Raw genomic sequence first — 57,671 nt, 5'->3', positions numbered from 1 at the left:
TCATCATCGTCATGACCAATGGTGGTCCCGCAGATTCAACACAGATCGTTTCCAGTTATATTTTCACGCAGGCTTTCCGTCGTCTGGACTTTGGCTATGCCTCCGCAATTGCGGCTGTGCTGCTGGTTCTGTTGATGGCCTATGCCGTCTCCACCATCTTCATCAGACGCAGTCTGCTGCGCGAAACCTGAGGCTCTGTTATGGCATACTATGCAAAATCAAAGGGCCAACGGGTGGTGGACTGGAGTGTTCATTACGGCCTGCTCGCCTGCTATCTGTTCTTTGCGCTGTTTCCGCTTTTTTGGCTGTTCAAGGTCGCGGTGACACCGACTAAACTGCTTTACTCAGAGGGCATCCGCATGTGGCCCTCAGAAATGACGTGGACCAACTTCACGCAGGTGATGACAGATACGGACTTTCCGCAGTTCTTTATCAACTCGGCTATCGTGTCAGGCTCAACCGCTTTCATTTCCACGCTGATTGCAGCGGCGGCAGGCTATTCATTCTCACGGTTTCATTATCGCGGTAAGGCAGTCATCATCGTGCTGATGCTGGTCACACAGATGTTCCCGCTGGTCATGCTGATTGCACCGATCTTCCGCATTCTCACGCCGCTGGGGCTGACGGACAGTCTGCTCGGCCTTGTGGTGGTCTACACCGCGTTCAACGTGCCGTTTGCAACGTTTTTGATGCAGTCGTTTTTTGATGGCATTCCCAAAGACCTTGAAGAAGCAGCCATGATTGACGGCAATACCCGCTTTGGGGCGCTGGTGAAGATCATCTTCCCGCTCACCCTGCCGGGCATTGCAGCCACGCTTGGCTTTGTGTTCACCGCAGCGTGGAGCGAGCTGCTCTTTGCGCTCATGTTGGTCAGCAGTCCGGATGCAGTGACCTTCCCGGTTGGTTTGCTCACGTTCGTCTCCAAGTTCTCTGTCGATTTCGGGCAGATGATGGCGGCGGGCTTTCTGGCGCTCATTCCAGCGGCAATCTTCTTCTTCCTCATCCAGCGTTATCTGGTGCAGGGTCTTACCGCCGGTGCGGTCAAAGGATAACGAGGTACCCTATGGCTTCTATTCAAATTTCTGAGGCAACCAAATCCTACGGAAACACCGCTGTTCTGCACGGGATCGACCTGAATATTCAGGATGGCGAGTTCATTGTACTGGTGGGACCATCTGGCTGCGGAAAGTCGACCTTGCTGCGCATGATCGCGGGGTTGGAGGAAGTGACTTCAGGTTCTATCTCCATCAACGAGCGGATCATAAATGATCTGCCGCCCCGTGACCGGGACATCGCCATGGTGTTCCAGTCTTACGCGCTCTACCCGCATATGAGTGTGGAGGAAAACATCAGCTATGCGATGACCCTTCGCAAATCACCGAAGGAAAAGATCGCCAGTGCAGTTAACGGTGTCTCCAGTATTCTTGGTCTGAACGGTCTTCTGGAACGGCGCCCCAAAGCACTCTCCGGCGGTCAACGTCAGCGTGTAGCCATGGGGCGGGCGATTGTGCGTGACCCGCAAGCGTTTTTGTTCGATGAGCCGCTTTCCAACCTGGATGCGCGCCTTCGCGAGCAAATGCGCTCGGAAATCCGCAAGTTGCATCGCAAGCTCAATGCCACGTCTATTTATGTGACGCACGATCAGATCGAAGCCATGACCATGGCTGACAGAATCGTCGCCATGCATGATGGATATATTCAGCAGGTTGGTACGCCGCTGGAAATCTACGACAAGCCAGCCAATGTTTTTGTGGCATCATTCATCGGCTCTCCAGCCATGAACTTTATTAAGGGCACAGCCTCGGCATCTGGTGACGGGTATCACCTTCAGACAGATCAGGGACACCAGATTATTCTGCCGGAAAGCTCGGGTTTGAAGGATCGGATGGACGTCATTCTGGGCGTAAGACCAGAACATCTAATGATTGTAGAGGAAGGGCCTGCAAGTCTGCCGGCAACTGTGGATCTGATTGAACCCATGGGTCTTTCCACGCTGGTTCATGTGCGTGTTGGACAAGACAGCCTTAAAATCTTCACACTCGACCGGCCTGATATCGCTGAAGGCACGCAGGTTCATGTGTCTTACATTAAAGAAAAGCTGCATATGTTTGATGCTCGGACGGAAATGCGGCTGGAGTCTCCTGTATAAGTTCCCCTGAACTGGTTCGTTGCTGCGGCAACGAACCGTTTTTCTGGACTCAGGGTTTCCACGTTCTTCTGGGGCAACCTAAACTGGTATAAATACTGCCTGATATATGTACCGCAGAAGGAATTCCTCTGAATGCCCTCGATCAGTCTGGCCGTCGTTGGTTTGGGAATGGCCGCAAAACCACATCTGGAAGCGCTTGACCTGCTGAGAAATCACATTGAAGTCGCAGGTCTTTATACCCGAACAAAAGCCAGGGCAGAGGCTGTCTCTCAGCAATACGGCTGGCCATGCTTTGACAGCCCCGAGCAGATTGCCGGTGATCCGGAGATTGACGCGGTCCTTCTGCTGACCCCGCCCGATCAACGCCATGATCTGGTTGAGCTGTTCTCTGGTGCAGGCAAACACATCCTGACAGAAAAGCCGCTGGAACGGACCTATGATGCTGCGGCTGAGCTGGTGGAGCTGTGCGACTATGCAGGCGTCAAATACGGTGTCGTGTTTCAACACCGTTTCCGCGAAGGCGCAAAGCAACTGAGGACGTTGCTTTCAGAGGGAGCTTTGGGCGATATCCATCTGGTGCGGGCGAACATCCCGTGGTGGCGAGATCAGGCCTATTATGACCAGGCAGGCCGCGGCACCTACGCACGCGATGGCGGCGGTGTGCTGATCACGCAGGCCATTCATGTGCTGGACCTGATGCTGAGTCTGACCGGCCCGGCAAAATCCGTGCAAGCCATGTGTGCAACAACCACGGCGCATAAGATGGAAGCAGAGGACTTCGCCACGGCTGGTATTGAGTTTCACAGCGGGGCTGTCGGGTCCATCATGGCGACAACAGCTACCTTTCCCGATGCAAAAGAAACGCTGGTACTGGATGGTTCAAAGGCCTCTGCCCATCTGGAGGGCAGCAAGCTGACGGTGACGTATCGCGACGGGTCTATCGATGTGTTTGGTGAACGCAGCGGGACGAAGGATGGAACGGGTGGCGGGGCTAACCCAATGGCGTTTCCATGTGACTGGCACCGGGATCTTATTGACGATTTCGCCCTCAGCATCATTGAACACCGCGACCCGAAAGTAACCGGTCATGATGCGCTGATGGTGCATGCGCTCATTGAGGCGATTGAGAGCTCTTCCCGCACCGGATCAAAGGTTGATGTGCGTGAGGCCGAGTTGTCGAAGGCCTATATATAACGGTTGGAAAGCGGTTTTAAGCCCTGCAGATAAAAAATGAGCAGGAGGCCGGACGAGGGCTCTCCTGCTCGGGTATTAGGCATAATCCGTGGGAGGTTTTAGCCTAAATTCTTTCGCGGTTTGATCAAACCTTGGCCCGCTTGCGCTGGCGATACTGATCAGCAACCACTGCAGCTACAATGATACCACCTTTCACGATGTCCTGGATGTAAGCATCAATACCAAGGAACGTGAAACCACTCATCATTGTACCCAGAATAATGGTTCCGATAACGGTGCCTGTGATGCGGCCAACGCCGCCTGCAAGGCTTGTTCCGCCAATAACAGCTGCAGCGATGGCGTCAAGCTCATATGCAAGGCCCATACCTGCCTGTCCACTGCCAGCTCGCGCAGCGGCAACCACACCGCCAAGACCAGCCAGCAAACCAGCAAGGGTGTACACTTTGATCAGGTGACGACCAACGTTGATGCCGGAGACTTTTGCCGCCTGAACATTTGCACCTGTTGCATAGGTGAATTTGCCATAGCGGGTGAAACGCAGAGCTATGTGGAAGATAAACGCAGCCATCAGGAAGATGATCACCGGAATGGTGCCGGAACCGAGCCACATGTACTCTTCAGAAAGCAGGCTGATTGGCTGACCCTTGGTGTAGTAACGTGCCAGACCGCGCGCTGTTACCATCATGCCGAGAGTTGCGATAAACGGAGGGATGGCCGTGTAGGCTATCAACGACCCGTTTATGAACCCGGCTAAGGCCCCGACGGCGATACCAGCCAATACTGGTACGAGGAACGGCATGTCCGTGAACATTGGAAAGACGGCACGGGTATAGTCAGAGGTTTGCGCAAAACTGGCGGCAACCATGGCCGAAAGGGCAAGCACTGAGCCTGAGGACAGGTCAATACCGCCGGTGATGATCACCTGCGTCACGCCAATAGCCAGAAGGCCGATGATGGAAACCTGCAGAACCATGATCAGCAGGCGCTGTGGGTTAAACAGGAAGGTGTCACCCTTCACAATCCAGCCCAGAATTTCAAAAAAGACTGCAATGCCGATCAGTACGAGGAAGATGTTAGCCTCTACCGGCAGTTTTCGAGCTGGAGCATTTGTCTCAGCTGCATCAGTTGCATTTGCCATCTGGCAAGTCCTTTCAATCTCTACCTCGGGCGCTTAAAGCTGCCGCGCATGAAAACTCTTAGTTGGAAGCAAGGCGCATAACGCTGACCTGATCTGCTTCAGCTCGATCCAGAATTCCGGTGACATGTCCCTCATGCATCACCATCACGCGGTCACTCATGCCCAGCACCTCCGGCATCTCGGAGGAGATCATGAGAACAGCAACGCCCTCACCTGCTAGTTTGGTAATGAGCTTATGGATTTCAGCCTTGGCGCCCACGTCAATCCCGCGGGTTGGCTCATCCAGAATGAGGATGCGAGGTTTGGTCAGCAGCCAGCGACCAATCAGAACCTTCTGCTGGTTGCCCCCAGACAGGTTCTCGATGCGCTCGTTCATGCCCGGTGTTTTGACGCGAAGGGCTTCGCTCATTTCCGTGCACAGCTTGGAGACAGCGCTTTCGGCCACAAACCCGGCTTTCACATGATCCTGACTGAGAAGCGCGATCTGCATGTTCTCCTGAATGTCGAGCATCATGAACAGACCGGTGTCCTTGCGGTCCTCGGTCAGCAACGCTATGCCATGAGCCATGGCCTCTGCTGGCGTTTTGATCTCAACAGTCTCGCCGAATACGGTGATGCTGCCACCCGTTGCCGGGGTTACGCCGTAGATGGTTTCTGCCACGTTGGTACGACCTGAGCCTACCAGACCTGCAACACCGAGAATTTCACCTGCACGCAGCTCGAAGTTCACGTTCTCGAACACACCGTCCAAATACAGATCCTTCACGGAAAGGACCACATCACCGATCGGCACTTCTTCTTTCGGGAACATCTGGGTGATTTCGCGGCCCACCATCATGCGGATGAGCTGATCACTGTCCAAGTTGCTGGCCAGATCTGTGCCGATGTATTTGCCATCACGGAAGACGGAGACATCATCAGCAATCTCGAAGACCTCATCCATCTTATGAGTGATGTAGACGATGCCTTTTCCCTCTGCCTTCAGGCTCGCGATGATCTGGAACAGGTGCTCCACTTCGCGATCTGTCAAAGCCGATGTTGGCTCGTCCATGATCAGCACATCAGATTCATAGGAAATGGCTTTTGCAATCTCGACCATCTGCCGGTTGGCGATGGACAGGTCACGAACCTCAGTTTCCGGATCTAGATTGATATTCAGCCGGTCAAACAGCTTCTTTGTGTTCTCACGCAGTGCTTTATGATCAACAAACCCGAGCTTTGTGAGTGGCTCTCTGCGGATCCAGATGTTTTCGGCGATTGTCATGAACGGCATCAGGTTGAGTTCCTGATGGATCATGGCGACGCCCTGTTCCAGTGCATCCAGTGGCGTGGCCATTTGGACCTGTTTGCCACCCAGACGAACTTCTCCGCGGTCTGGTTGATAGATGCCTGCAATAATCTTCATCAGGGTGGACTTGCCCGCCCCGTTTTCTCCCATGAGGGCATGAACTGTGCCGGGTCGGATGCGCAGGTTCACATCATCCAGTGCAACAACACCGGGGAACTCCTTGCGCACACTATCGACTTCTAGCAGGTATTTTTGTTGGGCTGCGGCACCCTTATTCTCACGTACCGCCTCTTGTGTGCTTAAACTCACAGTCCGTGAACTCCATTTTTCTGCTGGCAGTGTGAGGGGCTTCCGGGTGCCTGGCCCGGAAGCTTGATCACTTAGAGGCTGGGCGCGGTCTTCTCATGAGACAAAAGCCGAGAGAAGGAAACGCGCGCCAGAGCAAGGCGAAAGGCTGCAAAGCCTTCCGCTCAGCTGCTTACTTGTCGAGGAACTCGCCAAGGTTTGCTTTGTTTACCAGCTTGAATGGGATCCAAACGATGGTGTCCACTTTCTCGCCGCGAGCCAGTTTCAGAGCAGCTTTCACAGAGCCTGCGCCCTGGCCTTTAGCGTCCTGGAATACAGTTGCGAACATTTCGCCACGGTCCATGGAAACGAGTGCATCTGGAGTAGCATCAACACCAGCAACTGCGATGTCGCTGGAAGCAATGCCAGCCTGCTTCATGGCGATCAGAGCGCCCAGAGCCATTTCGTCGTTGTTTGCAGCAACAGCGTCGATTTTGGTGCCGGACACGATCCAGTTGTTCATCAGGTCGATTGCTTCAGAACGCTGGAAGTCAGCAGTCTGCTCTTCAACAACCTTGATGTCCGGGTAGCTGCCAAGAACTTCTTTAACGCCCTGTGTACGACCACGTGTGCCGTTGGACGCCAGTTCGCCGAGCATGATAGCAACGTTACCCTTGCCACCCATCTGCTTGGCCAGTTCTTCCATCTGCAAACGACCAGCAACAACTTCATCAGAGCCCACGAACACAACCTTTTCAGGCAGTTCTTTGTCTTCTGGCTTACGGTTTACGTAAACAAGTGGGATACCGGCACTGTTGGCCAGTTTGGTGATGCGTGGTGTTGCAGACGTGTCAGCAGGGTTCACGATGATCGCATCAACGCCCTGTGCAACGAAGTTCTGTACCTGGTCGATCTGCTTACCGATGTCGCCGCGTGCGTCTTCAAACTGAATTTCAACTCCGCCTGCACTTGCAGCTTCGTCGCCCATCGCGTTGCGCAGGATGGTCAAGAAGTTGTCATCAAAATAAGCCATTGAAACGCCGATGTTCTCAGCCATGACGCTGGTTGTCATCATTGCCGATGCAGCTAGAGCCAATAGAGTACGTTTCATTACTTCCTCCTCCGTGCCGAAAATTGGCACTTCTCCCAAGATTAGGTTGGCGCGGATCCCCATCTACGCCAATTTATTTAGCGAAATCAGTCGCCTGGATGATCAGGCAGCGTTTGCTGCCTGCAGTTCTTTTTTCAGGAAATCAAAGCTTGCCTGCGTGGCGTCCACCACGTTTTCAAGGGCATGCACAACTGGAGAAAATGGCTCCAGAGACACGTGACCTGTGTACCCGTTGGCAAGCATGGTTTTGATTTGCGCGGCGTTGCCCAAACGGTCAGCTTCCCCCACCAATAGACGGTGATCATCCAACATTTGCGCAATGGAAAGGTCTGGATCTTCCACACCGGAAATGTGCATGAGGCCTGTCTGATCCGCGAAGAACTCTGTTTCTTCTGCAAGGTGATGGTGGAATGTGTCATGCACCAGCTTGAACACACCCTCCCCGTTCACATCGCGGATTGCTGCAACAGCATCTGCCTTGCGGCGCAAAGAGCACTGAGGAAAGCCCAGAGGCTCCACGAGGCCGGTGATCCCAGCGGTCTCCAGCAGTGGTTTGAGTTCTGTCAGAGATTGGCGCAGGTTTGCCGCCAGCTCATCATCGCTCTTGCCATAGTCATGGTCGTTGACCGGGCACATGACGAGAGCCCTGGAGCCACACCGCTCAGCAAAGCCGATGAGTTCGTTTGCTTCAGCAAGACGAACATCTGACCACTCGTTAAAACGCTGAAGGGCATTGATGCTGATGATTTCGACGCTATGCTTTTCAGCAAGTGCTTTGACGTCTTCTGCTGGTGTTTTCTGCTCAAACGGATTGCCAGCAATGTCATTGCGGATTTCTACGGCATTGATCTCCATGGAGGCAGCCATGCCAAAAAACGCGTCCAGCGTCATTTGAGGTGCAAGCATATGGTTCAACGCGAAGTTGATGTTTCCCGACAAACGACTTCTCCCAATGTCCGATGTATAAACATCAATTTGATCTGCTAAAGATCATATGTAAGTACTGGTACCTGTCAATTTAGAGTCTGAAATTACATGTAAAATCGGGATGAGAGAACGAATATTCCATCATTTCAATATTTTGGAAGGTTTGCTCCCGTGAAGTCAAAATGTGAATTCCGACGTCAAGATTGATCGTTTTGATGGCTTAACAATCAAAGGTGATATATATGAGGCGTGGCAGCTGGCAGAATCCGAGTGTGTTGGACATCGCAAACAAGGCAGGAGTTTCGACCGCTACAGTTGACCGCGTCCTCAATAAACGAGGGGGCGTTTCCAAGGTCAAAGTGGGGTTGGTTCACAAGGCACTGGCAGGGCTAAAAGAGCCCGAAGAGGTTGCTTTGGAAAAAGTTTCTCCGATAACCGTGGGGTTGCTGGTGGATTCCGGAACGAGCTTCATTGAAGAGCTAATGGAACTGGTGGAACAGCGTTATGGGGATGACCCAAACGTGCGGTTCAAATGCTTTTCTTCACACACAAAGGACTTTGAGCCGAGTGTGTTTTCAGAGCAGATGATCTCCTGGGCGAACAAGTATGACGGCATCATTATTGCTGTGCGGGAACATCCTGCCATCACCCGTGCTATTGAAGAAATCAGCGAAAACGGGACACCTGTGATCTGCTTGACGACGGACCAGCAAAGCAGCAAACACCTTGGTTACGTTGGGATGGATCAGATTGCGGCAGGTCTGTGTGCAGCCCAGTTGCTGGGTAAACTTTCTGGCGGCAAGACAGGTGAGGTCTTCCTTGCAACCAGTGCTCACTATCACTGTCAGGAAGGGCGCGAGACTGGATTTCGGCGGTTGTTACGCAAGGACTACCCCAATATTACGATCTGCGAGATCATCAACTCCAACGATGACGCCGAAACCGTCTATAAGCTGATTAAAAGCCGACTGGATGAAGGCGCGACACCGCTTGGAATATATAATGTAGCAGGCGGAAATACGGGCATTGCAAAGGCGATTGGTGAGACGGGTTCGCCGATTACCTTTATCGGTCACGAGTTGAATAAGAACTCGCGCAAACTACTTGAGAATGACCGGATGGACTTCGTGATTACACACGACATGGAAACCGAGCTGAAACGGTGCATAAAACTCATTAGACGGCAAAAAGATTTTCCTGATGGGATTCAACCTGAATACGAGGTTCTGCCACCTGTTTTGAAGACCCGCTTCAATATCTGATGTATTTATGATGCAGATATTTGGATGATATAGACTGTGATTTCATAAAATGGAATATATTTTCCACCATTCCAAGTGTGCGGATTACTGCGAGTTTGCGCAAAAATGCCGCGTTTTCCGCTTGTTACGCTCGTTTTGAGCCCGTTCACAGAGCGGCATCATGGCAGGGTGATCGGATAAGTTCGATCCGTAGTATCGCTATACGTAGTATTTCTGATGTTATTCACATCAAAAATGAGGTGTCCCCTCAGGCAACTTGGTTTGGTGCTGTGAATAATATGCGGACCAACCGATCTTGTTCCACGTTGGAATGAGTGAAGCTGCAAGAGTGACAGTTGTTTTGAAGAATGAAACTATGGTCATTCCTGTTACTGGATGTATGACATGGCCCGCCGTCGTCGTCGACCTGACAATGACGTAGTAACAGCCCTCAATTCCCGCCAATTGCAAAGGTGGGGTCTTATTCCTTAGGCTCACTCAACGATGATCTGACGTATGCGTCATGGACTCACTTCATTTTATTTGCTAAACGTTCAACAATTAAAATGAGTGAATGTTGGTTGATTTGGAAAAGAAGAAGACACAGGCCGAACGACGGGAGGAATCCGAACGCAAGCTCTTTGATGCGCTGGTGAGCATCATCAATGCGGAAGGTGTTCAGATGGCGACCTGTGAGAGCATCGGCCTGAAAGCGGGGTATAGCCGCGGTCTTACTATTCAAAGACTTGGCAAGAAGGACGAGATGTTCGTCAAGCTGATCGACCGCATGGTGAGCGAGACCGAGGCACACGTTACCCAGCAGATTCCACCGGAGACAAACGCGAGGGAGGCGATCCGGCGGTATATCGACATTCACTTTGATGATTTGCAGAACAAGCCCAGCTATCAAGCTTATTTCGCGCTGATGGCTGGCAGCGTTACAGACTACGCTCTTTTAGGAGATGCGGTGAAACGCGCACACGAGTTCGTAAAGTGGCTGCTTGTCTCTTATCTGGAGCGCGGCAAAGCGGAAGGCGTGTTCCCGCAGGATCTGGATTCAGCCATTCAGGCCGTTTCCATCGGAAGTTATTTGCTTGGGGTCGCGTTGCAGCAAAAACTGCATCCAAGCCTCGATATCACTCTGCTGAAACCGGCAGCGTATTCACTGATACCATCATTGCCTGAAAAAGAATAAGCGCCAAAACCAGCGCACCACGAGGAGAACAGGCGTCACATTTTAATACGCACAGCGCACATCTGCGTTGTTCAACCTATGACTTGGGAGGGGATTATGGTTGGAACACATACTGGGGTACCGGCAGGTGCCATGAATTTTGATATGCTCGTGAACCATCTGCAGAAGGTGGACACCGGCATTCCAGTGTTTAAAGACCTGGGTGGTCGCGCCTTCAGCAATCCGCAGTTTGCGAAGCGCACTCGCCAGTTTGCAAAGGGTTTGCAAGACCTTGGCCTTGAGCCGGGCGCCCGCGTTGCCATTCTCAGCCTCAACTCCGCTGAGTATGTGGAAGCGATGATTGGCACCATGATTGCGGGCATGATCTCCGTTCCGCTCAACATCCGCTGGTCTGCGGAAGAGATGCTTTACGCCATCGGCCACTCCAGCATGGAGGCCATCGTTTATGACGACACGTTCTCGCCTATGGTGGCGGCTATCAAAGAGCGTGCGGATAGCCTGAAGCATTTCATCCATGTGGGAGAGAAGGAGCAGCCTGAAGGCACCAAAGCCTATGCGGACTGTCTGAGTGAGCCGATTGCGCTGGAGTTGGGCCGTGATGTGGAGACCGAGTGCTTCATGAGCTACACCGGCGGCACCACCGGATTCCCGAAAGGTGTCGTTCACACCCATAGTTCCATGCTCGCCAGTGCCAACATTGTTGCTGCCAACGGCGTTCCTTATCATGACCGGCCTGCGCTTCTGGTCATGCCGCTGTTCCATCTTTCCGGTTATGGCCTGCTGCTGGCTCGCCTCATCCAGAACAAGCCGTCACTGATCGTGCCGATGTTCCGTCCGGATATTGTGGTGGCTGCGGTTAAGAACTTCGACGTCTCGTCCTTCCTCATGGCACCGGCCATGTTCCAGATGCTGATGCACGCTCCGGAGTTTAACTCTGAAGACTTCTTGCGTGTGTCACAGCTTTATTACGGCGCCTCGCCTATTTCTGAGGCCCTGCTGAAGCTGATTCAGGAGAAATTCCCAAAGACCGATCTCATGCAGGTTTACGGCATGACAGAAGCTGGGGCGGCGACGTTCCTTGCAAGGCAATTTCACGAAGGCGAACTCATGCGCTTTGGTGCCGCGGGGCAGGCCGCCTCGCCGCTCATCCAACTGCGCATTGAAGATGAGGACGGCAATGAACTGCCAACCAACACAATTGGTGAGGTGGTGTTGTATTCACCAGCTGTCATGAAACGCTATTACAATGCTCCGGACCAGACAGCCGCCGTGCTGCGCAATGGCGGCTACCGCACAGGTGATGTCGGCATGGTGGATGACATGGGTATCCTCTCGCTGAAAGACCGGCTCAAGGACATGATCATTACAGGTGCAGAGAACGTGTACACCGCCGAGGTGGAAAGCGCGATCTCCACGCACCCGGATGTGTCCATGGTGGCAGTGATCGGTATTCCTGACGAGACCTATGGTGAGGCCGTTCATGCGGTGATTGTACCAAAGGAAGGCAGGACCCCGACTTTTGAAGAGATCCGCGCCCACACAAAAGAGCGCATTGCTGGCTACAAATGCCCGCGCTCCATGTCGCTGGTAGAGGAACTGCCACTCTCTGCCATGAACAAAGTTTTGAAGAACAAACTTCGCGAACCGTTCTGGGAAGATCAGAACCGCGAAATTGCATGAGTCCAATCGGGGCAACCTGGTTGCCCCGGTCCTTAATCTGTTTGAAGATCACAAGACACGGTAGAAACACATGGCGACGACAGCATACGTTTATGATGCGATCCGCACTCCGCGTTCCAAAGGAAAGCCGGATGGATCCCTCAACGAAGTCAAACCAATCAATCTGGTGACCACCCTGCTCTCCGAGATGCAGGGTCGACACGACCTCGACACCTCCCGGGTGGATGATGTCGTGATGGGCTGCGTAACCCCGGTACGTGAACAGGGCGCTGTTCTGCCAAAGATCGCTCTGCAGAAAGCGGGCTGGGATCAGACCGTGGCTGGCGCTCAGGTCAACCGTTTCTGCGCCTCTGGCCTGGATACCTTCAACACCGCCGCAGCGCGTATTGCATCCGGCTGGGAAGATATGATCTGCGCAGGCGGATATGAAAGCATGAGCCGCGTGCCCATGGGGACTGATGGCGGACCGTTCAGCGAAGACCCTGAAACCGTGCTCGCCACAGGGTTCGTACCGCAGGGCATTGGTGCAGACCTGATTGCCACTATTGAGGGCTGGAGCCGTGATGATGTGGACGCAGCAGCCGTTGCCAGCCAGCAGCGGGCAGCGCACGCACGCGATAACGGTTGGTTCGACAAATCCGTTGTGCCGGTCAAAGACGAGAACGGCATCATCGTTTTAGAAAAAGACGACTTCATCAAGCCGAAAACAGACATGCAGACCCTCGGCTCCCTGCGTGCAAGCTTTGAAAAGCACGGCGCCATGGGCTTTGATGCAGTTGCGCTGGCGCGCTATCCGGAAGTTGAAAAAATCAACCACGTCCACACTCCAGGCAACTCCTCCGGCATCGTGGATGGAGCGTCCTTGATCCTGCTCGGCAGCGAACAGGCCGGTAACGACATGGGCCTGACACCTCGCGCCCGCGTGCTGTCAGTTGCTGTGACCGCATCTGATCCAACCATCATGCTTACCGGACCGGGACCAGCTTCCAAGAAGGCACTCGCCAAGGCAGGCCTGACCATCGACGATATCGATCTGGTTGAGATCAATGAGGCTTTTGCCTCTGTCATGATGCGTCTGCAGAAGGACCTCAACGTACCGGACGAGAAGCTGAACGTGGTTGGCGGTGCGATTGCCATGGGTCACCCACTGGGCGCAACTGGCGGCATGCTGGTGTCCACCATGATTGACGAGCTGGAACGCCGGAACCAGAAGCGTGCCTTGATCACCATGTGTGTTGGTGGCGGCATGGGCATCGCGTCCATCGTTGAGCGCGTATAACGGGGAAGACCATGTCTGAATACACTTACGAAAAAGACGCCAGCGGCATTGTTACAATCACGTTTGACTCAGCTGGCAAGTCCGCAAACACCATGACCCGTGCCTGGTTTGAAGGCATGAAAGAGCTGATGGCCAAGCTGTCCGCTGAAGAAGGCCTTTCCGGTGTCATCATCGCCTCTGCCAAAAAGACCTTCTTTGCAGGTGGTGATCTGGAAGAGATGCTCCACGGCAGTATGGACCCGGAAGACATCTTCGCCTACGTGGAAGAGATGAAAGCCCCGTTGCGCCAGCTGGAAAAGCTGCCAGTACCAGTGGTTGCGGCCATCAACGGTGCTGCGCTTGGTGGGGGCTTTGAGATTTGCCTCGCCTGTAACCATCGCATTTTGCTCAACTCTCCAAAGGCCGTTGTTGGCCTGCCAGAGGCGACACTCGGCCTGTTGCCGGGTGCTGGCGGTGTTGTCCGCCTCACCGCAAAGGTGGGACTGGAAGCAGCCCTGCCACTGCTGGCAGAAGGCAAGCAGCTGCGTCAGGAAAAGGCGTTGAAAGCCGGTTTGGTGGACGAGCTGGTTGATATGCCGGAAAAGCTGATCCCAGCTGCAAAGGCATGGATCAAAGCCAACCCTGAGGCTGCTGTTCAGCCGTGGGATCAAAAAGGCTTCCGCTATCCAGGTGGTAATGCGGAAAGCGCCAATGTGCGCATGGTGGCCGCGATGGCACCGACCATGCTTTACAACAAAACCCGCGGTCTGATGCCCGCACCTGAAAAAGTGATGGATATTGCCGTCAATTCCATGCGCATGGGCTTTGACAGCGCGCTGCGCAATGAAAGCCGCGGCTTTGCTGCTCTGCTGCGCTCTACTGAGGCCCGTGCCGCGATCACCACGTTCTTCTTCGGCATGCAGGCCATTAAGTCCGGCAAGGTTCGCCCGCAAGGTGATGCCTGGAAAGCAGGCAGCTCTGCTATTCTTGGCGCAGGTATGATGGGCTCGGGCATTGCATGGGCACATGCAAGCCGTGGTCTGCCAACCACACTCAAGGACATGAGCCTGGAGAATGCTGAAAAAGGCAAAGGCTACTCCGTAAAACTGGCAGATAAGGCCATCAAACGGGGCCGCATGGATGAGGCGAAGAAGGAAGCCCTCCTTGGCTGCATCACTCCGACAGATAGCGATGACACCTTTGCTGGCACCGACATCATCATCGAGGCGGTCTTTGAGGATATCTCTTTGAAAGAGAAGGTTATCCCTGAAACTTACAAGCAGCTTTCTGATACCGGTATCTATGGCTCGAACACCTCGACCCTGCCGATCTCCATTCTGGCGGAAAGCTGTCCCGATCCGACTCGTTTAATCGGCCTGCACTTCTTCTCGCCGGTTGATAAAATGAAGATCGTCGAGATCATTGTCGGCGATAAAACCAGCATCGATACCCTGCGCAAAGCCTATGATTACGTGCAGCAGATCGGCTACTTGCCAATCGTGGTCAACGACAAACGTGGCTTCTTCACCAGCCGTGTGTTCGGCACTTATCTGGATGAAGGTCTGGCTCTGATGCGTGATGGCATGAGCCCGGTTGCTATTGAGCGTGCTGCGTGGAAAATCGGCATGCCGGTTGGTCCGCTGGCCGTGCATGATGAAGTCTCCATGGTTCTTACCAAGAAGATCCACGAGACCCACATCGCGCTAGATAAACGCCTTGGTGTTGAAAACGGCTTCCCGGCAGATGACAGCTCCAACGTAAAGGTTGGCCAGTCCATGGTGAACATGGGCCGTGGTGGCCGTCATTACGGCGGCGGTTTCTACGAGTACGCTGGCGATGGCTCCAAGAAACTGTGGGATGGTCTTTCCCAGTTCAAAGAGCGTGATCTGAATGTTTCCATGCAGGATGCGGAAGATCGCATGATGTACCGTCAGGCCATTGAGACCCTGCGCTGTCTGGATGAAGGCGTGCTGCGTACCGAGGTGGAAGCCAACATCGGCTCCATCTTCGCCATCGGCTTTCCGGCACACACTGGCGGTGCTCTCCAATTCATCCACGGCATCGGCCTTGAGGCCTTCAAAAAACGTGCTGACGAGCTGGCAGCAGCTTATGGCCCACGCTTTAAAGTCACAGAAACGGCTCTTGATAAACTGCGCAGCGAAAAACTCGCAGCTGCCTGAGCTTAAGCCGACTTAACAACAAGCCCGCGAAGCCATCGTTTCGCGGGCTTTTTTGTGCGCGGTTGCCTGCCGTTGATCCACGCCTCATCTCTGCACTGATAAAAATACGACATACTCTTCAGATTAACTTCAGGCTCGCAAGGAAGAAGGGCATTGGAGGTGGAGAGTTTGTCTGAGTGTTGTTGAGTTATCGTGAGATCGCCTGTTGGCACTCCGGTTGACCTGACTGTGCCCGACCCTCTGTTCCCCATCCTAAGAATAAGCGATGTAACCTGATCATGAGGCAGCTGATGATTGACAGAACCGTCACACCAGCCCGTGTTGCCATTGTTGTTTTCATTATAATTTTTTCTGCAGTGCTCGCCCGATTTTACGGGGCTGCCATGTTGGGTCTGGGCGTTGATGAAAGCTATATGGTTGTCATGGCCCGACATCCGTCTCTCAGCTATTTTGACCATCCTCCGCTGACCTTCTGGATTGTCCATGTGACCGCTTGGCTGACAGGCTCTGAGGCAGGCTTTGTGCTCCGCACGCCCTTCATCGCCATGTCGGTTGTCTCCACCCTGCTGCTATACCAGCTGACCGCCCGCTTCTACGGTGCGAAGGCTGGGGCATGGGCAATAGCGTGGTTCTCCATCTCCCCGTTTTTTCTTCTGTCGGCTGGAAGCTGGATCGTACCGGATGGGCCCATGATGCTCTTCTTGTTGGTTGCGGCCAGTCTTCTGGTTCCGCTGGTAAACCCTGACAGATCGCACATAAGCAAGATGCGTTGGGGAATTGCCGGATTGGCATTCGGGTTGGCGCTGCTTTCTAAATACATGGCGGTTTTGAGTGGGCTTGGTGTCTTGCTTTTCCTGCTTTCCAACAGAACAAGATGGCCCCTGCTCCGCAGCTCAGGCCTATACATTGCCGTCACGATTGCGCTGCTGGTCTTCAGCCCGGTTATCTATTGGAATGCAGTGAACGGCTGGCAGCCCTTCGGATTTCAGCTCTCACGTTCAGTCTCTTCCAGTGATTTTGAACCTGTGGTGCATCTCATCAATTCCGGACGCATGCTGTTGGGACAACTGGCCTATCTTCAACCGGTTACGCTGATTGTGTTCCTATGGCTCCTGCTGAGGCACTTCAGATCAGCTGAGAAAACAAGAGCCGATCGATATCTCCTGTGCCTTGCGATTGTTCCGATCGTGGTTTTCAACGCGGTGGCTTTGCTTTCCAGAAACACGCTTCCCCACTGGCCTATGGCTGGATATCTGTTCCTCTTCCCTCTCTTGGGGAGTTGGTTCGCCAGCCTCAAACCAACTGGTGCAGCAACCGCAAAACGTGCGTTTGCGGCATCCGCAGGGGTGATCCTCACTGTCGTGGTGCTGGGCGGACTGCATTTTAAAACGGGAATTCTGACGCGTCCGCTGGTGTCTGCTGCCCGTTGGGATGATACCATCCGCGCAATGGACTGGTTTGATGTGAGGGAGGCTCTCCACCGCCGCGGTTTCTTGCAGGCTGATGAGCCCAGACTGATTTATACGCTGAACTGGATTGACGGCGCTAAGATTGCTTATGCACTTGGCGATCAAGCGCATGTCAGAGTATTGGGCAGTGATCAGCGTCATTTCGGCCTGCTGCCAGAGCTAACAAGTGATCTGGAGCGCAAAGTGCTCGTCGCGGGGCTTCTCCCCTCTGACGATTGGGAAGAGAGACTGCGCAGAGTTCATGCAGCACTGGCCGGATCGTATTGCTCGATCACCCCCGATGAGCCGATTACGATTAACCGGGGTGGCTTACCCTATCGGGCACTCTTCTTGCTCTCAGCCTCTTCCTGCTGAGAGGCTGGGCTCTTTTCAGGGGCCTCTGGTTTGTAATCCTTGTTGGTGAGAGCTTGATAAAACGGCTTGCTCCTCAGCATCTTTCGGTTCTCTTCGAGCTGGTCTTCGTCGTCCACACCAACACCGCGCGAGCCTTCTTCATTGCGGAAGGTTGCAAAGCTCAGGCCTTCCAGGCCGGCATCGGAATCCGGGTTCTTGCCCGGTTGAATTCCAGCGGCTGCCAGTTCCTGTTCCAGCAGTTTCAGGAAAAAGCCAAAGTCCTCAGCGCCATCAGGATAGCTGGTGTCCTTAGCATAAGGATAAAGCGTGATCTGCGCGCCTTGGGTGACCCGATCAAAATATGCTTTTTGCTCGGCTATTTTTGCTTTGGCCTCAGGCGTGTCAGCGGAATACTTCTCCTGATCATCTTTAATCGCGGCTACCGCTCCGTCTATATTGGTGACTTTGAACGAAAGGAAGGGGTTATCCGGTGAGAGCAAAAGTGGCGTCAGGATGTTTCCAGCTTGTGCCAGTTGATCCATCTGGACACTCAAATGGATCTTGTTACCGGCTTTCTCGTATTCGCCGCTATCAAGAACGGACCTGCCGTCCTCTCCTAAAGGCTCAAACTGGGTAAAGATTCCATCATGGTCGGCATTGTTGATCCGGTGATCGGGGTTTTTGAGCAACTCTCTTTGGGCCGATATCTTCTCCCTGCTCCGTGCGTACTCTTCTCTATCCGTGAATGGGATCTTGTGCTGCTCTTCATACAATCTATTCAGTTCAGTGAGTACTTCCTGAGCCGCAGCCACTGAGTTGCCGCCGGTATAAGCCCTTACGGAAGTTTCCTTGCGTGGTTTTTGAGTTTCTTTCGACGGTACTTCTTTAAGTGTCAGCTCCAGCATTTCCAGATAGGTTTGCAATGCTAGAAAGGTATCCCGGCTGTCTTTGATTTCGCCAGCTTTCAGCTGTGCCTCTGCTTTATCTGCATTGGTTTTGATGAGCCCGGCCAGTCGAGGAGCCTCCTCCTGACGGCCCTGTGAAAAGCCCTCCAGGTCAAAACTCGCAAGGAACTTCAAACGGGCTCTGATATCTGCCAGTTCCTGCTTGCGGTGCAGCAGCACACAAGCGGAATCAACACCGCGGGCATAAGTCTCCTCGATCTCCTGCAGAGTGAGGTTTGCATTGTCCAACATATCCTCTGCTGCATCGACATTCTGCAGCTTGTTCAGATCAGTGGCTTTGTCCAGAAGACCCGCTGTTTTCTTTACGTAATTGTCGAAGATTTCAAGATCACGGACATCCTTGAAGATATTCCGGCGCTTCTTGTAGGCCTCAAACTTGGCACGGACTTTTTTGATTTCCGGCGACAGGTCCGGGATTTGGGGCTCTGGTGGCATATGGTTCCCGGCCGGGCCGTCAACGTGCTCTGTCGGCTCTCCATTGGGAACGCCTTGCGGGCTGGAGCCTTCAACCGTGGTGCCCTGCACACCATCCATGTTGAGATGAAGAATTTCAGAGACAGAATGGATCCACTCCTCTGCTTTCTGATCACCGGAAGTGTTGTCCGTTTCAGGGTTGTTTTTGGGCATCCATAGGCTCCGTTTCGCACCGGGAGAACGCCGCTATTTTGGAGTATCCCGCAGGTAAGCCAACTATCGCAGTGGTTTCAGAGCGAACGAAAAGTCAATGGAAACGATAAAATATCGGGATATCTGATTGTCTGGATTGAGCTGGCAATTCCTGCTTGCGCACGGTTTTAGCACATCGGCCCAGACTCTGGCCGTGATGTGTGCCCAACGTAAACCTCGGCATAACAACAAAAAAACAGCCCGCGCTGGAGGCTTGGCGAGCTGTTTTGAAGCAAATGACTTAGAATATAGTCCAGTCTAAGGTTCATCTCTGCTTGATATAGATTTCAAGTATAAATACAATAAGTTATGCAACATCCATTCTAATATTCTCTTCCCCCCATAACAGTTAAAACATAGCAGGATCTCATTTCGGCTTGCTCAAACCATCTGCTCAATGACCCATCAGCTGAGATAAATAATCCCGCCATGGGGCCACGAAAAACACAGTGTTTGTTTTGAAATGCGATCAGCTTACCTGCAAGATTAAGAGAAACGTGGGCCTCCAACCATTCCCCAAATGGGGGCTTGCAGAAGAAAAAGAGCACCCCTCCGACAGATACTCGGCGTGTTCTGATCCGTCGATTAATAGGCCTGCCTCACCTGTGTTACTCCGCAAAAGCTATCTACCACCTAAATCCTGTTTGATATTTATTGGCACTACGCTACGGTAACTGTATCGAATATTTAAGGAATCATTGCTGTTTACACATTTAGAGGCATGGAAAAGAATTTTGAACTCTTTCTCACTCAGTTGTATGAGTCTGTAGAGCACCCCGATCTGTTTGAGGACGCCCTCACCACGGCCAGTGACATGCTGGGAACATCTGGCGTTCATCTTTACACGTATGATGCTGCAAAACCTGAGGAGCGTCTCAACTATGTGGCGCGGATTGATACCGCATTCGAGCTTGAATACACCACAGACTACTTCCCCCATGATTACAGAATAGAGCGGGTTCACAAATCTCCCTATGGACAGGTGATAACCGACGCGGAGATAACGACGGAGCATGGCTTAAAAACCAACCCGGTCCACCAGTTGCTCCCCAAATATGAGGTTTATGACCTTATGGGGACGAACCTGACCAAGGGCGATAACTTTGGCTGGTTTGGTGTGTCTTCCCTCAGGGCCGGAGATGGCTTCACACCTTTGCAGCGGAAGATGTTCGAGCGCATGATACCGCATGCCAGCCGGGCTCTGCATTATCGGCAAAGGGTCAAGAGCCTTGAGATGAGGCTGTCGTTGCAAGACCGCGTTGCCGCAGAGCTGCCATTTGGCCTCATCGTCTTTTCACAGCATACCATCAGTTCCATCAATCCAGAGGCACTTGAGATTCTGGAGCACGGGTTTTTGAAGCTGAAGAAAGCAGGCCTTGCTTGTGCTGAGCGTAAGCACAACAGAAAACTGGCAGAGGCGCATGTCAGCGCCCTTCACGGTGGCCTGCCCCTGTTGAAGCTGACGGATGAGCGATCCGGCATAACCTATTTGATCCAGATGTTTAACCCAAAACCACAGGCGGCAGGCGGAGCTGTTGAGGCCGCGCAGTATCTGGCGGTGAAGATCATGATGACGGGTACTACGGAGCAGGCAGATCGTGCTGTGCTGGAGAACATGGCAGATGCCTTCCGGCTCTCAAAAGCTGAGACAAATGTGATCTGCGCCGTCCTCTCCAACCAGTCCCTGCAAACCTATTCAACAAGCCGCTCCGTCCGGCTCGACACTGTCCGCAAACAACTCAGAAGTGCCCTTTACAAAATGAACATCAACTCCCAAAAACAACTCTTCCAGCTTTATGAAGTGTTTCGTTCGTTCTCGCGGTAATCGCCTTATGTTTGGCACTGAAGACAACAGCCGACCGAAATTATCGCATTAGATGCAAAGAAATTAGGATGCCTTGCGGACGTGTAATGCTGACATCATGAAGCATCCCATCAGCGAAACGAGAGTGGAGTAGAGATAGAACCGGCAAGGCAAGCGGGGTCCGGAAAAGGAATTTTGGTGTCATGTTCAATCTTTGTGTTGCAGCTGTTGGAGAGAACCGCTCAAAACAAACATTTCATCCCTCAAAGGCCATAAAACACAAAGCCAGAACCCGCCGGAAGGACACATGACCGCAACATCCGGACACTCGACGCCAAAGCTGTGTTAGGCTGTTCCTGTAAAGGATCAGCTAAGAAGGAAACTTGCGGGCTCCTTAGCGTGGAGGCTGTTTTGCTTCGTTCAGCTTACTCTCTGCTGTCTTACGAGCGAGACTATCAGCAGCTTCGTTAAAAGGGTCCCCCGCGTGCCCTTTTACCCATAGGATTTTAAACGTGCGGCCCTTTGAAACTTCTTGAAACTCTTCCCAGAGATCATGGTTGTTCTTCACTATGTGTTCGTTGTGGACCGCGTTCACCACATAACGGCTATCAGTGCGAATAATTACAGGTGTGTTTGGAGAATTACTTTTAAGTGCCTCAATAACGGCCTTCAACTCCATCCTGTTGTTTGTAGTATGAAACTCGAAGCCGGTTTTTTCGATCTCGCTGATATGATGTTTGTAGGCCCACGCACCCACAGGTCGCTTTTTCTCTTTCGTTGATTTTCCGACGGTCGAGCCGTCTGTAGAAATTATGATTGCCGACTTGCTTTGCCGCATCCTCTTAGGCGGAGAAAGAACAAAGGGGGCCTCTTTCAACGACTTGGGTACTACATCGCAAAGTAAACCCACTCCTGTTGTTCTACGGCGGTCCTGTGAGTTTAAAGAACGATACTGCCGAAAGTACCAAGCACGAAAAGCTGTTAGCTGTTCGTCAACTTGCTTATCGAGTATATTAAGTATCTGAGGATTGTTTCCATAAGCAAATGCTTCACCCCAGCCTCGCAGCACGCTATCGATTACCGTTAGTGTCTGGGAGTATCTGCTTCTTGCTGCGAAGCTATTTTGCCTTTGACGTACGGTGTTGATCGCATCTTTTCCTACTTTGATCCGATCTGATATTTTGGCGATTAAAGAATTGCGCGCCTTTTTATTTGGTTGAAACAAACCAGGTATGCAGTCGTAGCCAAGGAATGAAAAACCACCTTGCTGGGCATTACCATGTTGTGCTTTTTCCTGAGAAGCTTTATCTGAAAAAGGATCATGACAATCAAGACCTAGTTCTTTGAGGCGTTTTTGTGCAGACAAAAATGCCTTTCGAGATTTTCCCTCCGAGTTCGACATGATGACAAAATCATCAATAAAGCGAATGCATATCACGCCTCGCTCATTAAACTGCTGATCAAATTGGTTAAGTAGAATGTTGCCGAACAAAGGAGAGAGAGGTGAACCCTGAGCAACTCCGTCGTATCCGGTGGGAAATATTTTTCGGTCTTCACCTAAGTTGGCTTCGTTCCCCAATACTACTGTTGATGCCTGGTCTAGCAAATCAATAAACTCAGCATCATGTACTTGCCTTGCAATCTGCTCCAATACTAAATCTCGTGGGATCCCATCAAAGAAGCCTGAAATGTCTGACCGTACAAAATAGATTAAGCCTTCGCTGAAAGCTTGATCGATTAGTTTTAGGCCATGTGGAACACTTCTGTCTGGCACACCGCCTACGCTTGTCGGCTGATTGTTTACGGATTTTACAAACTTAGATTTTGCTTGAAGAGTGTCAAGTAAGGCGCGTTCCACGATGCGATTGCTAGCTGAGGCCATGACGATACCTCGTTTGCCTCCACTCGATTTCCCTAAAGTCACGCCATGTTGCGGCTCAAAAGAGAATGATTTAGAACGTAGTCGCTTTTGGATTGCTCGTAAGTTACCGATCGAGTCTCGATCAAAAAGTTCAATGGCTTCGCGAGTCTCATCTAGTGATGAACGCAGTCCATTGGATTTTATTTTCTGCCAAGCTTTAAAAAGAGTTCGTTGCTTGGTGGCCTCTTCAAAAAATAGCCCCATGAAATTCTCTCTTTGGTAGGCGACTTCAGTATGCCACGCCTCACCTCATGAATTGACGTTTGCTCATCAGGACCTTGGCCGCCAATCATCTTGGATCGGCCCTCGGCACCCTGTAGGACTATGAACGGTTCAGTACCGTTCGACGCCCCGCCCGATCCGATCGTCACGGCGCTCACAAAGAGCCCGCTGATCAGAGTACAAAGGATGAACAATTAGTAATGTAGTGTGTTGTGTAAAGCTTTCAAGGGTTGTTTGAAAATAATTTACACAATCAAATGTAGTCTGAATGCAGTTAGAAAATTTGAATGCTGGTAAATATGCAATTTCTTGATGTTAAATATGTATACTGAATATATATATTAAGTGCATAATGGTGATGCTGATGCTTGAGTTGATTGTAACTAGAGACAGTGTTTGTGCTGGAGATGATTGTGACGCCCCACATAGAGCGCACTTTTCTATCAATGAAGCTGCGTCGATAAGCAATCTCGTAGAGTATTTGAGAGAAAATTACCCTCTTAGTAACGTATTCGGTGATCACTTAACTTGGACACTTACAGCTAGGTCAAAGATAGCTATGTTCGGGGAAAATTGGCGAGAGCTGCATTTCCTAGTTCCGGAGGGTGCAAGTTGTAGCTCCTATGCTAGTGAAGATAAGACTCTCCATGTGCACTTCGATCATCAATCGGGTGTGTATCCAAAGCAACTTTATGAAAAACAAGATCAAGACTTGAGAGGGTAGCTGTAACTCGTTCCTAAACTTGATCCCGCACTGCACAATGAAATCCTTAAAAAACGCAGGAAAACACGAAAGAACGCAAACGAACGCGTTGCTATGTGAGGCTGATTGCTGAGCGAGTTTCATGGAGGTGGCGCTCTGGTTTTGGGTACTGGGAGAGGTTTATGCCCGGTGCGCGGAAAAGTTATCAACTGCCTCTGTGCAGGGCAGAAAAACGCGGTTGGGAGGATAAGTGTGAGAGCGCGCAATTTTCTTACGGGGATAACGTGGTGTCCGCCAAAAAGTGTCGCAAAGAGAGGTTCCACTGCAAATAACTTGGAATAATTGGCTCCTGTGAAATTTAACAGGAAAGAAATCTCTGAGATATCAAGAGTTCGTGGCGGTGCCCGTGTATCTTCTATTGATTTATGCGCTTCACTCTTGGGCGTCTTCAGGCGGTTTTGCCTAAAGGCCCTACAAAAAATCTTGATTTGAAGGGGAATATAAGAATTTACAAAATTATTTACTGTGTGACATCGAATATTACAGCGTCTGTTAATGCCTCATGAAGTCTATACTGATCTTTATACTTGTTCTAGGGGCAACCCCGTAGGAAAGACGTAGAATAGCTGCTTGACACATGGGTAAATGTGGTTTCATATGCCTTTGCTATCACATGATATGCAGTAAAGATGAGGAATAGGCCATGAGCCGGTCAGTACTGGTTCTTCAGTATCGCAATAAAAAGAGTTTGGCATGGTTTACGCAAGATGTTCGTCTTGCCTATGACTTCCCAAATGCGTGCGTATAAGCCTACAGGCCCATTAGTCCCTTTAAAAATTTGAATGTTTGACGCCCAATCTACTTGGAGCAACGGGAAAACTACATCTACCCTTGCGCTTTATCGGGCAAAACTACTCACGCCGTCTCTGACAGTGAACGGGTGAGCTGCGTCTTACTTTCAAATCTGGTGACTGCTGCCGCAAAATACAAATTCCAAGATAACCGCCTGTAATTTCAGGTGCTTGAAAACTTTCGCGCCCAATGGTTGGAGAGCGACCCAACTCGTGCGCCGCTGCGTGTTCCCCAAGGTGGGAGCCAGTATTTGGATAAAGAATGCGCAGTAAAAACATGACGTAAGGACTAGAACAATGAAACGTATCCCTGAGCCGTTCCGCATCAAAATGGTTGAGCCAATCAAGATGACCACCTTCGCAGACCGCGAAAAGGCATTGGCTGAAGCAGGTTACAACCCATTCCTGCTCGCAAGTGATGACGTTTACATCGATCTGCTGACAGACTCCGGCACAGGCGCCATGTCTGACTACCAGTGGGCGGGCATGATGATGGGTGATGAAGCCTATGCCGGATCCCGCAACTTCTACAACCTCAAAGAAGCTGTCCATCACTTCTTCCGTTATGAATATATGGTGCCAACCCACCAGGGGCGTGGTGCAGAGCAGATCCTGTTCCCGGCGCTGATCCGCCGCGCCAAGGAAGTGCGCGATGCAGATAAGCACGTGTTCATCTCCAATTACCACTTCGACACCACAGCCGCACATGTAGAGCTGAACGGCGGTGAAGTCGTCAACGTGGTGGATGAACGGGCTTATGACACAACCACTTACTACGACTGGAAGGGTGACTTCGATCTTGAGAAGCTGGAAGCGTCGATCAAGGAAAATGGTGCGAAGAACATCACCGCGATCATCACCACAGTGACCTGTAACAGCTCCGGCGGTCAGCCTGTTTCCATGGCCAACATGCGGGCTGTTTACGAGATCGGCCAGAAATACGATATTCCGGTTGTGATCGACTCCGCCCGTTACTGCGAAAACGCGTATTTCATCAAGCAGCGTGAGGAAGGTTACGCGGATAAGTCCATCACCGACATCATCCGCGAAATGTACTCCTACGGCGATATGCTCACCATGTCCGCCAAGAAAGACCCGCTGGTCAACATCGGCGGCATGTGCGCCATCCGGGAGAAGAAAGAGCTGTTCCAGGCCGTCCAGACCCTCTGCGTCCCAATGGAAGGCTTCGTAACATACGGGGGATTAGCAGGTCGCGACATGGAAGCGCTGGCACGGGGTATGCATGAAGGTGCGGACGAGAGCTTTCTGCACTATCGTATTGGCCAGGTTAAGTATTTAGGCGATCGTCTCGTTGAAGGCGGCGTGCCAATTCAGTACCCAACCGGTGGTCACGCGGTGTTCGTAGACGCGAAGAAGATCGTTCCGCACATCCCGGGAGACCAGTTCCCTGCGCAGGCTTTGTGTAACGCGCTCTATCTGGAATCCGGTGTACGCCCAGTTGAAATTGGCTCATTCTTACTTGGCCGCGATCCAGCCACCGGCCTGCAAAAAGAGTCACCACTGGAACTCATGCGCCTTACAATCCCGCGCCGTGTGTACACCAATGACCACATGGATTACATCGCGGATGCTCTGATCAACGTTGCGAAAAACGCGAAGGACATCAAAGGCTTCGACTTTGAATATGAACCACCTGTGCTTCGTCACTTCACTGCACGTCTGAAGCCAATCAAATAATTTGGCAACTTGGGAGGCGCTGCTCTGTGCCTCCCTTCTTTCCTCACGGATATAACAAAACTACTTCACGGGAGAGAAGTAAATGTCTGAGGGCACACAAGTCGGTGGTTTGGGAAAATCCACTGCAACAGTCAGTCCATCCTTCCTAGGCGGGGCTATGATCATCGCCGGCACAGCAGTCGGCGCTGGTATGTTTTCCGTTCCAACCGTTAGTGCTGGTATGTGGAGCATCTGGGCCATTCTGGCTCTGGCCTTTACCTGGTTCTGTATGCTGCATTCCGGCCTTATGATATTGGAAACAAACCTGAATTATCCGGTCGGATCCAGTTTCGATACCATGGTGAAAGACACCCTTGGGACTGGATGGAACACCGTAAACAACATTGCCGTTGCATTTGTCGGCTACATTCTCTGCTACGCTTACATCTCCGGTGGCGGGTCTATTGTGGTTCACACACTGGATGCTACATTGGGTGTTGCACCTCCGCAGATGTTGGCTGGTCTGATCTTTGCGCTGGGTCTGGCGTTCTTCGTCTGGTGGTCTACCAAGGCAGTTGATCGCATCACAACCATCCTTCTTGGTGGCATGATCATCACATTCTTCATGTCTGTGACAGGTTACACCTTCAACATGAAGGCTGCAGTCTTCTTTGACAGCGACAATAATATGGGAATGGGGAGTTACTTCCCATATCTGTTTGCAGCAATGCCGTTCTGCCTGGCTTCCTTCGGGTATCACCACAACGTACCAAGCCTGATGAAGTACTATGGCAAGGAGCCAAAGAAGATCTTACTCTGCCTTGGTACAGGCACTTTCCTTGCACTGGTACTTTACATTGTCTGGTTGTTTGCCACATTGGGTAACATCTCACGAGCTGATTTTGGCCCAATCATCGAACAGGGTGGTAACATCGGCGTACTGGTGGAAGCTCTTGGCCGTGCAGTAGAAAACACCTCTGCATCCAACATGTTGTCCGCATTCGGTAACATGGCTGTGGCCAGCTCCTTCCTGGGCGTCGCGCTTGGTTTGTTCGACTTTTTGGCGGACTTCCTGAAGTTTGATGACAGCCCTGCTGGTCGTGCGAAAACCGCAGCTGTGACCTTCGTTCCTCCGTTGATCGGTGGCATCTTCTTTCCAGATGGTTTCATCATCGCGATTGGCTACGCTGGCCTTGCAGCAACAGTTTGGACGGCGATCGTCCCTGCTCTGATGGTGCGTGTCAGCCGCAAGAAATTCGGCAATCCTCAGTTCCGCGTTTGGGGCGGCGAGGCTCTTGTCTGGGTGGTCTTTGGCTTCGGCATTTTGGTCGCCGTCAGTCACATTCTGGGGATGTTCAACGCACTTCCAGTCTATCCATAAGCGCCGAGAATGGCATGACGCTCTGCTGGGGCTCGCGGTTGTGAGCCTCAGTTCCGAAACGAGGTATTTGAAATGAAAGGCATACTCTCCATCCAATCCCACGTGACATATGGCCATGCTGGCAACGGCTGTGCTGTATTTCCAATGCAACGTATGGGGCATGAGGTCTGGGCTATCAACACCGTCCAGTTTTCAAATCACACCCAGCATCCGCAAGGTTGGACCGGACAGGCCCATGATGCCAAGCAGATCTCTGAAATCTTTGAGGGTCTGGCAAAACTGAATGTCCTCTCTCAAATCAAAGGTATTGTAACAGGTTACCTTGGTGGCCCTTCTCACTGTGACGTCATTGTTGACATCGTGAAGGAAGTCCGGCGGCACAATCCTGAGTGTCTCTACTTCTGTGATCCGGTGATGGGTGCGCCTGACAAAGGCTGCATTGTCAGTGAAGGTGTTGCCGAGTTGCTGGTGAGCAAGGTGATGCCGATTGCGGATGTGATCGTGCCCAACCAGTTTGAGCTTTCACAGTTCATTGGTGAACCGATTGAAACACTGGAACAGGCCAAACAAGCATGCGCTAAGGCTATGGAAATTGGACCTAAAATGGTTCTGGCCAAGCACTTGCACAGTGTTTCTGATGATGCCTTCACCATGATGTTTGCAAGCGAGCAAGGCAGTCATCTGGCACAGCGCCCGCATTTGCCGTTTGAACGCCAACCAGTTGGCGTCGGAGATCTAATCACATCTGTATTTGCCGCTGGTTATCTGAATGGTCTTTCTGAAGTAGAAGCATTCCAGCACTGTAATAACGCGGTGTATGGCGTGCTTAAAACCACGCAGGAAAAAGACGAGTGGGAGCTGCAAACTATTGCGGCGCAACAGGAATTCGTCTCACCATCTGAACAGTTCCACTTAACAAGCCTATAAAACTGGAAAAATAATGACAGCTATCGATACCTCCAAAGCTCCTGCAGCAATTGGCCCGTATGTTCAGGGCGTGAACCTTGGTCAGATGATCATCACGTCCGGCCAGTTGCCGATCAATCCGGAAACCGGTGAGATGCCTGCGGATGTTGCTGAGCAGACCCTTCAGTCTTTGAAGAACGGTCTGGCGATTGTTGAAGAAGCAGGTCTTGCAGCAAAAAACATCAAGAAGACAACGGTTTTCGTGAAGGACCTCAATGACTTCGCTCGCGTGAACGAAGTTTACGGCAAGTTCTTTGAAGACAACAATGCGCCGTTCCCAGCACGGTCCTGTGTGGAAGTTGCGCGTCTGCCAAAAGACGCTCTCGTCGAGATTGAAGTGATTGCCTGCCCATAACGGGTAGGATTTCCCCTGCAATGCTCGTGGTCCAACACGAGCATTGCCCTCAATATGTTGAGCTACAAAGTCGTTTGTTTGCAGCTCTTTAGGGCGTTCTCGTCTGATCAGAGCAGCTGACACACGCACGAAAAAACCCTGAAATTGAAGTGCGTTAAACAGGCAATGGCCAAATCCAGCGGCTACTCGAAGGCCCTCGAATAGGTCAGTGTCCGCATGTGAAAACATGTTTGCACATATCTCGCTGGTTGGAGTTGCTCGTTGTGCCTGCGCTGCTGCTTGCAGTGGCTGGGTGCTCGGAAATTCCAGGACATGGCCCAAGCGCTTATCAGGTGGAGAATGCAACTTCTCAACGTAATGCGCAGTCGCTGAGCTATGTCATGCTGGATGTTGATGTTCCGACAGTTCAGCATTTATCCAATTACGCCAGCAACTTACCTCCCAAAGAATTCCGCGTTGGCAAGGGCAAGAGAAGCACGATCCGCGTCGGTGTTGGTGATCAGCTCTCCGTTGGGATTTGGGAGTCCATTCCAAACGGGCTTTTCTCAACACAAGGTCAGAAACGGACTGAGCTTGGCCTTGTGGTTGACGACCAAGGCAATATTTACGTGCCTTATGTTGGGGAACTCAAAGTCGAGAACAAGAGTATCTCTGAGGTTCGCGAACAGATTCTCAGTGGGTTGGAAGGTAAGGCTGTCGATCCACAAGTGGTTGTAAACCTTCAGGCAAATGGATCGCACAAGGTCATTGTTATTGGTGATGTGATGCGTCCGGGCCAGTTCCGTGTGCATGAAGATGGTCTGAGTCTGGTTGAGGCAATCTCAGAAGCTGGCGGAACGCGGAATCCAGACTATGAGTCATTTGTTACTGTCATGAGAGATGACAAGAAGTTCCGCTTTAGTCTGGACGATATTTCGGAGCAACCAGCTAACAATATCTGGCTTCGACCGAAGGACATTGTCTCCATTACGCACCAGCCTAAATCCTTCACTGTGTTTGGTGCCGTTGTTGCCCGGCGCAAATATGACTTCCCTTCCTCGCGGGTGAATCTCTCGGAAGCCATTGGAATGTCAGGTGGTTTGCATGATGGAACTGCGGATGCGACAGGGGTTTTCCTGTTCCGGTTTGAGGACCGACAAAAGATGATGCCGTTGCTTCCTCCGCATGAGCAACATGATGAGTTTGGAACTGTGCCTGTTGTCTACCGCCTCAATTTGAGAGAGCCAAGTGGCATGTTTTTGACGCAAGCGTTTGAAATTAGAGATAAAGATGTGATCTATGTGGCGAATTCATCAGTCTCTGAGGTCAACAAATTCATCAGCATCCTCATTTCTCCTGTAACGGGTACATTGCGGTCTGGTGTTGCGCTCGCAGGTGTGCCTTAATTTTACGATGAGTTGTTGCGGTGTGTAGATAAAGATGATGAAATATCAGTAAGTTAGATGAGTGTATTATTTGGTGTAGGTATTTTTCTAAAGGATAGTCTTGAGTGATCTCACCAATTCTTCATCGGTCCGTTTTTCTCCAGCGCTTTCAAAACCAAAATCCAGCAGACGCCGGTCCTGCGGATAAGTTTTGCCGCAGCCTGCATGAATCTCAGTGAAATCAGCAGCTTGCAGGATAATAGGCGCCGTCTGAGTGTTAACACCTGACCCCGGCATCACAGAGAGCCTGCCAGCTGCGGCTTTGTGCATGGCGGCTAGGTTCTCAATCCCATCAACCGCTTTGTAAGCACCGCCGGAACTGAGGATGCGTTCGAAGCCGAGTTCAACGGCAGCGTGGGTGGCCTCGATCAGATCTGGGGCAAGGTCAATGACGCGGTGGAGCGTTACACCAAGATCGCCAGCATGATCCACTAGTGTATTCAATAGGTTAGTGTCGAGTGCGGTGTTGTGTTGGTTTGCGCCCAGAACAACACCGGCCAAATTGGTATTACGGGCAGCATCGATTTCGCGCTTCATCTGGTCCACCTCTCGTGGGGAGAAGATGAAGTTACCCCCGCGCGGGCGGATCATGGCGTAGACCGGGATGGGGGCTTTGGCTGCCAGTTCCATCAGGCCAACGGACGGCGTCAGGCCGCCCATGGCGAGGCACGAACACAGCTCAATCCGGTCAGCTCCGCCAGCAACAACAGCATTCAACCCGGCAATGGTGTCAACACACACTTCCAGCTTCATGACTGAACCTCCATCTGACCCGCCATCAAATCCTCTGCCCGAATGGCCTTGCGTTTTTCAGGCTGGCCGAGCTCCGGTGTCCAGACCCAATAGACGATCTCCTCGTCACACCCCACATTGACCACGCGGTGTTTGCCCGCTGCATCAATGGCATGGATCACAACACCGCCGATGTAACCGCTCTCCAGCTCCTGCAACTCAGAGATCGCCAGCCGCAACGCATCATCCAGCGAAATGCCGAGCTTCATGGCCAGCACAACGGTGCGGGCGGTACCGCAGCGCATGGTCATTTCACCTGTATGAGTGCATGCGGCCGCGCCATAGCGGCTGTCAGCATAAAAGCCAGCACCGGGAATGGGAGAGTCGCCTACACGCCCCGGATACTTCCAGGCCCAACCTGATGTAGAGGTGGCGGTGCAGATGTTTTTCTGGCTGTCTTTACAAAGGAAAACGGTGGTGTCTCGCACCTTTTCAGGGTCGGTGATTGCTTTGGTCAACGGTGCCAGATCCGTGTTGGGAAAGGCGGCTTTCTGCTCGTCGCTCATCACCTCTTCCAGCTTGCGCCACCACACCTGTTTGCTGTGTTCCAGCAAAGCTGGATCCTTTGCAAACCCAAGCTCATCTGCGTAACGGCGGGCCCCCTCACCCACAAGCATGGTGTGTGGCAAGTTATCCAGCACCGCCTTTGCCAGACGGGTGACCTCCAGCGTCATCGGCACGCCTGCAACCGCGCCGTAGTCTCGCGTGGTGCCGTCCATTACGCTGGCGTCAAACTCCATGTTACCCAACAGGTTTGGCCAACCGCCATAGCCTACACTGCGCACCTTGGTTTCAGCTTCCACCAAAGATAGTCCGGGCACCAAGGCATCAAGCCCATGTGCTCCATTTTGCAAGTGACTGGCGGTGGTGCCAATGCCGGGCCAGCTTTCAGAATTACCAAGTACGATCATTGCGCCGCTCAAAACTTATCAGAGAATAAATCACGGTAACTCTTTGATGATGCCCTCGCCCTGTCAATGCTACCAATCCGGCTTTAGCCGGAAATGTCGTGTCTATGCCTTCAACGGCGGTGATCTAACATTCTGATATATAGATGATATTCACGTTGAAAATTGGTAGCATCCAAAAGCTGTGAGCGTTTGCGTTGTTTTGTGCGTTCGTTTGAAAGCTTTTGCGTTTTTCTGCGTTGCTATGTTTTCACCCACAAATCACGCCAGATCCTAATGATGCGGACCTCTCGGTTGGTCACTTTGGACCGCTCTATGAAGTGGATATCGGGCAATTTGTGAAGGTACGAAGGTACTGTGTCGCTGTGATACCCAGGGTCAACTTGAACTCAGAGGATCAAGCTACCCTCAGTTCAGCTTCGCCTCTTTTAGCGAGGTGAGCCAGTTGGAGAAGATGCCGCTGGAGATGCGGGTTTTGTGGTCTTGTCCGGCGGCGACGTCCATCAGGATGTCGCGAGGAGAAACGCCATAGTGTTCTTTGAAGCTGCGGGTGAAGCTGGAAGCGTGCGAAAAACCACAGCTCTCGGCGATCTGCTGGATTTTGATTGTATCGCTTCCGGAGCGCAGCAGCTTGCGCATGGCGTGTTTCATGCGGATGTAACGCAGGAAGGCCATGAAGCCGCCCATGGGCTCAAACAGGCGGTAGAGGGTGGTGCGAGACACGTTGAGGTGATGCGCCACTTCTGTGCTGTTCAGGCGTGGGTTGGTATAGGTTCGGCTGATGTACTCGGCGGCTTGTAAAAACCGCGCTGCAGTCTGATTGTTTTCATCCAGTGCAAATGAGATTCTCGGGCCGTTGTTCATCTGGTTGGCGACCAGCTTGGCGATGCATTCCACGATTGAGGTGACATCCTCATCTGACAGGTGACCCAGTTGACCGCGAAGCAGCTGCATCATGCTGATCACTGCATTGGTCGAGCCGCCTGTTGCGGGAAGGCATAGGGTTGGGTAGGTGCGATCGCCATGGAGGAACGGTGCCAGTGCCGTTCGCGGCAAAGCCAGTGTCATCAGCTTGTAAGAGCTGTAGTCTACCACAAACGGCTCGGCCATATCCTGCACGATCAGATGACCAGGCTGGAGTTCCACGCTCTCCTGGCCCATGTGGGTGACGCAATTGTGGGTGTGATCGTAAAATTGCACAAACACAGCATCCATGCCATCGCGGGCAATGCGTTGGCTGGAGCGGATGAACCTGTGCGGGGTCGCGTTGATGGTTGCCACAAAGCCACTTTTATAGCGAAATCCGCGCACGCCCGCGCCAAAGGCATCTGGAGAAGCGGTGTTGGAAGCCAGACAAGCCTCTCCCGTCGCTTCGGCGACCCCCTCGCGCCATTCATCCCAGTTGATGCTGGGCCGGTAAATCACCTCAGGTCTCGGCTCATTCATTGAGTTGTTCGATTCAACAGACATTCTACCCGGTACTATACTGCAACTTGTGCGTGGTAATTCCAATCTGCGCTTAAAATATTCCTGAAGGCTGGAGAACGAAGGAGCTACAGTCCCGATTGAGAAAGGGACCTGCGAGGCCACATCGTTCTGTCAGTTTTGCGTCCCCTCCCGTTGAAAAAGATTCAAAACGGGCATTGATACCGTGGTCCTGCTTATGGTTGGAGGCAAGGCGGTGTTGAGCAATGTGTCCTACGCTAAGTCTGACAGGAATGGTGTCCCTCCAGCCTTCAGATGACCAAATTTCAGGAAGCGACCCCCGAGCCTCGGCCATAAAAAAAGAATTCTGAAAATGAATGCAGTGCTGACCAACAGATCAAGGCACCGAAAACAAAGTCACCACCATGTCGCCCATCCATAATACCACAGTAGGTTTATTCTTCTAAAGGATCGCAATGAAAACAAGGGCGTGAAACAAATTGCTAAAACAAAGCTGTGCTTTGAAACGACAGGCTAAGAGACCTGAGCAGCGGGAAGAAGATGGGGTTGGTAAAGATCGAATCGATTTTTAATGAATGAGCTGTTTGAGTTCTCGGTTTGCCCATTGGCTAAGGTTTTGGATGAGCAGAAAAAGGCGAGCACAAAGGCCCGCCTTTTTCGAGATGGAACGTTGAAAGAGGTCAGGCGCTGACGCGGGCAGCGAGCTTGGCGTTGTTTTCCAGCAGCTTGTCCAGCCGCGCTTTTTTGATGACTGGGTTGAGTTCAGGGTCCAGAACATGTGCGAGCAATGCTGTATTGGAAGCTTCGATCGCGGCGTCATCAACCACTGCAAGGCCGTGCAAGACGAAGGGGCGCAGGTAAACCATTCCAGTCAGCAGGGCAGTCTGTTGAAAGGGTTTGAGCAACTCATCCATGCTGAAATTGTTGTAGCCGCCTGCGTGATAGCTGTCCTCCGGTCCGCCGGTAGAGATAGCCAGCAGCAGTTCCCGGCCAGCCAGTTTGGTGCCACCCGGGCCATAGGCAAAGCCGTAGGTCAGGACCTGATCTTGCCATGCTTTCAGCGCTGGCGGGGCGGAATACCAATAAAACGGAAACTGGAAGACGATGCGATCGTGAGAGAGCAGGAGGTGCTGTTGTTCTTCAACGTTAAAGCTCAGAGTTGGGCCGCCAACACGGGCCAGATCAAGCACGGTGATGTCATCTGTTGCGGCAAATGCTTCAAACCAGGAGTGGTTGATACGGGATTTTGAAAGGTCGGGATGGGCAGTGAGCACAAGGGTTTTCATCGCAGGAAGGCCTCATTGAATATCTGATCTCTCCTTTATAATCGGATGCATGCATGCTATTAATTGCCTCCATATCAATCCAATAGATGTATGGTATCAAATAATGCGTTTACCTCTTGCCATGCTGGAAGTGTTTAACGCCATTGCACAGAACGGCAGTCTCAAAGGGGCAGCTCAGGCGCTTGGCATCAAACCGTCCACGGTGTCTCATCAGTTGAAATCGCTGGAAGAGCAGCTCGGGACGGCCCTTTTTGTGCGCACCACCCGATCGGTAACCCTGACGGATGCGGGCCGTGCGTTGCAAAGTGGGGCGGGCGCAGCGTTTGACTTGCTGGGGCAAGCGGTAAATGATGCAAAGGAACATGGCAGCAGCGCCCGTGGCAGTTTAAAACTGACCTTGCCTGAGTTTGTGTTTCACTCCTTCCTTGCAGATCTTCTGCCCAGCTTTCAGGCTGCTTATCCGGAGATACAGCTGGAACTTTCTCTGACGGACGCCATTGTCGACATCGTTGCAGATGGCTTGCACGGCGGGCTTCGTCTGGGAGGAAAGATTGCGCAGGATATGATTGCGATCCGTATCTCTGACCCGCAACCCCTGACCGTCCTTGGCAGCAAGGCATATCTGGCTGAGCATGGTGTTCCGGAAAAACCTGAAGACCTCCTCGCGCACAATTGCCTTCACTATCGGTTTCAAACATCAGGACGGTTGGCGCCGTGGGTGTTTGAGGTGGATGGCAACACCGTGGAGATTGATATCAAAGGAGGGCTGATCCTCAACACCCTGCCCTCTCAGTTGCAACTGATGGAACAAGGCATGGGATTGGTGCTGACCTTCCGCGAATACGCGCTGATGCAATGCGACCTGACAAAGGTGCAATGCCTGCTGGAGGATTACCTGAAACCAACAGAGCCGATCTATCTGTTTTACCCGCGCGAATACAAAAACCTGCAGGCCCTGCGCCTGTTCATCGACCACATCAAGGCCCACCGGCAGTTGGTGTAACGGGCAGGGTTAAGCAGCAGGCGCTTTATACGGTGGCACTTGCCGCAGGACCATGCCGTGTTTTTGGTCGGCTTTGTAACCGAGGCTTTCGTAAAAGCCTCTTGCGCCGCGGTCTTGTCCGGTCAGCAGCATGATTTTGTAGGCGTTGGCTTGCCAGGCGGCATCTCGCAGAGCATCCATGACCATGCGGCCAAAGCCTCTGCCCCGATAAGCTTTCAGCGTCACCACGTTCTCGGCAAGGCAATACGAGCGGCCACCATAGGTCATGTTGGGTAGAATATGGAGCGTGGCGCAGGAGACGATCTGGTCGTAAATCTCCACACCAAACAGAGAGGTGCCGTCATGTTGCAAAAGCTTGGCGAATTGCGCTGGCCCGTCTTTGCCATAAACAAGCGGAATGCCATCTGTCAGCTCATTCAGGAGCATGACGACATCCTCATAATCATCGAGAGAGAGCTGGCGGACGGTGATGGTTGGCGAGAGGACGGACATAACGGGACTCACTGAGAACGTGTAGCATTGATTATGCAGCAAGTTTACCGCGAAGTTGTTCTGAAGCCCAGTCGCTTACTGTTGAGTTTTCATGGCAGCTTTTGCGACGGCCCGTGCGATCACCTGCTCCTCGTTGGTGGGCATGATGAAGACGCGTACCGGTCCGGTCCCGATTTCCGGTGCGTTGGCCTTGTTTTTCTCCTGATCGATGGTGATGCCCAAAAACTCCAGTGGTTCGCACACGCTGGAGCGCACCCGAGCTGAATTCTCGCCAATACCAGCGCTGAAGATCAGGGCGTCGATACCCTCCAGACTGGCCGCCATGGCGCCCACTTCGCGGCGGATCTGGTAGCAATAGTAGTTGATGGCTTGCTTGGAAAACAGCTCTTCTGAATGTTCCAGCACGCGCATGTCAGAAGATTCCTCCGACAATCCCAAGAGCCCGCTGCGGCGGTAGATGATGCTCTCGATTTCTGCTGCCGACAGTTCTTTTTCCTGCATCAGATAGAGCATGACGCCCGGGTCCAGCCGTCCGCACCGTGTGCCCATGGGCAGGCCATCTACGGCAGAAAAGCTGGTGCTGGCGTTGATGGAGCGGCCATCTTCTACGGCGCACATGGAAGCGCCATTGCCCAGATGGGCGATCACGAGGCGCCCGCGTGCAACATCGGGATATTCGCGGCGCATTTCGCTGCAGATGTAATCAAAGGAAAGCCCGTGGAAGCCATAACGGCGCACGCCTTCCTCATAAAAATGCCGCGGAATGGCGAACGCGTCATTGGGGAAGGTGTGACCGGCATGGAAAGCCGTATCAAAACACCCGATCTGCAGCACGCCCGGAAACACCTGCTTGGCAGCGCGGATGGTTGCCAGGCTGTAGGGTTGGTGCAGCGGTGCCAGTGGAACGAGCTGCTCAAGCTCCTGCACCACCTCGGAGGTCAGCTCTGTGGGTTTATAAAATGCATTGCCGCCATGGACGATGCGGTGACCAATACCCACTACGGATTTACCTTGCAGGTAGGGCTCTACCCTTGTGAAGATGGAGACGACAGCTCCCGCATGATCGACGTGGCCCAGCTCCTCCACGATGTCAGCGTCGGGGGCCTGCATCTTCAGGCGGGCGTTGGGGCCCAGACGCTCTATGATGCCGGAGATGAAAAGGTCAGGCTCTGCCTGCGCTTTGTAAAGCGCGAACTTGACGGAGGACGATCCGGTATTGAGCGTAAAATAAAAACTCATGCTTTCTGGCTCGCAGCGTAAAGAAGCGCAACAGCGCAAGACATTAACCGGGCCTTGTCGTCATCTGCGCGGCTGGTGAGGATCACCGGACACCGGGCGCCCATAACCACTCCGCACACTTCTGCATGGGCAACAAAGGCCAATTCCTTGGCTAGCATATTGCCAGATTCCAGATTGGGCACAACCAGTACATCTGCCCTACCAGCAACCAAGGAGGTGATACCTTTTGTTACCGCGGCATCAATGTCGATGGCGTTGTCCATGGCCAGCGGGCCATCCACGATGCCACCCTTGATCTGGCCGCGTTCTGCCATTTTGGAAAGGATCGCTGCATCCATGGTGGAGGGGATTTTGGTGTTCACCGTTTCCACGGCTGAAAGGATGCCCACCTTGGGCTGTTGCTGTCCAAGGGCCAGTGCCAGATTGATGGCGTTTTGGACAATATCCACCTTGGTTTCCAGATCCGGTGAGATGTTGATGGCCGCATCGGTGATAAACAGCAAATGGTCCAATCCCGGCACATCCATCACAAACACATGGCTGAGGCGATTGTCAGTGCGCAGGCCCACATCCCGTTTCACGATCTCCGCCAACAACACGTCGGTGTGGAGTTGGCCTTTCATGATGGCCTGTGCTTTGCCTTCGCGCACCATGGCCACGGCCTGTGCTGCCGCCTGACTGTGGCTTGCAACGTCAATGATGTCGCAGTGGGCCAGATCTTTGCCAAGACGCTCTGCGGCATCCTCGATCTTTTCGCGAGAGCCAATCAGGACCGGCTCGATCAACGTGTTTTCTGCAGCCAGCAGAGCGCCGCCCAGTGACTTGCGGTCTTCTGGCGCCACAACGGCGGTGATGAGAGGTGGCAACGGGCGGGCCTGATCCAGCAGTCTATCGAAGTGCTCATGACTGCGCACGGTCAGACCCGGCAAGCTGACGGCCTTGGCGATTTTGCTGGTGCGTGGGGCGATAACCTCGGCCTCGCCTTCTACAATCACCTGACCGTCCGCGCGTTCCACAGTGGTTTGCAGTGTGACGACGTAATCGGGCAGCTTTTCCGTCACCTTCACGCGGGCTGTCAGATGGTCTCCTTCATAGGCACGGCCCAGAAAGCGCAGGCTCTGGCTTTTGTAGAGCGTGCCCGGTCCGGGCATCTGGTTGCCCAGCACGGCAGAGATCAGGCTGGCGACCCAGAGGGAGGGGGCGACGCCTTCAAAGTCGCCTTCGCCCTCGCGATCTTCCTTGGGCAGGTGGATGGGGTTGAGGTCGCCGGAGGCATGGGCGGAGACGTAAAAATCATCCGCAGAGCAGGTCCGCTCGTAAATGGCTTCCATGCCAACTTCGATCTGGTCATACGGAGTATTCTTGTAGGTTGTTGTCATCAAACCTTCCTAACCCCATTTGAGCGATTTCTTCAGACAGTGCCACAGTTCCAGTGACGTCGGCGCCATATTCTCTTCCTTGCCAATAATGTAGGACACGGCCTTATACGCAAAGGTCTTGTCCTTCTCGCTTTTCAGCAAGCCCGGCAGGGCATTGTAACCTGCTTCCATTTCGAAACGGGAAATGAGAGTCTGATCGTGAATGAGGAAGTTGCGCTCTTTCGGATCCATGGATTTGAACGGTGCCCATGTGGTCAACACTTCGTTGAACCGCTCCAGCTTTTCGCCGCGGACTTCGGTACGGGTGTCGGCAATCATCAGCACAATGCGTACGATGGCTGCAGCTGCCCCGCCCTTCTCGATCTTCTTGAGCGCGTTCTGGATGCTTGTCAGGCTATGCAGGTCCTGCATTGGCACCTTTGGCCGGCGGAAGGACAAGGCCTTGCCGTATTCCACGGCGGGCGGTGAGGCCCAGAAGGTGAGGAAGCTGTTTTCAATGAAGGCTTCGCGCATGTCCTTCAGTGCATCCCAGCCATATTCAATGCTGTCGGCCATCAGCTCCTCCCAGTAATGGAAGGGCGTTTTGGCCATGTTGGGTGTGTGGTTTTCCTTGACCGCGGCGGCGGCCATGGTGGGCCAGAACATCAAGGGATTGGTGGAGGCAAAGGCGCCATTTGCCAGCCGCATGGGGTGCATATCGCGGGTTGCATCCGCTGCCTGCGTGCTGTTCATAGTCTTCAGAACAGGGCCAATGGTGCTGTCATACACGTCCTCCCAACTCTCGGAAAAGCGGGCGACACCGGCAAACGCTTTTTCTTCGTCGCGCTCACCAGTTTCCAGCAGCATTTCATCAATGGTTTTGCGGGCAAAGCTCACCTTGAACTTGGCATCACAGCCTTTGCCCTTCTGCTCTTCAATCTGCAGTTTGTAGAGCCCGGGAGGCATGGCCTCGATGGTCTTCAGCGTGGAAGCGACCTGGGTATGTTCGCGCTTGGCCACGCTGGAAGACACGAAGATGCCCAGATGCCCGACCTGATCATGAAGCATATAGAGGATACGCTGGCCGAGGATCTCGATTTCCGCTTCATCCGTGTAGGTGTCGGCAATCCAGTTGAGTGCCTGATCGGGCGGGGTGATGTTATCACCGTAGGAGGAAAACACGATAATTGGCGACTTGATGGTCTTTAAGTCAATGGGGCGTCCCGGTTCCAGAAAGGCTTCATTCTTCGCCAGCTTGTTGCCGATGAAAAGGTTGTCCAGAATCCAGCGGAATTCTTCCTCTGTCATGTAATAGAAGCCGCTCCACCATTTCTGGAATTCCAGGTAGCGCTCTTCGTCCTTGTCGATGTTGGTGTAAAGGTCATAGTACTTGCGGAACCAGTTGCGGCCCGGGTTCAGCATCTCGAAGTTCTGCACCAGATTGGCACCGTCAAAGACGCCGTTGCCAAGGTCTGCGGAGAGCAAGGCAGGTACGATGCCGCCCGTCAGGCCTGCGGAGTAGCGCATGGGGTCCTGCCCCATTTTGCCGCTCCAATAAGACATGGGCGCACCGTTGAGTACAATCGGCCCCACCAGATCCGGATAGACCGCTGCCAGAATAGCAGTTGCCCACCCGCCCTGACAGTTGCCAACTACGATGGGTTTAGGGCTGTCTGGATGGCGCGAAATGATCTCGCGCAGGAAGGCCGCTTCGGCATGGGTGACGTGTGACAGTTCCTGATTGGGCTCTGGCATGGGGTGAAAGGCGACAAAGTACACGGGGTGCCCGTCACGCAGGGCAACCCCCACCTGACTGTCATTTTTGAACCCGCCAATGCCTGCGCCGTGGCCTGCACGCGGATCGATGATCACATAGGGGCGCTTCCAGTCCAGCACCTCCACGCCGTCAGGTGGAATGACCTTCAAAAGCATGTAGTTGCAGGGGCGCGGCAGGTTACGGCCCTCAACAACCACCTCGTAATCATAAATGAGAACCGGAGGACAGCCCTTGGCCATGTGGTCAAAGTATGTGTCACTGGCTTCGCGCAGGGCATCCATGGTCAGGATGGCGCGTTCGCTGGATTCTTTGAGATAATGCGACCAGGCATCCAGCAGTTTCTTGGGCGTGTCGTACGGGCCCCAGGATGCGGCCAGTGCGTCGCTTTTGGTTTTTGATTTGGCCTGTTTCTTCTGAAGGTCGTTCATCAGGCGCGTGGAGCGTCGTGAGTTGGCGACCTGCAAAAACTGGTTTTGTTCAGCGAGGGCCTCAAAGTACTGGGCGGTTCGCTTGCTAAAGAGTTCTACTTGCATAATCTACCTCGGTGCCGGCCTAACCAATGATGCGGTAACCACCGTCAATGGGGTGAACCACGCCGGTGATGTTTCGGGCTTCATCACTGGCCAGAAAGGCGGCATATGCGCCAATGTCTTCAATACTTGCGAGTTTTCGGGTGGGGGCACGTTCGGTCGCGTCGGCCAGCATCTCGTCAAAGCTGGCGATGCCGCTGGCGGCCCGTGTTGCCAGCGGGCCGGGGGACAGCGCGTTGACAGAGATGCCCTTCTGGCCCAGTTCGGCAGCCACATAGCGCGTGGTGCTTTCCAGCGCGGCTTTCACCGGACCCATGATGTTGTAGTGGCTGATCACCTTTTCCGAGCCATGGAACGTCACGGTCATGACGCTGGATCCGGAAGGCATCAGCGGTTCTGATTTGCGGATGAGGCGCAGGAAGGAGTGCACGGAAATGTCCATGGCCACGCCAAACCCCTCTGCCGAGCAATCCACCACGCGGCCATGCAGGTCAGCCTGCGGGCAAAAGGCGATGGAATGCAGCAAAATGTCCAGCGACCCCCAGACCTGCTCGATTTGCTGGTAAAGAGCATCCACCTCGTCAGGTTTCGTCACATCCAGCGGCGCAAAAATGGCTGCATCGGCTTCTTCTGCCAGTGGGGCCACATGCTTTTTCGCTTTGTCATTCAGGTATGTAAGAGCCAGTTCCGCGCCTTGTGCCTTCATGGCTTTGGCGCATCCCCATGCAATGGACTGGCTGTTCGCCACCCCAACAATAAGGGCTTTTTTGCCCTTCAATGAAAACATGCGGTCATTACCCTGTTGGTTGAAACCTGTCATTTGGAAGGAAAACAACAAGACTAGAAATAGCTATACAGGAGAAATAAGGAAAACCAAGGTGCGAAATCTAGTAAATGAATTGGGCGATCGAAATATTCAAAGAGAGACTATTTATGTAACTAAGTAATTTTGTAATTAATTTTAAGTCATTTCTCGGTGAGCGTTGAGCGACTTAGTTTTCCAAGACAAATATGTCCGTCGTTTACTTTTTTCGGTTGGCGACCCGAGTTGAGTGCCTGTCAGCACAGACGCGCCCGGCAGGGGATTCTAATAGTTTGATTAAAACGTGATCCCGGAGTGTTTCTGTAGTTTTCGGGAAAGAAGATATTACCAAGCGATGGTGCTTTCATGACCGGATCAACTTTATCTGTTTCAACCACTCAGCCAACTGTCCCTCAACCCGATCTTGCGCAGTATCAGGATGTGGTTCCTCCTAAGCCAAGTGAGCGGATTGTTGAGTATTCGCTCAACTATGTGACGAAGAAAACGGCGCAGCATGAAGCGGTTCTGGATGAAATAAAGCGCGAGCTCAATTCTTATTTCAGCACTGAGGTCACGGAGAAGGTGGTTGATCACTTCCTCTCCACAAAGCCACATCTGCCAAAGTCCAGCGTGCTCGCCATGCTCCTTCACGTGCCAAGCAAAGCTTCGCAGCAAGCGCAGGAAAAAGTGACAGCGCTCTTTGAAGAGGCCCATGCCTATGGCAGCAGGCTGACGATGGAAACCTTTTTTGAAGGCGCCGCAATTCCGGATGACCCCAAAAAAGCAGCTGAAGTTCTCACAGCCCGCATTGTTGAGCTGGCAAAAACAGCGGATGCGGATGGTATTTCCAGCATCACGCGGTCGCTGAGCTTTCTTGGCGGCTCAGACAACGCAGTGTTGAAAGAGGCCGTACCGATCGCGCTGAAGGCTGTTCATTCCACGCTTGTCTATCCCGAGAGCGTCCGGACACAGAATGCAGCGCAGGGTGGAGACGTTGCGCGCGTGCCGGGTGAGGTGACAACCCATCTGCTCGCACTCATCAGAAATGAAGCGCAAACCCCGGGTCTGGACCCGGAAACAGCTGGCAATTTGGCTGAGGTTGACGGGTATGTGAAGGATCAGGTTCTGGGCCATAAGATCTCCGTGCCGGAAACCCGCGAGCTGTTGACTGCTGTTGCAGAGCGATTTGAGGAAATCGGCCTGAATGGCCTTGCCGATGAGACCAAAACGCTGCTGGGACAACTGGGCAAGAGCGATAACCCGCCGCTGACGCGCCTGCATGATGCGATTTACTCCCGCGTGCTCGACAGTACCTTTATTGCGGACATGGTTCACGACACGCCGCAGTCCGTAATGAACTCTGCACAGCTGGTGAAAGATGGCATCCGCGATGTGATTTCCATCCAGACCCCGCGGGTCCAAAACCAGACAGCCATGACCATGCACAGGATGATGGCGGGCAACGAGCGGTTCTGGATGCCGGAATGCCCAGAGCTGATGGAGTTTGTACAAGGCCCGCGTGACGATGCGCTGATGAATCTGGACAAGTTTTTGTCCGCTCCAACCCGCAATGGATATGACGCCATTGCTGTTCCCATGCTGGTTGTGAAGTCCACAGTTGCCTTGCATGCTTTGCTGACCAAGACGGTGCCAGCAGACCGCCAGCCACTGGTCGTCAACGGCAAGAAGGTCGCCGACTTGCCTGCTTATGTAAAGGTTGCAAACAAGGCCTATCAGGGGATCTGTCAGGAAGCCAATCGAACGAACGCTCCGGAAGATCCTGATTTGCAAAAAGCAGACAGATCCAAAGTTGGGCGCACGGACACGCCAAAGAGTGCGCATGCCGGGATCACCCTTGGCTATCAGCCCGGCAGTGTGACGTTTGAAGGAGATGCAGGCAAGATCCCGAGCACGCACCCTGCGGATGTGAACCTGCCAAAGCTGCAGGAACCGAGCAAGTCTCAGGTTGAAGCGCTGTCTCGCGGCATGCCGTTTGCCTCTGGCGTTTCCGGTTCAACCAACCTCAACCTGCATTTCCTGCATTATCTGAGGCACACCTCCCCTAACCCGGACCAGATTCCAGATTCCAAAGACTACATGGTCGCAAACACCATGTTCCTGAACTACGACGGTGGTCACTCCATCCATGAAGCGCTTTGGGTCGGGCAGGAGCTGGACGGTACGTTGGGGCTGGATCTTGGTCTGGCGCAAGGGAAGCTAGATGGAACTCAGATTGAGTCCTCAAGCTATGTCTCCGACCTCAATGAGTTCATCGACCTTTACGATGGCACGGAGACTGGTGACGCATTGGCACGAGCCAAGGAAAACGCCTGGGACGCGACACTGGATTACTTTGATGAGCACAGCTACGCCGCCGGTAAAACCGTGAGCGACGCCTGAGCCTCAAGCCAATTTGGAAATAGAAAATGAAACATGCTGAAACTCTCATTGCCGAGCTTGGCGAGAAAATCGGGCTGCCAAACCTTCAACTGGACGAGGAAGGGCTCTGCTCTTTTGACGTTGAGGACGAGTTTACGCTCACCTTGGGTGCAAACAATCAGGATGAAGTGATCCTGTTCGCCCTGCTGCCTGATATTGAGAAAGACAAACGTCAGGCGGGATACCAGCTGTTGCTGCAAGCCAACCTGCTGGGCAAAGGCACCGGAGATGCGGTTCTTGCCATGACGGAAGGCGACAACCAGCCAGCGTTGAACTCAAGGTTTTCTGCCAAGAGCCTTGGTATCGCGCAGCTTGAGGATAAGCTGGATAAATTCATCAAGCTCGTCAAACTGTGGCGCGTGACCATCCAGTCCCTCAATACCTCACAAAATGAGGGCACAACGCAGCTTCATCCCACAAACGATGAGTGGCTTCGCGCTTAAGCTTGAGCCTTGTCATCCTGTTGGGCTGTTCGCAGGCAGCCCAACGGTCCTTTGTCAGCGCCTTAAAGCGTGGGGGCAGACAGAGCCTGCTCGCAGATCTGTTTGCTGATCCGCTCGGCGATCAACGGGGCGAGGATGACGCCGGGGTGGCTGCCTGCCACGAAAGCGTTGGTGAAACCGTTGATGGGGCGGGCGAGTGGTTCGGTTGATAGGGTTGCCGGGCGTTGGCCGACCTGAATGGAAAGCAGCTCCACACGGCCCGCATTGGCAAACGTATCTTTGACCGCCTGAACAGCTGTCTCTCCGATGTGTGCCAGCTCTGCCGGGTCTTCGGTCTTTGGTGGGCATTCAGCAATGGCAAAATTGCCTGTTCCCAGACTACGCATCTCCACATCCGGTGTTTGCAGCACCGGAAGGAAGTCCGGCACCTCTGCACTCACTTCGATGTAGGTGCAGGGCGAGGTATAAAGATCGTGCTCCGGCTCAAATGGAGCGATCAACGCGCCATTGCCGCCACCAGAAGCAAGCACGGTAAAGTCGCTGGCTTGCAGCTCCCCTCCCATCATCACCCCTTTACAATGGTGATCGGAAGCGTCCAGCCCGCTGGCGGTGCTGTTCAAAACCACCTTGCCGCCAAGGCGCTCAAAGGCGTTGACCAGTTTGCCGATAACTTTGGGTGGGTACCACGAGACATCCTGCGTCGAATGAGCTGCAAACTCTGGCGGGTTGGCGAGAGCTGGCAGATGCTGCTGAAGCTCCTGTTTGCTCATGGTGCGGGTTTGTGTGCCCGCCTGTTGCTGCCGGTCGATCAGGTGCTGGGTCTCGCATGGTGTGGCGCGCCAGACAATAGCGCCGCCTTCTGCATCAAACAGCGTGCCGTCAAACTCCGCGTTCAGGGCTTTGTAACGCTGGATGCCATCAACTAACAACGGGAACAAATCCGGTTGGTCAATCGGATCATTGGCGATATGGCAGATCCAGCCGAAGGAAACACGTGAGACATCTCCGCCCACACAGTGGTTTGCATCAAACAGGGTGACTTTGAAACCTTGACGCGCGAGCTTATACGCAATCATGGCTCCCGTAATTCCGGCCCCGATCACGTTAACGCTTAAATTCTGCATAGATGCCTCAGTTCAAAGAAAAAGATACCGGCCAGCGACGAACATCGCTGATCAGCTGAAGAATTCAAAGGAATGGCTATGCGCAGACCCTAACGAACCCTCCTGCACGGTGGAACCGGCATCCTGAAAAATAAGAGGGTAGTGATATATTTGTCGCGACTAATATAGTTAGCGGGATAATTTCGGTAACCAATTGATACAGCGAGATAAACAACCGATCTCATGGCTTTTGATCGCCTGGATTGTAGGATCTACGTGAAATAATCCTTGAAATTTTCACGTAGATTAGTGAAAATATCGCGAAATATTTCACGGAATCACGTCACATGACTATCACAAGCACATTGGGAGAAGATCTGAAGGCGCTTCGCATCGCGCGCGGTATGACGCTGGAAGATCTGGCAAAACAACTCGGCCGCTCAGTGGGGTGGCTCTCTCAGGTAGAGCGGGATAAATCCACGCCGCGCCATACAGACTTGAAGCACTTTGCCGAGGTGTTCGGCGTCCAGCTCTCGCTGTTCTTCGGTAATGCAGAGGCGCCGGAAAATGAGAGAGGCCGCGTGGTGCGCGATGGCAACCGCCGCGTGATTGGAGAGCGGGATAAGGGCCTGCTTGAAACACTGGTGTCACCAGACCTGACCGACAGCTTTGAAATGATTCACTCTACCTTTCAACCTGGCTCTCACCGCAGCGCGGCGATTACACGCCCGACGCAAGAGGTGGCCTACATGGTCTCGGGCAAATTGGATGTGTGGATTGGGGAAGAGATGTTCACGGTGGAGGCAGGCGACAGTTTCCGCATCAAGGAGGCGTCTTACCGCTGGTCCAACCCATATGCAGAACCTGCCATTGCGATTTGGGTGATCTCACCACCGGTTTACTAGAGCTGCCGCTCACAGAAATGTTTGCAGACAAGAATGATACCCGTCTCACAGAGAAAAGCGGGAGAGGACTACATGACAAACGAATAGATTTTGGAGGAGGTGCGCATGTCTATCCCAACCACCGCGCGGGTTGTCATTATTGGCGGCGGCGTTGTCGGCGTTTCCACGCTATACCATCTGGCAAAGCTGGGCTGGAGCGACTGCGTGCTTCTGGAAAAGAATGAGCTGACGGCAGGTTCCACATGGCATGCGGCAGGCAACTGCCCCAACTTTGCCACCAGCTATGCCGTGATGAACATGCAGCGCTACGGCTTGGAGCTGTATCGCAGGTTGGCTGATGAGGTGGACTATCCCATCAACTATCATGTCACTGGCGCGGTCCGACTGGCACACAGCCACAACCGGATGATGGAGTTTGAGCATGTAGCGGCCATGGCTGAGCACATGGGCCTGACTATGGAAATGTGCACGCCTGACCAGCTGCAAAAACACTTCCCCTTTATGGAAACGCACGATCTGGAGGGCGGTCTTTGGGATCCGCTGGACGGCGATATCGATCCGGCGCAGGTGACACAGGCGCTGGCAAAAGGTGCGCGGGAGCTGGGTGCCCGCATCCTGCGGTTTACACCTGCCACAGGCGTGCGCCGTGAAGGCAGGGAATGGATTGTCTGTACTGAGACAGGTGAAATCCGCTGCGAATATGTGGTGAATGCAGCTGGCTACTATGCTGCCCGCGTCGGCGAATGGTTTGAGCCGTATGGCGGGCGTGCTGTGCCTTCCGTTACCATGAGCCATCAGTATTTCATGACTGAGGCTGTTCCAGAGGTGGAGGCATGGACCAAGGCACAGGGCCGCAAGCTGCCCATGCTGCGTGATCCTGATACCTCCTATTACCTGCGGCAGGAAACAGGTGGGTTCAACCTGGGCCCCTATGAGCGGGCCTGCCGAACGGCATGGACCTCATCAGATGACCCGATGCCGGATGACTTCAGTTTCCAGCTTTATCCGGATGATCTGGAGCGGCTTGAGTTCTACATTGAAGACGCCATGGCCCGCGTGCCCTTGCTCGGAACGCAAGGGGTGAAGCGCAACATCAACGGGCCTATTCCCTACGCACCTGATGGCCTGCCCATGATTGGCCCCATGCCCGGCGTGCCCAATGCGTTTGAGGCGCACTCCTTCACCTTTGGCATTGCGCAGGGCGGCGGCGCTGGCAAGGTGGCTGCAGAATGGATTGTACACGGCCAGACCGAGTGGGACATGTGGGCTGTCGATCCAAGACGCTACACCGATTACACTGACAAGCAGTACTGCATCGATAAAGCGAAGGAAGTCTACGGTCACGAATACGCCATGCACTTTCCCCATCACGAATGGCCAGCTGGTCGGGACCGCAAGCTCTCCCCCAACCACACCAAGCTACTGGAACTGGGTGGACAGATGGGGGCTTACAATGGTTGGGAACGGGCCAATTGGTTTGCGCAAACGGGCGACGATACCTCTCACGAGGCCACGCAAACATGGAGCCGCTCCGGTCCATGGCAACAGCGGGTGCGGGAGGAATGCGAGGCCGTGCGTGACCATGTTGGCGTGCTGGACCTCTCCGGCTTCTCGCGGTTCAAACTCTCGGGTACAGGCGCTGCTGACTGGCTGCGAGGGCAGATCGCCGGAGGTCTCCCCAAAGTTGGCCGCATGACCCTTGGCTACTTCCCCGATAATCGTGGCCGCGTCCTAACGGAAATGTCGGTTCTGCGTCATGGTGCAGACGAGTTCACGCTGATCACCGCCGCGTTGGCCCAGTGGCATGACTTTGAGCTGCTCAAAGCCTGCCTGCCAGAAGGATTGGGTCTGGAAGACCAGACAACGGACACAACAACACTGATCGTCACCGGCCCAAAGGCCCGTCAGCTGCTTGCTCCCATGCTTAAAGCGGACCTGTCTCTCAGTTGGCTGAGCCTGCAACAAGCCACCATGCTTGGTAAGGCTGTGATGTTGGTGCGCGTCTCTTTTGCGGGAGAATTGGGCTGGGAAATCCATGCGAGCAATGAGGATATGCCGGAGATTTATCAGGCGGTCCTTGCAGCTGGGGCCAAACCGTTTGGCATGTACGCGCTCAATGCCCTGCGGTTGGAGAAAGGCTATCGCAGTTGGAAGGGAGACCTCTCGACCGACTACACCTTGCTGGAGGCTGGTCTGGACCGGTTTGTTAAGCTTGATAAGCTGCAGAGCTTCCCCGGCAAAGCTGCGCTGCTGAAAGAACAGGTAGAAGGCGTGAAGCGTCGGTTTGTGACGATGATCGTGGAGGCTGGCGAGTATGACGCTCCTTACATGTCCACCATTTGGCATGGGGATCACATGGTGGGGGAAGTCACCTCCGGCGGGTGGGGCTACCGCGTCAATGCCTCCATCGCGCTTGGTGTCGTGCAGGCTGATCTGGCAAAACCGGGAACTGAGCTGACCATCAAAATCTACGGCAAGCCCTACAAGGCAATCGTACAGTCGGATGAGCCACTTTGGGATCCGGAGAATGAGCGCCTCAAAGATCAAAGCATGTCTGAGAGTGTCGTTTTGGAAGGGCACACGATGTAACCCCGTTCATCTGACATGTTCTGCGGCATCCATATCTCTCCTGCTCCACACGACTGAAGCAGAAAAATACGGATGCCGTAATAGTTGGGTGTGCGATCTATACTTATAATTCGCCAAGCTAATGTATTGATTAATCTCTATTTGTATTTGTGTGTACTTCGTATCGTGACTTAATATAGCTTTGCGTGATGAGTTTAGTGGCTGTATTTGCGTGTTGACATCTAAGTAGTCAGTCATATTTAATTGTATGTCAGACATGGATAGGCTCGTCTTATCTTTCCGCTCTATTGATGAGGCTGATGCGTGATGGTATCGACATACACTCAGGATCTGCGAGATCAGATCACCGAGGAACTGGCTCGGCAGTTGTTCTCTGCTGAGCTCAAGCCCGGTGACTTTCTGCCCAAGGAACTTGAGCTCACGGACCAGTTTGGTGTGAGCCGTGCCACCATGCGCAGCGCTCTGGCAACCTTCACCAATCACGGCATCATTGAGCGCATTTCCGGCTTTGGCACACGGGTCAAAGACTATCAGGAATGGAACATCCTTTCCCCGCAAGTGGCCAAGTGGATCGCGCAGTATGGTGGCAACACGTTGATTTTCGCGCGGGAGATCTTCCGGTTCCGCACGTCTGTTGAACCGTTCATCGCCATGGAAGCCGCCCGCCGGGCCACGGCAAAGGATCTGATGAAGATAGAAGCGGCTTGGAACGGCATGTATGCGGCCATGCAGAAGGATGACCTGACCTATCGCGGCAAGCACTTCCAGCAGTATGACATTCAGTTTCACGAGGCGATTTATCAGGCGACCCATAATCTGGTCTGGGTACAGATTGGGCGCAGCACCATGCCTGCGGTGTTTGTCCTGATTAAGAAAACCACGGAAGCTGCCAGCGAACTCAGTGACAGTCTGGAACGCCACCGCCACCTTTTGGAAGCCATTCGTCTGCGGGATGCGGAGGCGGCTCGGAAAGCGTCTGTCCGCATTATTGACCGTGCGGCCTATGATCTTGATCTGGATGAACTGAACGAAGAGATCCGCGAGAATTCACTGGCCAACGTCGTGATGCAGAATGAGCGTGACCGCCTCGCCTCTGATTGAGCTGTCATCCCCTCTCCCCAACTCCTTTCTCCGAGACACAACATGAAAATCACCGGTATTGAAACCATCAATCTCAAAGAATTTCGCAATGTAACCTGGGTGCGCGTGCATACGGATGCGGGCAGCTTTGGTCTGGGCGAGACCTTTTATGGCTCAGATGCGGTTTGCGGGTTCATCCACGAAACACTGGGTCAGGAACTGATTGGCCGTGATCCAACCCAGATTGATGCCATCTCCCGCCTGTTGCTCAACCCCATCTGCGGTTTCAACTCCACGGGAGCTGAAATGCGGGCCGCCTCCGCCATTGATATCGCGCTGTGGGACCTTGCGGGCAAGACACTTGGCGTACCCGTGCATCAGCTGCTGGGTGGCAGAAGCCGAGACAAGATCCGCGCCTACAACACCTGTGCAGGCTATGAATATGTGAAGGACAAGCAGGTCAACACCACAGAAGACTGGAGCACGGACTCTGTCTCTGAAGGCCCCTATGAGGATCTGGAGGCTTTCCTCTCCGATGCCGGCACTCTGGCGAAAAGTCTGCTGGAAATGGGCTTTCGCGGCATGAAGATCTGGCCGTTTGATCAGTTCGCAGTCAAAACCAACGGCACCTACATCTCGCCGGAAGATCTGGAGGCCGGTCTGCGCCCGTTCAAGCAAATTCGTGAGGCTGTTGGGGATGCAATGGACATCCATGTGGAGCTGCACAGCGTGTGGAACCTGCCCATGGCCGAAAAGATTGCTCGTGCACTGAAGCCCTACAACGTGTTCTGGCTGGAAGACCCGATTAAGATGACCAACGTGGATGCACTGGCAGAATACGCTCGCCGTGCTGAGACTTGGGTCACCGCCAGCGAGAACCTGGCCACACGCTGGTCTTTCCGCGAACTGTTTGAAAAGCGGGCCACGGATGTTTGCATGCTGGATATCGGCTGGTGCGGCGGCCTGACGGAGGCCAAGAAGATCGCCACCATGGCGGAAACCTACGAGTTGCCCGTCGCGCCGCATGATTGCACCGGACCAGGGCTTCTGACCGCAGCCGTGCACCTTTCCATAAACCTACCCAATGCGCTGGTTCAGGAGATGGTGCGGGCATTCTACTTCGGCTGGTACAGCGAGTTGATGGAAGGCCTGCCAGTATTCGAAAATGGCTACTTGCTCGCCCCAACCGCACCGGGCCTTGGCATCTCGCTCTCCCCAAAGGTCTTTGAACGTAGCGATGCAACAATCCGGATGACGGGCTCAAAGAACAGTTAGATTGCACATGGCATGACTGTGGGCGCCCGCTGGACATTAAGTCTGTCCTGCGGGCCTTCACCCGTTGTGCTTGTTACACGCTGGTCTGTGAGCTTACTCGTTGACTTCCTGAAGTGGTTTCTCACCCACTGCAATCTCAGGAATGGTATCTGTCAGCAGTTTTCCAGCCACTGCAATATTATCATATGAATGTTCCTCAAGATGAATCACGAGGTGGTCTCTGGCTAAACCTGTTGTGGTGCAAAATGCTTCGGTTAAAGCTGCAACACAGGCAGCTTTCTTTTCACGGCTAAGACGAGGGGAATAAACAACAATATGAGGCATGGCTTGTACTCCTTAAAATCAAGGCACTTTGAAGTATAAGGCAGCCGATTTTAAAGTGCTACAGAAGCACGCTTGGGAATATGTCTTGGGCAATCCCACTCAAGTGCTTTTGTTTTAATAGTAATAGCGCGCTCAGGATCAGCCTTATAGCTTTCAGGCATGAGATCCATGACAAACTCCCGGTCTTCCTCCAGGGAAGTTATCTGCGCCTCACCCCAGATTTTGAGCCTCTGCTGTGTTTCATAATCCACCAGTATGAGAGACACGCGGGCGTTTTGAGAGATGTTTCCAGCACTGAGATATTGCCGGTTGCCACGATAGTCGGCATACGCAAAATGCTGGTCATCCAGCACCTTCAAAAAACCTCTTGGCCCGCCTTTAAACTGCACATACGGCCAACCAGTCTGTGAGAGTGTTGAGAGGTAGAACCCATCCATGCGACTGATGAATGCGGCGTGGTCTGGTTCAATCTGATGACCCGTCAACTCCTCCCCTTCCAGAAATGTAGCGTAGGCTTCTTTGGTGCCATAACGGTCCTGAAAAGATTGAGCAGCAGGCGTAAAGGCAATCTTGGCAAAGGCTTTGGGCATAAAAACTCCCGAGATATCTGATGAATATCTTTGAATATGGGAGCTACAACAGAAAATGCGACGGTCCTTTGGGTAGAAGGAGCCGTCGCATTGCTCTGGGGGGAGCGGGAGGAACTGGGATAGGTCCGCCGTGTTCTGAAAAGGCCAAGTCGATGGGGCCGTGCTTGGCACTCTAAGCGGATGGACGCATTCCTCCGGTGGAGCTCGTTATAAGTTCATTTCGGACAAACCCGGGTGGTGATCCGGGCGGCGGCCAAAGGGCCAGGCAAACAGGCGTTCGTTTTCGTTGATCTCCGTATCGGTGATGCAGGTGATCCGTTTTTTCATCAAACCTTTGGTGTCAAATTCCCAGTTCTCGTTGCCGCAAGAGCGGAACCATTTGTTGTGTATGGTGCGCCATTCGCTGACAATGCGAATTGAGAAACGGTTTTGGTTATAACTCCAAAGCTCTTTGATGTGGCGATAGTGGAGCTGGGTTTTCCATTTGGCGGAAAGGAAACCCATAATCTGTGGTCGGCCTTCGATTGTCTGGTTCCGGTCATGCCACATGCAATCGCGAGACAGGTTTCGGATAACAATAGTCGGGCAGCGTGAATTCCACGCATCCTCCGCAGCTCTTACCTTTGCGAGTGCCGCATCTTCTGTCAGGGGGCGCATAGATAAGTTGAGCATATTGTTACCTCTTATTGTTTACTGATCGGTACAGTTGCTGATTGCTAAGGTGTACCGATCTGTTCATTTGGTCAATTCACCAAATCGCGAGGTGTGTGATGCCCGTCACGAGACTTAGCAAAGCCCTTTGATTTTGCGGCCAAATGAATTCCCTTGTTCGGCCATATTTTTTTCGTTATATGTACTGATCAGTAAACCCAGAGGTTGGTATGCGCAAAAATAAACGAGATGAACTCGTACAACAGGCGATGGAAACCTTCTACAGAAACGGATTTCACGCAACTGGTATGGATATGCTGGTGGCAGAATCCGGCATCTCCAAAACCTCCATGTACAAGCATTTCAAAAGCAAGGATGAACTGATCCTTGCTGCGCTAAAGCTGCGTGAGGAGCAGTTTCACAACTGGTCTGCACAGCGGGTTGCTGAGCTGGCGAGCGAACCCAGAGATCAACTGCTTGCGCTGTTTGATGTGCTGGATGAGTGGTTCAAGGAAGACACCTTCAAAAGCTGCATGTTCATCAAAGCCAGCTCGGAATACCCGGAACCTGACCACCCCATTCACCAGCAAACCGTTGAGCAGCGAAATGCCATGTACGAGGGTGTGCTGACACTGGTTGAAGCGGCTGCTCTGAAAAATCCAGAAGCGTTGGCGCGGCAACTGCTTATGCTACAGGAAGGCGCGATTATTACCGCGCATTTTGGCAACAGCAAAGACCCGGCAGGCGAAGCCAAGATTGCGGCCAAGGCGTTGATTGACGCTGCTTCCTGACAGCCTCTACCTGCGAAAAATAATAGTGTCCTCCCAGGATGTAAAAGACGGTTTGAGTACTGTGCGGTCCCATGCACGTGGCTGCACATCTGCAAGACTTACTCTGCGGAAAATATTTGCGTATACATATGAATATGTTTAGCGTGGTCCCTGAGAAATCTTACGGGACGGTTGGTTTCTCATATTAAAAATGTCCACTTTCTGGGAGGGAGAAAGAGGGATGCTGACCAAAAGCATATTGGAAGACCTTGGCACAAAACTGATTACTGGAGATGTGGAGGTGATTGACCTGTCAGGTCGATTGGGGCCAGAAACTCCCATTTTACAACTGCCACCTGACTTTGCCAAAAACACGCCGAATGTGGAGATTCATAAGATCTCCGAATATGATGCGGACGGACCGTTCTTTGCGTGGAACTGGATGAAGCTGGGTGAGCACTCCGGCACTCACTTTGATGCCCCGCATCACTGGATCACCGGAAAAGATTATGCAGATGGATATACCGACACCATCTCACCGCAGAATTTTGTGGCGCCTGTCAACGTGATTGATTGCTCCGCCGAGACTGCTGCAAACCCTGATTTCCTGCTGACGGCTGACCGTGTGAAGGAGTGGGAAGCTGAGCATGGATCGATCAATGCTGGCGAATGGGTTGTCATGCGCAGCGATTGGTATCACCGCAACACCGATGAAGCAAAGTTTCTCAATGTAGATGAGAATGGACCGCACTCACCGGGGCCAACCGTTGATTGCATTGAGTATATCCTCTCCAAAGGCATTCTCGGCTGGGGTAATGAGTGTATTGGCACAGATGCGGGATGCGCCGGAGGGATGGAACCACCCTACCCTGCGCACAACTTGCTGCACGCTTCCAACCGCTACGGCCTCGCCAGCCTCGCTAATCTGGACAAGCTACCTCCAAAAGGCGCCATCCTGATCGCCGCTCCACTCAAGATCGCCGATGGAACCGGCAGTCCCATCCGTGCACTCGCACTGGTTTCTGCGAGCTAGCGTAGATGCTCTGAAACGCGCTGATTGGCGGTGGCTTGTGAGCTGCCGCCGATCAAATGTGGTTTCTCAGGGGCTCTGAAGTTGATAGTCTCACCTTGTTTGCTGGCTTGCTTTACCTGTTTGGGGTTTATGGCACTATCAACACAATAGCCACGCTATTTGGATACAAAGGCGAAGCTGTTGCCTTAAGCAAATCTATATTTGCTCTTTGGCCGTCTGATGAAGAGGTATGCCGTATGAAGGCTGGAACTACCTCTAAGTTGTACGCTCTCTGCTCAACACTGATCAGACATTCGATTGCAAATGCGCTACTGATACATTACGCAGATACCTCTTCGGAGCAAGACAGCTCTTTGTAGGCTTCAATAATTGAAGGGCTATATCCGAAAATTCCGGCTCTTTTGGCAAATGCGATAATATCTACCGTCAAAGCACTGGATAGGACGTTTGAGAACTGTTCGTGAAGATAACAAGCAGCAAGTCCCCAAATAGCGTTAGGTGGTATCTGCAAAAAGAACAAGTTGAAGTAAAACTGACGTCCTTCTTCTTCAGTGTCGAATCCGAAAGACGCATAATTTGCCTCAATAATGAACTCAATTACGAGGGATGAATGCCAAGCATAGTTGGAGAAAGTGCTTTGGTGTGACGTGTAAAATCCCGTCCACTCGTAGCCAACTGTTTTGCTTTGTACCTGATGATTGTAATTTTCAAGGGTGACTTCAAAGGCAATCGCACCTTTGTTGTGAAATTTGCTCTTTGGATTACCTTCAGTAGCTACTTCAAGCACTTCTGTGTTTTTTCGCAAGAGCTCAAACAGATTGCTTTCGAATGCTTGTTTTCGATTAACCCTATTTTGCTCCTCTAATGCCTCTCGCTGCTCATCTAGCATAGTCTTGGTGCGAGTTGCCTCATGACGAGCGATATTCAGTTCATCCCGCGCTACGTTTAATGTCACTTGCTGCTGCAAAATTCCATAGACAAGACCAGTCAGAGCCAACCCTGAAAATAAAGCATTGACGGCTCCAAACTGGTCGCCAAAAGTCCCTCGTTCTCTTACTAGTTGCATCTCTGGAAGCCCAGGAACAGATAGTTCCAGATAAGGTAAATATAGGTTTCCTACCCATGCCAACAAAACCACCGACCCAGCGAAGAAGAGCCACCAGATTGATATCCCTTTGTGTTCAAAAACTCCGTCACGAGTTTTCGTATCGGTTACCATGTTACCTGTTACGCCTGCACCTACTTCTGAACTCATCATTCTAATTCCACAAACAATCTGAAGTTGAGTAACGTGACTCCGCTATGCGTCAAAAACCATTGGGGGCAGAAACTCTATGCGATAGTATTCCACACTGAGGCGGTACGTCCATTGCCATGATTGAACACGATGATGGGATGTCCCTTTCTTTAATTTCCAGCGATAGTGGATAGAAATGCTTTGCCTACGCGTTTGTAGATGAAAGCAGGGTAGCGAACAATGCGCTGACCACGTTGGAGAAATTTAGCTGAAGGTGTGACATGGGAAGGATTTTCCGAAAGTAGTGAACTATGAGTAATACACCAATAACATCGCATTTTCCGGGTGGTTTCAATGGTGTTGTGAAAGCTTGAGATGAGGAGAGTGCATGTCCCTCTCCAACGCGGATCCTTGAATATAGTTGATAAGCTATATAGTAATGTTGCTATATAGCTTATCAACTATATGTTATTTACATGAGCTTGATTGAAATCCTTAAAACTCTCGCCAATGAGAACAGGTTGACCATTCTGGAGTGGCTTCAGGACCCTGAGGCGCATTTTCCGCCGCAGAAGCATGGCGACCTGATTGAGCATGGGGTTTGTTTGGGAGCAATTGCTCGAAAACTCGGCATTTCTCAACCCACAGCAACCAACCATATGAAGGTGCTAGTGAATGCCGGTCTGGTGACGCTCACGCGCAACAGCAACTGGGTGTATTTCCGTGTAAACAAGGAGACTGTTTCTCTCTTTCTGGATGATCTTCAAACCAAGATCGCCCCATAAAAATAACTCGCCGACGTAACCTGCAAGCTGATCCTCCTAGGCTGATGGCCTTACCCCACCTCCCCTGATCTTCAGCGGATTGCTCTTGTGCCGCGAGCCCTACTATTCGTTCCTCATCCAATTATGACTGGAATACAGAGTGAAAAGCTCCGTTTTTGTGTTCTTTGGCTCCATGTTTGGTTCTCGTTTAGGAGACCAACTGCTGCTTTTCGTCGTTCCTCTTGTTGTCTTCCAAACCACTGGCAGTGTGTCGCTTTCCGGCCTTGCTTTTGCGGCTGAAACGCTGCCGCGCATTTTGTGCTTTCCCGTCTGCGGAATTCTGGCAGATCGTTTTTCTCCCGTCACATTGATCCGCATTTCTCAGGCAGGCCGCTCACTGGTCTGTGCCCTTGGCCTTGTTGGCCAATACTTTATGCCCCATGTGGGCTGGA

47 protein-coding genes (2 of these 47 cut by a window edge) are annotated in these 57,671 nt (G+C 52.7%); 27 read left to right on the top strand and 20 right to left on the bottom strand.

Features of this window, described 5'->3' with window-relative positions; genetic code table 11:
- The 4 genes from PsAD46_RS12195 to PsAD46_RS12180 form a co-directional block, all read left to right on the top strand.
- Positions 1-191, top strand: the 3' portion of a protein-coding gene (locus PsAD46_RS12195; RefSeq protein ID WP_063306992.1) for a sugar ABC transporter permease. Its footprint begins 748 nt before the window's first position; only the last 191 of its 939 coding nucleotides appear in the window; its start codon lies beyond the left edge, outside the window; its stop codon occupies positions 189-191.
- A 9-nt stretch (positions 192-200) separates the two neighbouring features.
- Positions 201-1,052, top strand: a complete 852-nt coding sequence (locus PsAD46_RS12190; RefSeq protein ID WP_206599540.1) for a carbohydrate ABC transporter permease — start codon at positions 201-203, stop codon at positions 1,050-1,052.
- Positions 1,053-1,063: 11 nt separating this feature from the next.
- Positions 1,064-2,149, top strand: a complete 1,086-nt coding sequence (gene ugpC / locus PsAD46_RS12185) for a sn-glycerol-3-phosphate ABC transporter ATP-binding protein UgpC (protein WP_063306991.1) — start codon at positions 1,064-1,066, stop codon at positions 2,147-2,149.
- Positions 2,150-2,281: 132 nt separating this feature from the next.
- Positions 2,282-3,343, top strand: coding sequence for a Gfo/Idh/MocA family oxidoreductase (locus tag PsAD46_RS12180; RefSeq protein ID WP_063306990.1), 1,062 nt, complete (start codon positions 2,282-2,284; stop codon positions 3,341-3,343).
- 124 nt (positions 3,344-3,467) lie between these two features.
- Here the strand turns inward: PsAD46_RS12180 and PsAD46_RS12175 are convergent, their stop codons facing one another.
- From PsAD46_RS12175 to PsAD46_RS12160, 4 genes are all read right to left on the bottom strand, one after another.
- Entirely contained in the window at positions 3,468-4,481 is a 1,014-nt protein-coding gene (locus tag PsAD46_RS12175) for an ABC transporter permease (RefSeq protein WP_057461434.1), read from the bottom strand.
- Positions 4,482-4,539: 58 nt separating this feature from the next.
- A complete protein-coding gene (locus PsAD46_RS12170; protein WP_063306989.1) occupies positions 4,540-6,078 on the bottom strand; it encodes a sugar ABC transporter ATP-binding protein in 1,539 nt (512 codons plus the stop codon).
- Between the two features lie 169 nt (positions 6,079-6,247).
- Positions 6,248-7,165 carry a sugar ABC transporter substrate-binding protein gene (locus PsAD46_RS12165; RefSeq protein WP_063306988.1) on the bottom strand — a complete coding sequence of 306 codons (918 nt, stop codon included), beginning with the start codon at positions 7,163-7,165 and terminating at the stop codon, positions 6,248-6,250.
- A 102-nt stretch (positions 7,166-7,267) separates the two neighbouring features.
- Positions 7,268-8,071, bottom strand: coding sequence for a TIM barrel protein (locus tag PsAD46_RS12160; RefSeq protein ID WP_063306987.1), 804 nt, complete (start codon positions 8,069-8,071; stop codon positions 7,268-7,270).
- Between the two features lie 263 nt (positions 8,072-8,334).
- Here PsAD46_RS12160 and PsAD46_RS12155 point away from each other — a divergent pair, with 263 nt between their 5' ends.
- The 6 genes from PsAD46_RS12155 (at position 8,335) to PsAD46_RS12130 (ending at position 17,469) form a co-directional block, all read left to right on the top strand.
- Positions 8,335-9,354, top strand: a complete 1,020-nt coding sequence (locus tag PsAD46_RS12155; RefSeq protein WP_208981811.1) for a LacI family DNA-binding transcriptional regulator — start codon at positions 8,335-8,337, stop codon at positions 9,352-9,354.
- A gap of 553 nt (positions 9,355-9,907) precedes the next feature.
- On the top strand, positions 9,908-10,528 hold the full coding sequence (locus PsAD46_RS12150) for a TetR/AcrR family transcriptional regulator (protein ID WP_208981810.1): 621 nt from the start codon (positions 9,908-9,910) through the stop codon (positions 10,526-10,528).
- Between the two features lie 96 nt (positions 10,529-10,624).
- A complete protein-coding gene (locus tag PsAD46_RS12145; RefSeq protein ID WP_063306986.1) occupies positions 10,625-12,208 on the top strand; it encodes an AMP-binding protein in 1,584 nt (527 codons plus the stop codon).
- Between the two features lie 70 nt (positions 12,209-12,278).
- A complete protein-coding gene (locus PsAD46_RS12140) occupies positions 12,279-13,487 on the top strand; it encodes an acetyl-CoA C-acetyltransferase (protein ID WP_063306985.1) in 1,209 nt (402 codons plus the stop codon).
- Between the two features lie 11 nt (positions 13,488-13,498).
- Positions 13,499-15,646: a 3-hydroxyacyl-CoA dehydrogenase NAD-binding domain-containing protein gene (locus PsAD46_RS12135; protein WP_063306984.1), complete on the top strand. Its 2,148-nt coding sequence runs from the start codon at positions 13,499-13,501 to the stop codon at positions 15,644-15,646.
- Positions 15,647-15,936: 290 nt separating this feature from the next.
- Entirely contained in the window at positions 15,937-17,469 is a 1,533-nt protein-coding gene (locus PsAD46_RS12130) for a glycosyltransferase family 39 protein (RefSeq protein WP_063306983.1), read from the top strand.
- Here the strand turns inward: PsAD46_RS12130 and PsAD46_RS12125 are convergent.
- A complete protein-coding gene (locus tag PsAD46_RS12125; RefSeq protein ID WP_063306982.1) occupies positions 17,430-19,040 on the bottom strand; it encodes a virulence protein in 1,611 nt (536 codons plus the stop codon). The two genes, PsAD46_RS12130 and PsAD46_RS12125, sit on opposite strands and share 40 nt — an antisense overlap.
- A 760-nt stretch (positions 19,041-19,800) precedes the next feature.
- On the opposite strand from PsAD46_RS12125, the gene PsAD46_RS12120 reads away from it, so the two are divergent.
- Positions 19,801-20,904 (top strand): hypothetical protein, encoded by a 1,104-nt coding sequence (locus tag PsAD46_RS12120; protein WP_063306981.1) that lies wholly within the window; start codon positions 19,801-19,803, stop codon positions 20,902-20,904.
- 373 nt (positions 20,905-21,277) lie between these two features.
- On the opposite strand, the gene PsAD46_RS12115 is transcribed toward PsAD46_RS12120, so the two are convergent.
- A complete protein-coding gene (locus PsAD46_RS12115) occupies positions 21,278-23,008 on the bottom strand; it encodes an RNase H family protein (RefSeq protein ID WP_063306980.1) in 1,731 nt (576 codons plus the stop codon).
- A gap of 1,869 nt (positions 23,009-24,877) precedes the next feature.
- Between PsAD46_RS12115 and PsAD46_RS12105 the strand changes: the two genes are divergently transcribed.
- The 5 genes from PsAD46_RS12105 (at position 24,878) to PsAD46_RS12085 (ending at position 30,344) form a co-directional block, all read left to right on the top strand.
- A complete protein-coding gene (locus PsAD46_RS12105; RefSeq protein ID WP_057461422.1) occupies positions 24,878-26,278 on the top strand; it encodes a tryptophanase in 1,401 nt (466 codons plus the stop codon).
- 82 nt (positions 26,279-26,360) lie between these two features.
- The gene (gene mtr, locus PsAD46_RS12100) at positions 26,361-27,638 is read left to right on the top strand and encodes a tryptophan permease (RefSeq protein WP_063293370.1); all 1,278 of its coding nucleotides are present in this window, start codon (positions 26,361-26,363) and stop codon (positions 27,636-27,638) included.
- A gap of 72 nt (positions 27,639-27,710) precedes the next feature.
- A complete protein-coding gene (gene pdxY, locus PsAD46_RS12095) occupies positions 27,711-28,565 on the top strand; it encodes a pyridoxal kinase PdxY (protein ID WP_063293371.1) in 855 nt (284 codons plus the stop codon).
- Between the two features lie 13 nt (positions 28,566-28,578).
- Entirely contained in the window at positions 28,579-28,959 is a 381-nt protein-coding gene (locus PsAD46_RS12090) for a RidA family protein (RefSeq protein ID WP_057461419.1), read from the top strand.
- A 263-nt stretch (positions 28,960-29,222) separates the two neighbouring features.
- A complete protein-coding gene (locus PsAD46_RS12085) occupies positions 29,223-30,344 on the top strand; it encodes a polysaccharide biosynthesis/export family protein (protein ID WP_208981809.1) in 1,122 nt (373 codons plus the stop codon).
- Positions 30,345-30,431: 87 nt separating this feature from the next.
- Here PsAD46_RS12085 and PsAD46_RS12080 read toward each other — a convergent pair whose 3' ends face one another.
- The 4 genes from PsAD46_RS12080 to PsAD46_RS12065 form a co-directional block, all read right to left on the bottom strand.
- Positions 30,432-31,136 (bottom strand): copper homeostasis protein CutC, encoded by a 705-nt coding sequence (locus PsAD46_RS12080; protein WP_063306977.1) that lies wholly within the window; start codon positions 31,134-31,136, stop codon positions 30,432-30,434.
- The gene (locus tag PsAD46_RS12075) at positions 31,133-32,086 is read right to left on the bottom strand and encodes a N(4)-(beta-N-acetylglucosaminyl)-L-asparaginase (RefSeq protein WP_063306976.1); all 954 of its coding nucleotides are present in this window, start codon (positions 32,084-32,086) and stop codon (positions 31,133-31,135) included. The genes PsAD46_RS12080 and PsAD46_RS12075 overlap by 4 nt, the downstream gene beginning before the upstream one ends.
- A 405-nt stretch (positions 32,087-32,491) precedes the next feature.
- Positions 32,492-33,529, bottom strand: a complete 1,038-nt coding sequence (locus PsAD46_RS12070; protein WP_084404390.1) for a helix-turn-helix domain-containing protein — start codon at positions 33,527-33,529, stop codon at positions 32,492-32,494.
- A 680-nt stretch (positions 33,530-34,209) separates the two neighbouring features.
- Positions 34,210-34,815, bottom strand: a complete 606-nt coding sequence (locus PsAD46_RS12065) for an NAD(P)H-dependent oxidoreductase (RefSeq protein WP_063306974.1) — start codon at positions 34,813-34,815, stop codon at positions 34,210-34,212.
- 103 nt (positions 34,816-34,918) lie between these two features.
- Here PsAD46_RS12065 and PsAD46_RS12060 point away from each other — a divergent pair, with 103 nt between their 5' ends.
- Positions 34,919-35,818: a LysR family transcriptional regulator gene (locus PsAD46_RS12060; RefSeq protein ID WP_063306973.1), complete on the top strand. Its 900-nt coding sequence runs from the start codon at positions 34,919-34,921 to the stop codon at positions 35,816-35,818.
- A gap of 9 nt (positions 35,819-35,827) precedes the next feature.
- On the opposite strand, the gene PsAD46_RS12055 is transcribed toward PsAD46_RS12060, so the two are convergent.
- The 5 genes from PsAD46_RS12055 to fabI all read right to left on the bottom strand — a co-directional run bounded on the left by PsAD46_RS12055 (position 35,828) and on the right by fabI (position 42,001).
- Positions 35,828-36,310, bottom strand: coding sequence for a GNAT family N-acetyltransferase (locus tag PsAD46_RS12055; RefSeq protein WP_063306972.1), 483 nt, complete (start codon positions 36,308-36,310; stop codon positions 35,828-35,830).
- Positions 36,311-36,385: 75 nt separating this feature from the next.
- On the bottom strand, positions 36,386-37,549 hold the full coding sequence (locus tag PsAD46_RS12050) for an acetate/propionate family kinase (RefSeq protein ID WP_063306971.1): 1,164 nt from the start codon (positions 37,547-37,549) through the stop codon (positions 36,386-36,388).
- Positions 37,546-38,928 carry a bifunctional enoyl-CoA hydratase/phosphate acetyltransferase gene (locus PsAD46_RS12045; RefSeq protein WP_063287530.1) on the bottom strand — a complete coding sequence of 461 codons (1,383 nt, stop codon included), beginning with the start codon at positions 38,926-38,928 and terminating at the stop codon, positions 37,546-37,548. The genes PsAD46_RS12050 and PsAD46_RS12045 overlap by 4 nt, the downstream gene beginning before the upstream one ends.
- 9 nt (positions 38,929-38,937) lie before the next feature.
- Positions 38,938-41,217: a DUF3141 domain-containing protein gene (locus PsAD46_RS12040; protein WP_063306970.1), complete on the bottom strand. Its 2,280-nt coding sequence runs from the start codon at positions 41,215-41,217 to the stop codon at positions 38,938-38,940.
- A 19-nt stretch (positions 41,218-41,236) separates the two neighbouring features.
- Positions 41,237-42,001, bottom strand: a complete 765-nt coding sequence (gene fabI / locus PsAD46_RS12035) for an enoyl-ACP reductase FabI (protein WP_057461408.1) — start codon at positions 41,999-42,001, stop codon at positions 41,237-41,239.
- Positions 42,002-42,382: 381 nt separating this feature from the next.
- Here fabI and PsAD46_RS12030 point away from each other — a divergent pair, with 381 nt between their 5' ends.
- Both PsAD46_RS12030 and PsAD46_RS12025 read left to right on the top strand, forming a co-directional pair.
- A complete protein-coding gene (locus tag PsAD46_RS12030; RefSeq protein ID WP_063306969.1) occupies positions 42,383-44,416 on the top strand; it encodes a hypothetical protein in 2,034 nt (677 codons plus the stop codon).
- Positions 44,417-44,442: 26 nt separating this feature from the next.
- On the top strand, positions 44,443-44,898 hold the full coding sequence (locus PsAD46_RS12025; RefSeq protein ID WP_063287534.1) for a type III secretion system chaperone: 456 nt from the start codon (positions 44,443-44,445) through the stop codon (positions 44,896-44,898).
- 62 nt (positions 44,899-44,960) lie between these two features.
- Here PsAD46_RS12025 and PsAD46_RS12020 read toward each other — a convergent pair whose 3' ends face one another.
- Positions 44,961-46,022 carry an FAD-binding oxidoreductase gene (locus tag PsAD46_RS12020; protein ID WP_063306968.1) on the bottom strand — a complete coding sequence of 354 codons (1,062 nt, stop codon included), beginning with the start codon at positions 46,020-46,022 and terminating at the stop codon, positions 44,961-44,963.
- A gap of 326 nt (positions 46,023-46,348) precedes the next feature.
- Between PsAD46_RS12020 and PsAD46_RS12015 the strand changes: the two genes are divergently transcribed.
- The 4 genes from PsAD46_RS12015 to PsAD46_RS12000 all read left to right on the top strand — a co-directional run bounded on the left by PsAD46_RS12015 (position 46,349) and on the right by PsAD46_RS12000 (position 51,850).
- On the top strand, positions 46,349-46,906 hold the full coding sequence (locus PsAD46_RS12015; RefSeq protein WP_063306967.1) for an XRE family transcriptional regulator: 558 nt from the start codon (positions 46,349-46,351) through the stop codon (positions 46,904-46,906).
- 105 nt (positions 46,907-47,011) lie between these two features.
- Complete coding sequence (locus PsAD46_RS12010) at positions 47,012-49,495, top strand: FAD-dependent oxidoreductase (RefSeq protein WP_063306966.1); 2,484 nt, start codon at positions 47,012-47,014, stop codon at positions 49,493-49,495.
- Positions 49,496-49,801: 306 nt separating this feature from the next.
- Complete coding sequence (locus PsAD46_RS12005; protein WP_063306965.1) at positions 49,802-50,596, top strand: FadR/GntR family transcriptional regulator; 795 nt, start codon at positions 49,802-49,804, stop codon at positions 50,594-50,596.
- A gap of 42 nt (positions 50,597-50,638) precedes the next feature.
- Positions 50,639-51,850: a mandelate racemase/muconate lactonizing enzyme family protein gene (locus PsAD46_RS12000; RefSeq protein ID WP_063306964.1), complete on the top strand. Its 1,212-nt coding sequence runs from the start codon at positions 50,639-50,641 to the stop codon at positions 51,848-51,850.
- A gap of 93 nt (positions 51,851-51,943) precedes the next feature.
- Here the strand turns inward: PsAD46_RS12000 and PsAD46_RS11995 are convergent, their stop codons facing one another.
- The 3 genes from PsAD46_RS11995 to PsAD46_RS11985 all read right to left on the bottom strand — a co-directional run bounded on the left by PsAD46_RS11995 (position 51,944) and on the right by PsAD46_RS11985 (position 53,436).
- Positions 51,944-52,174 carry a tautomerase family protein gene (locus PsAD46_RS11995; protein WP_063293390.1) on the bottom strand — a complete coding sequence of 77 codons (231 nt, stop codon included), beginning with the start codon at positions 52,172-52,174 and terminating at the stop codon, positions 51,944-51,946.
- Positions 52,175-52,224: 50 nt separating this feature from the next.
- Positions 52,225-52,764, bottom strand: a complete 540-nt coding sequence (locus PsAD46_RS11990) for a pyridoxamine 5'-phosphate oxidase family protein (RefSeq protein ID WP_063306963.1) — start codon at positions 52,762-52,764, stop codon at positions 52,225-52,227.
- A gap of 207 nt (positions 52,765-52,971) precedes the next feature.
- Positions 52,972-53,436: a DUF1348 family protein gene (locus PsAD46_RS11985; RefSeq protein ID WP_063287541.1), complete on the bottom strand. Its 465-nt coding sequence runs from the start codon at positions 53,434-53,436 to the stop codon at positions 52,972-52,974.
- A 209-nt stretch (positions 53,437-53,645) separates the two neighbouring features.
- Here PsAD46_RS11985 and PsAD46_RS11980 point away from each other — a divergent pair, with 209 nt between their 5' ends.
- A complete protein-coding gene (locus tag PsAD46_RS11980) occupies positions 53,646-54,206 on the top strand; it encodes a TetR family transcriptional regulator (RefSeq protein ID WP_057461396.1) in 561 nt (186 codons plus the stop codon).
- Positions 54,207-54,426: 220 nt separating this feature from the next.
- Positions 54,427-55,218: a cyclase family protein gene (locus tag PsAD46_RS11975; RefSeq protein ID WP_063306962.1), complete on the top strand. Its 792-nt coding sequence runs from the start codon at positions 54,427-54,429 to the stop codon at positions 55,216-55,218.
- Between the two features lie 319 nt (positions 55,219-55,537).
- Here PsAD46_RS11975 and PsAD46_RS11970 read toward each other — a convergent pair whose 3' ends face one another.
- The gene (locus PsAD46_RS11970; protein WP_153039973.1) at positions 55,538-56,473 is read right to left on the bottom strand and encodes a hypothetical protein; all 936 of its coding nucleotides are present in this window, start codon (positions 56,471-56,473) and stop codon (positions 55,538-55,540) included.
- 458 nt (positions 56,474-56,931) lie between these two features.
- On the opposite strand from PsAD46_RS11970, the gene PsAD46_RS11965 reads away from it, so the two are divergent.
- On the top strand, positions 56,932-57,240 hold the full coding sequence (locus PsAD46_RS11965) for a metalloregulator ArsR/SmtB family transcription factor (RefSeq protein WP_063301279.1): 309 nt from the start codon (positions 56,932-56,934) through the stop codon (positions 57,238-57,240).
- A 139-nt stretch (positions 57,241-57,379) separates the two neighbouring features.
- Positions 57,380-57,671: the start of an MFS transporter gene (locus tag PsAD46_RS11960; protein WP_063306961.1), read on the top strand. Its footprint extends 911 nt past the window's final position; the window shows 292 of its 1,203 coding nt (coding positions 1-292); the start codon lies at positions 57,380-57,382; its stop codon lies off the right edge, out of view.

This window comes from Pseudovibrio sp. Ad46, from assembly GCF_001623065.1.
Taxonomy (GTDB): Bacteria; Pseudomonadota; Alphaproteobacteria; order Rhizobiales; family Stappiaceae; genus Pseudovibrio.
This window is presented reverse-complemented; position numbering and strand designations above follow the sequence as displayed.

Coding starts and splice junctions, on each gene's coding strand:
- PsAD46_RS12190 (WP_206599540.1), top strand. CDS start 201: ATGGCATACTATGCAAAATCAAAGGGCCAACGGGTGGTGGACTGGAGT.
- ugpC (WP_063306991.1), top strand. CDS start 1,064: ATGGCTTCTATTCAAATTTCTGAGGCAACCAAATCCTACGGAAACACC.
- PsAD46_RS12180 (WP_063306990.1), top strand. CDS start 2,282: ATGCCCTCGATCAGTCTGGCCGTCGTTGGTTTGGGAATGGCCGCAAAA.
- PsAD46_RS12175 (WP_057461434.1), bottom strand. CDS start 4,481: ATGGCAAATGCAACTGATGCAGCTGAGACAAATGCTCCAGCTCGAAAA.
- PsAD46_RS12165 (WP_063306988.1), bottom strand. CDS start 7,165: ATGAAACGTACTCTATTGGCTCTAGCTGCATCGGCAATGATGACAACC.
- PsAD46_RS12160 (WP_063306987.1), bottom strand. CDS start 8,071: ATGCTTGCACCTCAAATGACGCTGGACGCGTTTTTTGGCATGGCTGCC.
- PsAD46_RS12155 (WP_208981811.1), top strand. CDS start 8,335: ATGAGGCGTGGCAGCTGGCAGAATCCGAGTGTGTTGGACATCGCAAAC.
- PsAD46_RS12150 (WP_208981810.1), top strand. CDS start 9,908: ATGTTGGTTGATTTGGAAAAGAAGAAGACACAGGCCGAACGACGGGAG.
- PsAD46_RS12145 (WP_063306986.1), top strand. CDS start 10,625: ATGGTTGGAACACATACTGGGGTACCGGCAGGTGCCATGAATTTTGAT.
- PsAD46_RS12140 (WP_063306985.1), top strand. CDS start 12,279: ATGGCGACGACAGCATACGTTTATGATGCGATCCGCACTCCGCGTTCC.
- PsAD46_RS12135 (WP_063306984.1), top strand. CDS start 13,499: ATGTCTGAATACACTTACGAAAAAGACGCCAGCGGCATTGTTACAATC.
- PsAD46_RS12130 (WP_063306983.1), top strand. CDS start 15,937: ATGATTGACAGAACCGTCACACCAGCCCGTGTTGCCATTGTTGTTTTC.
- PsAD46_RS12125 (WP_063306982.1), bottom strand. CDS start 19,040: ATGCCCAAAAACAACCCTGAAACGGACAACACTTCCGGTGATCAGAAA.
- PsAD46_RS12120 (WP_063306981.1), top strand. CDS start 19,801: ATGGAAAAGAATTTTGAACTCTTTCTCACTCAGTTGTATGAGTCTGTA.
- PsAD46_RS12115 (WP_063306980.1), bottom strand. CDS start 23,008: ATGGGGCTATTTTTTGAAGAGGCCACCAAGCAACGAACTCTTTTTAAA.
- PsAD46_RS12105 (WP_057461422.1), top strand. CDS start 24,878: ATGAAACGTATCCCTGAGCCGTTCCGCATCAAAATGGTTGAGCCAATC.
- mtr (WP_063293370.1), top strand. CDS start 26,361: ATGTCTGAGGGCACACAAGTCGGTGGTTTGGGAAAATCCACTGCAACA.
- pdxY (WP_063293371.1), top strand. CDS start 27,711: ATGAAAGGCATACTCTCCATCCAATCCCACGTGACATATGGCCATGCT.
- PsAD46_RS12090 (WP_057461419.1), top strand. CDS start 28,579: ATGACAGCTATCGATACCTCCAAAGCTCCTGCAGCAATTGGCCCGTAT.
- PsAD46_RS12080 (WP_063306977.1), bottom strand. CDS start 31,136: ATGAAGCTGGAAGTGTGTGTTGACACCATTGCCGGGTTGAATGCTGTT.
- PsAD46_RS12075 (WP_063306976.1), bottom strand. CDS start 32,086: ATGATCGTACTTGGTAATTCTGAAAGCTGGCCCGGCATTGGCACCACC.
- PsAD46_RS12070 (WP_084404390.1), bottom strand. CDS start 33,529: ATGAATGAGCCGAGACCTGAGGTGATTTACCGGCCCAGCATCAACTGG.
- PsAD46_RS12065 (WP_063306974.1), bottom strand. CDS start 34,815: ATGAAAACCCTTGTGCTCACTGCCCATCCCGACCTTTCAAAATCCCGT.
- PsAD46_RS12060 (WP_063306973.1), top strand. CDS start 34,919: ATGCGTTTACCTCTTGCCATGCTGGAAGTGTTTAACGCCATTGCACAG.
- PsAD46_RS12055 (WP_063306972.1), bottom strand. CDS start 36,310: ATGTCCGTCCTCTCGCCAACCATCACCGTCCGCCAGCTCTCTCTCGAT.
- PsAD46_RS12050 (WP_063306971.1), bottom strand. CDS start 37,549: ATGAGTTTTTATTTTACGCTCAATACCGGATCGTCCTCCGTCAAGTTC.
- PsAD46_RS12045 (WP_063287530.1), bottom strand. CDS start 38,928: ATGACAACAACCTACAAGAATACTCCGTATGACCAGATCGAAGTTGGC.
- PsAD46_RS12040 (WP_063306970.1), bottom strand. CDS start 41,217: ATGCAAGTAGAACTCTTTAGCAAGCGAACCGCCCAGTACTTTGAGGCC.
- fabI (WP_057461408.1), bottom strand. CDS start 42,001: ATGTTTTCATTGAAGGGCAAAAAAGCCCTTATTGTTGGGGTGGCGAAC.
- PsAD46_RS12030 (WP_063306969.1), top strand. CDS start 42,383: ATGACCGGATCAACTTTATCTGTTTCAACCACTCAGCCAACTGTCCCT.
- PsAD46_RS12025 (WP_063287534.1), top strand. CDS start 44,443: ATGAAACATGCTGAAACTCTCATTGCCGAGCTTGGCGAGAAAATCGGG.
- PsAD46_RS12020 (WP_063306968.1), bottom strand. CDS start 46,022: ATGCAGAATTTAAGCGTTAACGTGATCGGGGCCGGAATTACGGGAGCC.
- PsAD46_RS12015 (WP_063306967.1), top strand. CDS start 46,349: ATGACTATCACAAGCACATTGGGAGAAGATCTGAAGGCGCTTCGCATC.
- PsAD46_RS12010 (WP_063306966.1), top strand. CDS start 47,012: ATGTCTATCCCAACCACCGCGCGGGTTGTCATTATTGGCGGCGGCGTT.
- PsAD46_RS12005 (WP_063306965.1), top strand. CDS start 49,802: ATGGTATCGACATACACTCAGGATCTGCGAGATCAGATCACCGAGGAA.
- PsAD46_RS12000 (WP_063306964.1), top strand. CDS start 50,639: ATGAAAATCACCGGTATTGAAACCATCAATCTCAAAGAATTTCGCAAT.
- PsAD46_RS11995 (WP_063293390.1), bottom strand. CDS start 52,174: ATGCCTCATATTGTTGTTTATTCCCCTCGTCTTAGCCGTGAAAAGAAA.
- PsAD46_RS11990 (WP_063306963.1), bottom strand. CDS start 52,764: ATGCCCAAAGCCTTTGCCAAGATTGCCTTTACGCCTGCTGCTCAATCT.
- PsAD46_RS11985 (WP_063287541.1), bottom strand. CDS start 53,436: ATGCTCAACTTATCTATGCGCCCCCTGACAGAAGATGCGGCACTCGCA.
- PsAD46_RS11980 (WP_057461396.1), top strand. CDS start 53,646: ATGCGCAAAAATAAACGAGATGAACTCGTACAACAGGCGATGGAAACC.
- PsAD46_RS11975 (WP_063306962.1), top strand. CDS start 54,427: ATGCTGACCAAAAGCATATTGGAAGACCTTGGCACAAAACTGATTACT.
- PsAD46_RS11970 (WP_153039973.1), bottom strand. CDS start 56,473: ATGAGTTCAGAAGTAGGTGCAGGCGTAACAGGTAACATGGTAACCGAT.
- PsAD46_RS11965 (WP_063301279.1), top strand. CDS start 56,932: ATGAGCTTGATTGAAATCCTTAAAACTCTCGCCAATGAGAACAGGTTG.